General features: G+C 47.9%; 53 protein-coding genes and 4 pseudogenes (1 of these 57 running past the window's edge). 18 read left to right on the top strand and 39 right to left on the bottom strand.

From position 1 onward, the window contains the following. Positions 1-159, bottom strand: partial view of an AsmA-like C-terminal domain-containing protein gene (locus QZ176_RS05575; protein ID WP_295151802.1) — the 5' end (the start) only. It extends 2,433 nt beyond the left edge of the window; 159 of the gene's 2,592 nt are visible here — the first part of the coding sequence; it begins with the start codon at positions 157-159; the stop codon falls past the left edge of the window. A 128-nt stretch (positions 160-287) separates the two neighbouring features. Here QZ176_RS05575 and mltG point away from each other — a divergent pair, with 128 nt between their 5' ends. From mltG to QZ176_RS05545, 6 genes are all read left to right on the top strand, one after another. Next, on the top strand, positions 288-1,238 hold the full coding sequence (mltG, locus tag QZ176_RS05570; RefSeq protein WP_295151800.1) for an endolytic transglycosylase MltG: 951 nt from the start codon (positions 288-290) through the stop codon (positions 1,236-1,238). 108 nt (positions 1,239-1,346) lie between these two features. Beyond that, positions 1,347-2,228, top strand: coding sequence for a malate dehydrogenase (locus QZ176_RS05565; protein WP_295151798.1), 882 nt, complete (start codon positions 1,347-1,349; stop codon positions 2,226-2,228). 389 nt (positions 2,229-2,617) lie between these two features. Next, on the top strand, positions 2,618-2,929 hold the full coding sequence (locus QZ176_RS05560) for a 4Fe-4S binding protein (protein ID WP_295151796.1): 312 nt from the start codon (positions 2,618-2,620) through the stop codon (positions 2,927-2,929). Then, positions 2,929-4,050 carry a 2-oxoglutarate synthase subunit alpha gene (locus QZ176_RS05555; protein WP_295151794.1) on the top strand — a complete coding sequence of 374 codons (1,122 nt, stop codon included), beginning with the start codon at positions 2,929-2,931 and terminating at the stop codon, positions 4,048-4,050. Before QZ176_RS05560 ends, QZ176_RS05555 begins: the two co-directional genes overlap by 1 nt. Further along, complete coding sequence (locus QZ176_RS05550) at positions 4,051-4,896, top strand: 2-oxoglutarate ferredoxin oxidoreductase subunit beta (protein WP_295151792.1); 846 nt, start codon at positions 4,051-4,053, stop codon at positions 4,894-4,896. Then, positions 4,893-5,447 (top strand): 2-oxoacid:acceptor oxidoreductase family protein, encoded by a 555-nt coding sequence (locus QZ176_RS05545; protein WP_295151790.1) that lies wholly within the window; start codon positions 4,893-4,895, stop codon positions 5,445-5,447. Before QZ176_RS05550 ends, QZ176_RS05545 begins: the two co-directional genes overlap by 4 nt. 212 nt (positions 5,448-5,659) lie before the next feature. On the opposite strand, the gene QZ176_RS05540 is transcribed toward QZ176_RS05545, so the two are convergent. The 3 genes from QZ176_RS05540 to QZ176_RS05530 all read right to left on the bottom strand — a co-directional run bounded on the left by QZ176_RS05540 (position 5,660) and on the right by QZ176_RS05530 (position 7,456). Next, positions 5,660-6,166 carry a hypothetical protein gene (locus QZ176_RS05540; RefSeq protein WP_295151788.1) on the bottom strand — a complete coding sequence of 169 codons (507 nt, stop codon included), beginning with the start codon at positions 6,164-6,166 and terminating at the stop codon, positions 5,660-5,662. Further along, the gene (locus tag QZ176_RS05535; RefSeq protein WP_295151786.1) at positions 6,163-6,678 is read right to left on the bottom strand and encodes a hypothetical protein; all 516 of its coding nucleotides are present in this window, start codon (positions 6,676-6,678) and stop codon (positions 6,163-6,165) included. Before QZ176_RS05535 ends, QZ176_RS05540 begins: the two co-directional genes overlap by 4 nt. A gap of 280 nt (positions 6,679-6,958) precedes the next feature. Then, positions 6,959-7,456 carry a hypothetical protein gene (locus tag QZ176_RS05530; RefSeq protein WP_295151784.1) on the bottom strand — a complete coding sequence of 166 codons (498 nt, stop codon included), beginning with the start codon at positions 7,454-7,456 and terminating at the stop codon, positions 6,959-6,961. 214 nt (positions 7,457-7,670) lie between these two features. Between QZ176_RS05530 and QZ176_RS05525 the strand changes: the two genes are divergently transcribed. Both QZ176_RS05525 and QZ176_RS05520 read left to right on the top strand, forming a co-directional pair. Then, the gene (locus QZ176_RS05525; protein WP_295151783.1) at positions 7,671-8,153 is read left to right on the top strand and encodes a flavodoxin domain-containing protein; all 483 of its coding nucleotides are present in this window, start codon (positions 7,671-7,673) and stop codon (positions 8,151-8,153) included. A gap of 345 nt (positions 8,154-8,498) precedes the next feature. Further along, positions 8,499-9,464, top strand: a complete 966-nt coding sequence (locus QZ176_RS05520; protein ID WP_295151781.1) for an HlyD family efflux transporter periplasmic adaptor subunit — start codon at positions 8,499-8,501, stop codon at positions 9,462-9,464. A 629-nt stretch (positions 9,465-10,093) separates the two neighbouring features. Here QZ176_RS05520 and QZ176_RS05515 read toward each other — a convergent pair. Further along, positions 10,094-10,339, bottom strand: coding sequence for a hypothetical protein (locus QZ176_RS05515; RefSeq protein ID WP_295151779.1), 246 nt, complete (start codon positions 10,337-10,339; stop codon positions 10,094-10,096). A gap of 253 nt (positions 10,340-10,592) precedes the next feature. Between QZ176_RS05515 and QZ176_RS05510 the strand changes: the two genes are divergently transcribed. Genes QZ176_RS05510 through QZ176_RS05490 form a run of 5 tightly spaced genes read left to right on the top strand, consistent with a single transcriptional unit; the run spans position 10,593 to position 16,947 of the window. Beyond that, the gene (locus QZ176_RS05510) at positions 10,593-12,470 is read left to right on the top strand and encodes an ATP-binding cassette domain-containing protein (RefSeq protein ID WP_295151778.1); all 1,878 of its coding nucleotides are present in this window, start codon (positions 10,593-10,595) and stop codon (positions 12,468-12,470) included. Further along, positions 12,457-13,338 (top strand): hypothetical protein, encoded by an 882-nt coding sequence (locus QZ176_RS05505; protein ID WP_295151777.1) that lies wholly within the window; start codon positions 12,457-12,459, stop codon positions 13,336-13,338. The genes QZ176_RS05510 and QZ176_RS05505 overlap by 14 nt, the downstream gene beginning before the upstream one ends. Beyond that, entirely contained in the window at positions 13,335-14,942 is a 1,608-nt protein-coding gene (locus QZ176_RS05500; RefSeq protein WP_295151775.1) for an ABC transporter permease, read from the top strand. Before QZ176_RS05505 ends, QZ176_RS05500 begins: the two co-directional genes overlap by 4 nt. Further along, the gene (locus tag QZ176_RS05495; protein ID WP_295151773.1) at positions 14,939-15,859 is read left to right on the top strand and encodes a hypothetical protein; all 921 of its coding nucleotides are present in this window, start codon (positions 14,939-14,941) and stop codon (positions 15,857-15,859) included. The genes QZ176_RS05500 and QZ176_RS05495 overlap by 4 nt, the downstream gene beginning before the upstream one ends. Then, entirely contained in the window at positions 15,856-16,947 is a 1,092-nt protein-coding gene (locus tag QZ176_RS05490; RefSeq protein WP_295151771.1) for an ABC transporter permease, read from the top strand. Before QZ176_RS05495 ends, QZ176_RS05490 begins: the two co-directional genes overlap by 4 nt. 180 nt (positions 16,948-17,127) lie before the next feature. Here the strand turns inward: QZ176_RS05490 and QZ176_RS05485 are convergent, their stop codons facing one another. The 29 genes and pseudogenes from QZ176_RS05485 to sdhA form a co-directional block, all read right to left on the bottom strand. Continuing rightward, entirely contained in the window at positions 17,128-17,946 is an 819-nt protein-coding gene (locus tag QZ176_RS05485; RefSeq protein WP_295151769.1) for a hypothetical protein, read from the bottom strand. 148 nt (positions 17,947-18,094) lie between these two features. After that, positions 18,095-18,739 carry a hypothetical protein gene (locus tag QZ176_RS05480; protein WP_295151767.1) on the bottom strand — a complete coding sequence of 215 codons (645 nt, stop codon included), beginning with the start codon at positions 18,737-18,739 and terminating at the stop codon, positions 18,095-18,097. Between the two features lie 115 nt (positions 18,740-18,854). Next, positions 18,855-19,550, bottom strand: coding sequence for a hypothetical protein (locus QZ176_RS05475; RefSeq protein WP_295151766.1), 696 nt, complete (start codon positions 19,548-19,550; stop codon positions 18,855-18,857). A 99-nt stretch (positions 19,551-19,649) separates the two neighbouring features. Next, complete coding sequence (locus QZ176_RS05470) at positions 19,650-20,243, bottom strand: hypothetical protein (protein ID WP_295151764.1); 594 nt, start codon at positions 20,241-20,243, stop codon at positions 19,650-19,652. 483 nt (positions 20,244-20,726) lie between these two features. Further along, positions 20,727-21,491, bottom strand: a complete 765-nt coding sequence (locus QZ176_RS05465) for an ABC transporter ATP-binding protein (RefSeq protein WP_295151762.1) — start codon at positions 21,489-21,491, stop codon at positions 20,727-20,729. Then, on the bottom strand, positions 21,475-22,455 hold the full coding sequence (locus QZ176_RS05460) for an iron ABC transporter permease (protein ID WP_002951064.1): 981 nt from the start codon (positions 22,453-22,455) through the stop codon (positions 21,475-21,477). Before QZ176_RS05460 ends, QZ176_RS05465 begins: the two co-directional genes overlap by 17 nt. Further along, positions 22,455-23,501, bottom strand: a complete 1,047-nt coding sequence (locus tag QZ176_RS05455; RefSeq protein ID WP_177388356.1) for an ABC transporter substrate-binding protein — start codon at positions 23,499-23,501, stop codon at positions 22,455-22,457. The genes QZ176_RS05460 and QZ176_RS05455 overlap by 1 nt, the downstream gene beginning before the upstream one ends. A 244-nt stretch (positions 23,502-23,745) precedes the next feature. Next, entirely contained in the window at positions 23,746-23,940 is a 195-nt protein-coding gene (locus QZ176_RS05450) for a hypothetical protein (protein WP_295151760.1), read from the bottom strand. A 65-nt stretch (positions 23,941-24,005) separates the two neighbouring features. Then, on the bottom strand, positions 24,006-24,515 hold the full coding sequence (locus QZ176_RS05445) for a hypothetical protein (protein WP_295151758.1): 510 nt from the start codon (positions 24,513-24,515) through the stop codon (positions 24,006-24,008). A 383-nt stretch (positions 24,516-24,898) separates the two neighbouring features. Further along, positions 24,899-25,063 carry a hypothetical protein gene (locus QZ176_RS05440; RefSeq protein ID WP_295151756.1) on the bottom strand — a complete coding sequence of 55 codons (165 nt, stop codon included), beginning with the start codon at positions 25,061-25,063 and terminating at the stop codon, positions 24,899-24,901. A 379-nt stretch (positions 25,064-25,442) separates the two neighbouring features. Then, positions 25,443-26,000 carry a hydrogenase maturation nickel metallochaperone HypA gene (locus tag QZ176_RS05435; RefSeq protein ID WP_295151754.1) on the bottom strand — a complete coding sequence of 186 codons (558 nt, stop codon included), beginning with the start codon at positions 25,998-26,000 and terminating at the stop codon, positions 25,443-25,445. Positions 26,001-26,108: 108 nt separating this feature from the next. Continuing rightward, positions 26,109-27,293 carry a hydrogenase expression/formation protein HypE gene (gene hypE, locus QZ176_RS05430; protein WP_295151752.1) on the bottom strand — a complete coding sequence of 395 codons (1,185 nt, stop codon included), beginning with the start codon at positions 27,291-27,293 and terminating at the stop codon, positions 26,109-26,111. Positions 27,294-27,487: 194 nt separating this feature from the next. Beyond that, positions 27,488-28,585, bottom strand: coding sequence for a hydrogenase formation protein HypD (hypD, locus tag QZ176_RS05425; RefSeq protein ID WP_295151750.1), 1,098 nt, complete (start codon positions 28,583-28,585; stop codon positions 27,488-27,490). 35 nt (positions 28,586-28,620) lie between these two features. Then, positions 28,621-28,902 carry a HypC/HybG/HupF family hydrogenase formation chaperone gene (locus QZ176_RS05420; protein WP_005870452.1) on the bottom strand — a complete coding sequence of 94 codons (282 nt, stop codon included), beginning with the start codon at positions 28,900-28,902 and terminating at the stop codon, positions 28,621-28,623. Beyond that, positions 28,902-29,723, bottom strand: a complete 822-nt coding sequence (gene hypB / locus QZ176_RS05415) for a hydrogenase nickel incorporation protein HypB (protein ID WP_295151747.1) — start codon at positions 29,721-29,723, stop codon at positions 28,902-28,904. Before hypB ends, QZ176_RS05420 begins: the two co-directional genes overlap by 1 nt. Before the next feature lie 279 nt (positions 29,724-30,002). After that, positions 30,003-30,134: a hypothetical protein gene (locus QZ176_RS05410; RefSeq protein ID WP_295151745.1), complete on the bottom strand. Its 132-nt coding sequence runs from the start codon at positions 30,132-30,134 to the stop codon at positions 30,003-30,005. Between the two features lie 331 nt (positions 30,135-30,465). Continuing rightward, on the bottom strand, positions 30,466-30,897 hold the full coding sequence (nikR, locus tag QZ176_RS05405; RefSeq protein WP_295151743.1) for a nickel-responsive transcriptional regulator NikR: 432 nt from the start codon (positions 30,895-30,897) through the stop codon (positions 30,466-30,468). Positions 30,898-31,487: 590 nt separating this feature from the next. Further along, a pseudogene (locus tag QZ176_RS05400) lies at positions 31,488-33,002 on the bottom strand (hypothetical protein); the annotation flags it as partial. A gap of 891 nt (positions 33,003-33,893) precedes the next feature. Then, positions 33,894-34,163: pseudogene (locus QZ176_RS05395) on the bottom strand (Sua5/YciO/YrdC/YwlC family protein); the annotation flags it as partial. 723 nt (positions 34,164-34,886) lie between these two features. Beyond that, positions 34,887-36,293, bottom strand: a pseudogene (locus QZ176_RS05390) (Sua5/YciO/YrdC/YwlC family protein); the annotation flags it as partial. A gap of 283 nt (positions 36,294-36,576) precedes the next feature. After that, a complete protein-coding gene (locus QZ176_RS05385) occupies positions 36,577-38,214 on the bottom strand; it encodes a hypothetical protein (protein WP_295151741.1) in 1,638 nt (545 codons plus the stop codon). Continuing rightward, positions 38,198-38,920 (bottom strand): hydrogenase maturation protease, encoded by a 723-nt coding sequence (locus QZ176_RS05380; protein WP_295151885.1) that lies wholly within the window; start codon positions 38,918-38,920, stop codon positions 38,198-38,200. The genes QZ176_RS05385 and QZ176_RS05380 overlap by 17 nt, the downstream gene beginning before the upstream one ends. Before the next feature lie 60 nt (positions 38,921-38,980). After that, a pseudogene (locus QZ176_RS05375) lies at positions 38,981-39,076 on the bottom strand (hydrogenase expression/formation protein); the annotation flags it as partial. After that, positions 39,073-39,747 carry a Ni/Fe-hydrogenase, b-type cytochrome subunit gene (gene cybH / locus QZ176_RS05370; RefSeq protein WP_005870440.1) on the bottom strand — a complete coding sequence of 225 codons (675 nt, stop codon included), beginning with the start codon at positions 39,745-39,747 and terminating at the stop codon, positions 39,073-39,075. The gene cybH and the pseudogene QZ176_RS05375, both read right to left, overlap by 4 nt. 3 nt (positions 39,748-39,750) lie before the next feature. Next, a complete protein-coding gene (locus QZ176_RS05365; protein ID WP_295151739.1) occupies positions 39,751-41,472 on the bottom strand; it encodes a nickel-dependent hydrogenase large subunit in 1,722 nt (573 codons plus the stop codon). A 2-nt stretch (positions 41,473-41,474) separates the two neighbouring features. Next, entirely contained in the window at positions 41,475-42,620 is a 1,146-nt protein-coding gene (locus QZ176_RS05360) for a hydrogenase small subunit (protein WP_295151737.1), read from the bottom strand. Between the two features lie 405 nt (positions 42,621-43,025). After that, positions 43,026-43,883, bottom strand: coding sequence for an 8-methylmenaquinol:fumarate reductase membrane anchor subunit (gene sdhE, locus QZ176_RS05355; RefSeq protein ID WP_295151735.1), 858 nt, complete (start codon positions 43,881-43,883; stop codon positions 43,026-43,028). A gap of 10 nt (positions 43,884-43,893) precedes the next feature. Then, positions 43,894-44,868 carry an 8-methylmenaquinol:fumarate reductase iron-sulfur subunit gene (gene sdhB / locus QZ176_RS05350; protein WP_295151734.1) on the bottom strand — a complete coding sequence of 325 codons (975 nt, stop codon included), beginning with the start codon at positions 44,866-44,868 and terminating at the stop codon, positions 43,894-43,896. A gap of 40 nt (positions 44,869-44,908) precedes the next feature. Then, complete coding sequence (gene sdhA, locus QZ176_RS05345) at positions 44,909-46,765, bottom strand: 8-methylmenaquinol:fumarate reductase flavoprotein subunit (protein ID WP_295151732.1); 1,857 nt, start codon at positions 46,763-46,765, stop codon at positions 44,909-44,911. A gap of 141 nt (positions 46,766-46,906) precedes the next feature. On the opposite strand from sdhA, the gene QZ176_RS05340 reads away from it, so the two are divergent. Continuing rightward, the gene (locus tag QZ176_RS05340; RefSeq protein ID WP_295151730.1) at positions 46,907-47,812 is read left to right on the top strand and encodes a LysR family transcriptional regulator; all 906 of its coding nucleotides are present in this window, start codon (positions 46,907-46,909) and stop codon (positions 47,810-47,812) included. A gap of 204 nt (positions 47,813-48,016) precedes the next feature. Here QZ176_RS05340 and QZ176_RS05335 read toward each other — a convergent pair whose 3' ends face one another. Then, entirely contained in the window at positions 48,017-49,633 is a 1,617-nt protein-coding gene (locus tag QZ176_RS05335; RefSeq protein WP_295151728.1) for a phosphoethanolamine--lipid A transferase, read from the bottom strand. A gap of 207 nt (positions 49,634-49,840) precedes the next feature. Here QZ176_RS05335 and QZ176_RS05330 point away from each other — a divergent pair, with 207 nt between their 5' ends. The 4 genes from QZ176_RS05330 to QZ176_RS05315 all read left to right on the top strand — a co-directional run bounded on the left by QZ176_RS05330 (position 49,841) and on the right by QZ176_RS05315 (position 53,470). Next, the gene (locus QZ176_RS05330; RefSeq protein ID WP_295151726.1) at positions 49,841-50,344 is read left to right on the top strand and encodes a PepSY domain-containing protein; all 504 of its coding nucleotides are present in this window, start codon (positions 49,841-49,843) and stop codon (positions 50,342-50,344) included. A gap of 13 nt (positions 50,345-50,357) precedes the next feature. Further along, positions 50,358-50,570 (top strand): hypothetical protein, encoded by a 213-nt coding sequence (locus tag QZ176_RS05325; protein ID WP_295151725.1) that lies wholly within the window; start codon positions 50,358-50,360, stop codon positions 50,568-50,570. A gap of 556 nt (positions 50,571-51,126) precedes the next feature. Then, positions 51,127-51,789: a response regulator transcription factor gene (locus QZ176_RS05320; RefSeq protein WP_295151723.1), complete on the top strand. Its 663-nt coding sequence runs from the start codon at positions 51,127-51,129 to the stop codon at positions 51,787-51,789. Further along, positions 51,773-53,470: a HAMP domain-containing sensor histidine kinase gene (locus tag QZ176_RS05315; RefSeq protein ID WP_295151722.1), complete on the top strand. Its 1,698-nt coding sequence runs from the start codon at positions 51,773-51,775 to the stop codon at positions 53,468-53,470. The genes QZ176_RS05320 and QZ176_RS05315 overlap by 17 nt, the downstream gene beginning before the upstream one ends. Positions 53,471-54,027: 557 nt before the next feature. On the opposite strand, the gene QZ176_RS05310 is transcribed toward QZ176_RS05315, so the two are convergent. From QZ176_RS05310 to QZ176_RS05295, 4 genes are all read right to left on the bottom strand, one after another. After that, positions 54,028-54,231: a hypothetical protein gene (locus QZ176_RS05310; RefSeq protein ID WP_295151720.1), complete on the bottom strand. Its 204-nt coding sequence runs from the start codon at positions 54,229-54,231 to the stop codon at positions 54,028-54,030. A 94-nt stretch (positions 54,232-54,325) separates the two neighbouring features. Continuing rightward, entirely contained in the window at positions 54,326-55,087 is a 762-nt protein-coding gene (locus QZ176_RS05305) for an EFR1 family ferrodoxin (RefSeq protein ID WP_295151719.1), read from the bottom strand. 135 nt (positions 55,088-55,222) lie between these two features. Further along, complete coding sequence (locus tag QZ176_RS05300) at positions 55,223-56,767, bottom strand: flavocytochrome c (RefSeq protein ID WP_295151717.1); 1,545 nt, start codon at positions 56,765-56,767, stop codon at positions 55,223-55,225. Positions 56,768-57,171: 404 nt separating this feature from the next. After that, the coding region (locus QZ176_RS05295) for an FAD-binding protein (RefSeq protein WP_295151715.1) at positions 57,172-57,671 on the bottom strand (500 nt) is incomplete at its 5' end.

The raw sequence follows: 57,671 nt of genomic DNA, 5'->3' as shown, positions 1-57,671 counted from the left end.
CAGCACGAGACCTTTATTTAGCTTGAGATAAAACTCCTCAAGCTTTGCAAAGCCCACGTCCAGCTGCGAAATCGTTATACCGTGCTTTAGGCCTACCGCACAGATTATAAAAAGTATGGTTATGCACAAAAAAAATCTAGCCAAAGTTCTAAACATCATCGCCTCATTAAAAAACTCCGCCCCAAAATTTAAAGCGGGCGTGCCGAAAAACTGCGCTTATAATATGAAATTTATTCAAAATTTTGGCTTATTTGCCTATAATTTCAGCTAAATTTTGAAAGGAACGTATGAAATTCTTTATAAAGCTCATCAAAGCGGCGTGCATTTGTATCGAGCTTGCGGCTATCGTCCTTTTGGCCGTGGGCTTTGATCTGCACGAGCGCGTCGGCAACGCGGCAACCGTGCAGATAGGACAAGGCAGCTCCACGAAAATTTTATCGCAACTCTCAAAGAGCTATCCAAAATTTACGAAATTTGACGCGAGGCTGCTTTCTTTTTACGGCGGCGCAAAAACCGGCGAGCTGGAGCTTAGCGGTGAAAATTTGCCCAAATATCAGTTTTTATATGAGCTAAGCGTCGCAAAGCCCGTGATGAACGAGATCAAGCTGATCCCGGGCGAGACTACGATCGTGTTTTTAAAACAGCTTGCAAAAGATCGCGGGCTAAGCTTTAGCGAGCTTGAGCGCGAATACAACGCCACGGCGCCGTTTTACGAGGGCTTTTTGGTGCCTGAAACCTACAAAATTAGCAAAAACGAAAGCGAAAAAAATATCATCGACCACCTCATCTCAAGCGCGCAAAAATTCCACGAAGGATTGTCGCGCGAGCTTAGCGGCGACTATAACGCCACGGCGTGGAAGCAGGTGCTGATCAAGGCCTCGGTCATTCAAAAAGAGGCCGCAAACGCAGATGAAATGCCCCTCGTAGCCTCCGTCATAGACAACCGCTTGGCCAAAAATATGCGCCTTCAGATGGACGGTACGCTAAATTACGGCGAGTTTTCGCACGTCAAGATCACTCCGCAGCGCATCCGCACCGATACCAGCCACTACAACACCTACCTCAACGACGGACTTCCCAAAGAGCCCGTGTGCGTGGTCTCTCGCGATGCGATACGCGCCGTTTTCGCGCCTGCAAAGAGCGAGTATCTGTATTTTATGCGAAATAAAAAGACGGGGCTTCACGATTTTGCGCGCACGCAAGCCGAGCACGAGCGCAACGTAAAGGCGCAGAGGTAAAATTTAAGGTCGCTTCGGCATTAAATTTTAAAACGAAATTTCGTCTTTAAATTTTAAAATTTAACCCCCGCAGTTATAAAAACGCGGGCCGATATTTGGGAGATAACAATGAAAATAGCGATATTCGGAGCGGGAAACATCGGTGCGGCGGTAGCAAACGATCTTATCGTAAGCGATTCTTTGAGCCAAAAGATAGATAGCATCGCGCTTGTGGATGCGGTAGAGCAGATTGCGCGCGGCAAGGCACTCGATCTTGCCCATACGGCGGCTGTTTACGAGCGCGACCTGCGCATAAGCGGTAGCACGGAGTCTAGCGACATAGCGGACGCAGGCATCGTCGTGATCACCGCAGGGCGCGCAAGAAAGGCGGGACAGAGCAGGGAGGAGCTGTTTGGCAGCAACGCTGCCATCGTCGCACAATGTGCGCGAGATGCCGCAAAATATGCGCCTAGCTCCATCATCGTTGTCGTAACCAATCCGCTTGATATGATGGTCTATGCGGCGCTGCAAGCTAGCGGGTTTGCAAAAGAGCGCGTCATCGGCATGGCGGGCGAGTTAGACGGCGCGCGGCTTAAATTTGAACTCGCGCGCGCAAGCGGCAAGGAAATTTCATCAATGAGAAGCGCGATCGTGGGTCCGCATAGCGAAGAGATGATCGCGCTTAAAAACGAGTTAGGGTTTGAAATTTCGGATGAAATTTTCGAGCGCGCGGTGCAAAATACCAAACGCGCCGGCGCGCAGATCGGTGAGCTACTGGGTACGTCGGCGTATTTGGCGCCCGCTGCGGGCATCGTAAAGATCATAAAATACATCCTTTTTGATACCTGCGGCACGCTCGCCTGCTGCGTCGCGGATAGATCGGGAGTGCCCTTGGGGCGCTTCGTAAGCGTCGGCAAAATGGGCGCGATAGAGAGAAATTTCGCCTACTCTGGCGAGTTTTACGAGCAGCTCGAACGGATGCGAGCAAGCGTAGCGGGGCTGAAGTTTTAGCGGATATAGAGCGAATTCGGCGCGACGCGGAAGCGGGATTCGTAGATTTAAAATTTCAAAGCGCAGGATTCTTGCGATAGGATTTTCTGGCATTAAATTTCACTTCGGCAAGAAATTTATTTTGCAGCGTAAAATTTCATTCGCTGCGAAATTTTAAAATTTGCGCAATTTTGCCCGCTGTGAAATTTCGTAGATTAAAATTTTACTTTGGCGCAGAATTCCGCGCGACGTAAAATTTTTAAACGCCACAAAATTTTAAAATTTAAACTCCGCAAAATTTAAAAACGAAAGGAATTTAATGCGATCAAAGCAGGCTTGCGCCGTAAAATTTCAAATTTTAAATCGCAAAGCGGGATTTAGTGCGGATTTTGATAAATTAAGGAGAAAATATGAGCGAAAATGAGAGCCAGCGCGCCGTATGGACGGATGAAAGCCGCTGTAAGGCGTGCAACATCTGCGTAAGCGTCTGTCCTAGCGGCGCGATCGCGATGAGACAGGACGAGGGCGCCGTGCAGGGCATGATGATCGACGTGGTGGATAAGGGCGCCTGTATCGGCTGTAGGGAGTGCGAGTTGCACTGCCCGGATTTTGCGATTTTCGTTGCACCCAAAGGCTTTAAATTCGCTCGTCTAAGCTCGCAGGCTAGAGAGATGGCTGAAAAAATCAAAAACAATAATTTTATGAAACCCAAGGACGCATAATGAGAGAGGTAATTTCCACAGGCAACGCCTTAATTGCGCGTGCGGCGATTGATTGCGGCTGTAATTTTTTCGGCGGCTACCCGATCACGCCGAGCAGCGAGATCGCGCACGAGATGAGCCGCTTGCTACCTAAGGTCGGAGGCAAATTTATCCAGATGGAAGATGAAATTTCGGGCATTTCTGTAGCTTTGGGCGCGTCTATGAGCGGTGCGAAGGCGATGACGGCAAGCTCCGGTCCTGGAATTTCGCTAAAATCAGAGCAGATTGGACTTGGCTTTATCGCTGAAATTCCGCTTTTAATCGTAAATGTTATGCGCGGAGGTCCTAGCACCGGGCTTCCTACGCGAGTGGCGCAGGGCGATATTTTGCAAGCTCGCAATCCCACTCACGGTGATTTTCAAAGCATCGCGCTGTGCCCGGGCTCACTAAAGGAGGCTTATACGCAGACCGTGCGCGCCTTCAATTTAGCCGAGCGGTTTATGACGCCAGTATTTTTGCTACTTGATGAGACGCTTGGGCATATGCAGGCTAAGGCGATGCTGCCTGAAATTTCGGATCTAAAAATCGAGCGTAGGGCGGAATTTAAAGGTAGTCCGAAAGATTATGAGCCCTACGATGCTGCGCCCGATAAGCCTGCGGTGCTAAATCCCTTTTTTAGGGGATACCACTATCACATAACGGGGCTGCATCACGGCGTAAAGGGCTTTCCGACCGAAAACGAGCAGATCGTGGATCGCTCTATAAAAAGGCTTTTTAATAAAATTTCGGCGCATGAAGATGAGATCTTGCAATACGAGGAATTTATGCTAGATGACGCTGATGCTTGCATCATCGCCTACGGCAGCGTTAGCCTGGCAGCAAAAGACGCGATTTTAAAGCTACGAGGACAAGGCGTGCGTGTGGGACTTTTTCGCCCGATCACGCTGTGGCCAAGCCCTGTGCGCAAGCTAAGAGAGCTAGGGGAGAGATTTAATAAAATTTTGATCGCCGAGCTAAATTTAGGGCAGTATCTGCTAGAGGTGCAGCGCGCTTGCTTGAGAGATGATTTTAAGACGCTTATTAAGGCAAACGGCAGGCCGATCAGCCCTAGCGAGATTATCGAGAAAGTAAAGGAGCTTTAAATGGCGTTTGATTACGATAAATATCTAAGAACGGACAAGATGCCTACGCTTTGGTGCTGGGGCTGCGGCGACGGAGTGATCTTAAAAGCGATCATCCGCGCAATTGACCGCGTAGGCTGGAGCATGGATGATGTGTGCGTGGTAAGCGGTATCGGCTGTAGCGGTAGGATGTCTAGTTACATAGACTGCAATACCGTCCATACGACGCACGGGCGTGCGATAGCTTATGCTACGGGTATCAAGCTCGCAAATCCAGGCAAACACGTAATCGTAGTTACTGGCGATGGCGACGGGCTTGCGATAGGGGGCAATCACACGATCCATGGATGCCGCCGCAATATCGATCTAAATCATATTTTAGTAAACAATTTCATCTACGGGCTTACGAACTCGCAGACGAGCCCTACGACGCCGCGCGGATTTTGGACGGTTACGGCGCAATACGGCAATGTCGATCCCAGCTTTGATGCGGCGAAACTTGCGATTGCCGCTGGAGCAACTTTTGTCGGACGCGAGAGTGTGACAAATCCCGAAAAAATCGAGCGACTTTTGGCTAAGGGCTTTGAGCACGAGGGTTATAGTTTTTTTGATATTTTTAGTAACTGCCACGTAAATTTGGGTCGTAAAAATAAAATGAGCGAGGCGGTGCAAATGCTAAAGTGGCTTGATTCGCGCACGATTTCTAAAGCAAAATTTGACGCTCTTAGCGAGGATGAGCGAGCGGGGCTATTTCCGCTTGGAGTTTTGCACGAAGATAATGAGCGCACCGAATACACAAAAGCGTATCAAAAGGTAATAGACGCGGCGCAAAGCGGCGAAGCGATAAATTTTGAAGGACTAAGATGAATCAATTAAGATTTGTGGGGGTGGGCGGTCAAGGCGTGATCTTAGCGGGTGAAATTCTAGCTGCGGCAAAGATCGCGCACGGCGGCTATGGAATCAAGGCATCTACGTATACCTCTCAGGTACGTGGCGGACCTACGAAAGTGGATATTATCTTAAGTGATGAAGAAATTCTATATCCTTACGCGAGCGAGGGCGAGATCGATTTCATGCTCGCAACGGCGCAGAGTAGCTACGATGCTTTCAAAAATGGCGTGAAAAAAGACGGCGTGATCGTAATCGAGCCGAATTTAGTAGCACCGAGCGATGAGGATAGGATGAACTTTAAAATTTATGAAATTCCAATCATCACCATCGCAAAATACGAAGTCGGAAATGTCATCACTCAAAGTGTCGTGGCTCTAGCGATCGCAGTAGAGCTTAGCCGCTGTATGGACGCAGGGCTCGTAAAAGAGCAAATGCTCCGCTCTGTGCCTGAAAAAACCCGTGCGCTAAATGAAAAGGCGTATGATTTGGGGATAAAATACGCGAGAGAGGTTTTAGAGGAAATTTAAAAGGCTCGAATAAATTTATGATTAAAAAATTGCAAAAGTAAAATTTAAAAATTTTTATAGGTAAGATATAAAGTTTCTGGATTAGAATTTCAAAATTATATAGCCAACTGCTTACATTATTTTTTGATGGGTTGTATTAATTCAAATTGCCCGCCGCGACCTTTTATCTTTTCAAACTTTATAAATTATTGCCATTCTTCTACCCCATTGAATTAATATTGTTCCGAAATTTCTTTAGCTTTTTTCACCGGATTGCATTCATCGTCATTTAAACATGGTTCCAAACCATAGCTCATCTTGCAGGCCAATTTTTTCTTCGAAGGCTCTATTGCCGCATCGCATACTTTTTTAAGATTTACAAATGCTCTTTTTATATTGCCCGTATAGTACAAATCGTGCATTCCTGCGTTTAGGCAAAAATTTAATAATCCGGCGTTGCAGGCTTTATTTAGCGCTTTTGTTGCGTCCTCTTCTCTGCGCAAATATATTAATAAAATTCCCAATGCACCGCAGCTTTCAAAATTTTTTTCGTCGCATTTTGCCGATAAATTATCTTTTAATATCGAGCAAGCTTCATAATCGCCTTTGTTCCAATCGCATTTATTCGCCAAATTCTTTAAGTTTGTATCGTTTATTGCGGCAGAGATATCAATGTCTATATCGTTTTTTGCCAGCAAAGGCATAGATAAAAGTAGTGCTAATGATAAAATTTTTCTCATAGTTGTAGTCCTTTAGTAATTTCTTTGGCTTTCATTAGCGGATCGCACTTTGCATCTTTAGAGCAGTCTTCAATCTCTTTCTTTATGTTGCAAGCAAGCCTTTTGTCCTCTGAAATTCCCTGTTTGCAAATTTTATCAAAACCCTTAGCAGCTCTTTCAAGATTTCCCGTAAAAAGTATGTCGCTAATGGCAAGATAGGAGCAGTAAGACATGATATTTGCTTCACATGCCTTAATCAAAGGAGCGGATGAAAATTCGTATTGACCCAAATCCGTAAATATCATCCCGACGACCCCACAGCTTTCATAATCTCCGCTATCACACTTCTTAGATAAAATTTCGACTAGCCTCGTGCATGCGCTGTATTTTCCCTCGCCGTTATTGCAAGCAATCGCTAAGTCTTTTTCCTCTTGTGTTTCTAAATGATCTACGCTTACTTTTGCCGTAGCGGGGATCGCTGCAAATACCACTATAAGCGCAAGTAGCCAAATTTTAAGATAGAATTTTTTCATCGCAGCCCCCTGTTTTTAAGCGGCGATTATATTAAAAAATATTTTAGCGGGCTCTTAAAATTTTGTAGAGTTAAAATTTCGATTGCCCGCTAAATTTTAGCGGCACCGTTTTCAAAAGCCGCGCTGCTTTTAAATAAACATCACTTTAAATTTTAAGTGCCGCGATTAAAAATTTTAAATGCCGCTTGGCGGCTGAGTAAAATTTGCGGCGCACGAGGATAAAATTTTAAAATTTCACCACAAGCTTTGGGCGGCTTTAAATTTAACATACCGAGTTCTGTTAGCATCCCGAGTTTGGCTGCACCCGCGTTTCGCTGCCCGTGTGGATCAGCAGAGCTTTGCCGCGCTTAAATCTGCACGGCGGATCGGCTTGGACGGATGAGTACTCCTTGCCGTTTAGCCTGTAGATGATGTTGGAGCCCTGTACCGTCTTTTGGGAGTTTTGGATCGCATCTCCGGCGACCGCGCCCACTACCGCGCCGCCCACGAGCCCCACGGTCTCAGCTAAGCGCCTGCCGCTGCTATGTTTGCCGAGCTTATGCCCGATGACCGCACCCGTAGTTCCGCCTGCGACGCCGCCTAAAATTTTACCCGTATTGCCCTCGGAGCGCTCTACGTTGATTTTGGCGGGCAGGACATCGACGATCTCGATCCGATCGCTCTGCCTCATGCGGTTCGTCTCGCTCGCGTCATAAACATCTCCACCATATCGATCCTGCGGGGTCGCGCAGCCACAAAGTGCGATCGCTGCAATCAAACATAATGTGAAATTCTTCATGTTTTCTCCTTTGTAATGAGCTACGGGCGGCATTATACTATGGATTTTTATACGAGCGGTTAAGTGGCAGCTTTAAAATTTTGCTGGCTCGCTGCCGTTTAAAAATTAGCCCGATACGAGGCATTGCGCCGTATTCGGGCGCCTTATAAAATTTTTATTTCACTCAAAATTTATCTTATTTTGTTAGAATCATTCTTATTTTTAAGGAGAGAAAATGAAAAAACTATTAGTTTACGCCACCAAAGGCGGCGATACGAAGGTCGTGAGCGAATACATCGCTTCAAAGCTCGGCTTTGAGATCAAGGAGGCCAAAGAGCTAAATGAGGAGGATTTGGCGGGCGCTAGCGCGTTTATTTTTGCGGCTTCGACACACGGCGATGGACAGATCCAAGCCAAATTTGACGACAAATTGGAGCTTTTGAACAAAACCGATCTTGACGGACGCAAGGTCGCGCTCGTCGGCGTCGGTAACGTCGAACGCCACGGCAGCGATTTTTGCAGCGGCATGAGCGCGTTTTTGCCGGTGCTTAAAAAGGCTCGTCTCATCGGCGCTTGGGGCGCAGAGGGATATAAATTTCAACATTCGCGCGCCTTCGTAAACGGCAAATTCGTGGGTCTTACGATCGATTTTAAGGGCGACGAGCACTGGCAGACAAGAGTCGATAAGTGGATCGCCGCAGTTAAAGGCGAGTTTTAAATATTTCAGCTTTTGCGTGACCGACCGAGCTTTGGGCTCATCGAGCCTAAAGCTCGTTAAATTTCCACATTAAATTTCACGCTCCGCTTGAAAGCGGAGCTCCTTGTTAAAATTTTAAAATTTTTAGTTCAAAAAGCCGCTGTGCTTTACAAGCCGTGCCGCTTAAAATCGCGCAGATAGGCTAAATTTTTCCGCCCAAGCCTCAATTCTACTCGTGCGGCGGTCAATTCAATACGGCAAATTTAATGCGATCGATTTATAAAATCACCCTCCGAGCCTCAAATATCAGCGCCGCATTAGAAAAGTTATTTTATAATAACCGCATATCAAAATTTAAGGCGATCTATGAAAAGGCTTCTATTTTTCGTCGTTTTTGCGCTGGCCGCTCTCGCCGCGGCGATCTACTTCAATCTCGATAGGCGCGAAGAGGTCGCGCACAAGGCCTACGGCATCATCGACATCAGGCAGAGTTCGCTTAGTTTCGAGCGCAGCGGCCGCATTAGCGCACTTTATCGCGACGAGGGCGATTTCGTGCAGGCTGGCGACGTCTTGGCGGCTCTGGATACGGCGGATCTGAGTTTTCAAAGACAGGTTCAGATCGCGAGGTGCGACGGGCTTAAATTTAGCTTGCAAAAGCTGCAAAGCGGCTTTCGTAGCGAGGAGATCGAGATGGCCGCGGCGAACGTAAGCGCGCTGCAAAACGCCCTACAGCTCGCTACTTTGACGAACGAGCGCCTCAAGAGCCTAGGCAAAACAAACTCCGCGTCCAAGCAGCAGATCGACGAGGCGTTTTACTCGATGAAGCGCACGCAAGCCCAGCTGCAAAGTGCCCAGGCCAATCTGCGCCAGCTTCAAAGCGGCTACCGCGGCGAGGATGTCGGCGCCGCCCGCGCAAATTTGGCAAGCTGCGAGGAAAATCTGAAATATCTGAATTACCAAATCGAGACGCAAAGCGTGCTAAAAGCGCCCTTTGGCGGGCAGATCAGAGCGCGCCTTAAGGAGCTCGGCGACATCAGCATACCAAGCGTGGGCGTTTTTGAGCTTAGCGAAGTAAAAAACAAGCGCGCGAAATTTTATCTGAGCGAAAATCAGCTCCGCTTCCTGCGTGCCGGACAGAGCGTACGGATCATCGCCGCAGACGGCTCTAGCGCGAGCGCAAAGGTCGCCTACGTGAGCCAAACCGCGATGTACACGCCCCGCACGGTGCAGACCGAGGAGCTGCGCGCAGATCTAGTGTGGGAGGCGCGCGCCGATTTCAGCGACGAGGACGGCAGATTTCGCCTAGGCCAGCCGATCAGCGTGGAATTTTGACGGGGGCAGCGCATAAGCATCGCGAACGAGGGCAAAATTCAAAGCGCGGTGCGGGTGGCAGGAATACTACGGATGGAATTTTATCGCGGCACAACGCCCAAAGCTATCAGGCGCGGCGAGTTGGAATTTAAACGGTTGCCTTAGCGATAAAATTTTGGCGGCATAACGACGCGGAATTTATGAGCGATTTTGACGGCATCTGCGGGCGAAATTTGGATAGCAGAACTCACCGAGCAGTAAATTTTACGCAGTACCGCGCGAGCCGTACATACGGCGTGAGCCTAATGAAATTTTAAAAGTGCGCTTCGAGGTGAAATTTTAACGGCGCCTGTTCGGTAGAGAGTAGGGCGATGAAATTGAGCCGCTCCTAAAATACATCGTCTCGGCGACGATAAAATGCTGCTCGTTTAGAACGAAGTCGTACAAAGGCGGCGTAAAATTTCGGCAAAATTTTGCTGCAAAGTAACGCGGGTGAAATTTTAAAATTTGCGGCACGACGGCGACAAGGTAAAAGCCGGGCGGTAGAGCGGGAGCGGGCTTTGTTTCTAGTTGGCGTTTTGCGATAAACGAGCGGCGATTGAACCGAGCGCGGACGGTAGTAAAATTTCACTACGAAACGAACGGCGCGATTAAATACCGATTGCGGACGGAAGTGAAATTTTACCCCAAAGGACGCGGTAGTTGAAGTCGGTACTATGCCAAGGAAAGCCGAGACTAGGTAAAATTTCGTCAAAAGAGATGGCGGCGGTAAATTTCACCCCGAAAGGCGGGCAGCGATGAAATTTCACCGCAATAGGCACGGCGCAGATAAAGAGCTCGGCGCTCACAGCTTGCCAGGTGTTTGAAAACTCGCTTTCGTTTGCGTTTTGAAGCAAATTTATCGCGGGTGCTCGCGGAGCGCTCGATGTTTAAGATCGCGACATTTTATGTGCGGATAGTTTGCGGCGTGCGTCGCGAAATTTAAAGCGCGCGGCGGTTGTAAAACCAAGATGCCGCGACTGTCACAAAACTAAGACGTCTCGGCGGCTGCAGAAGCAAGGCGTCGCGACAAAGAGCGCCTTTTAGGCGTGCGTAGGTCTCGTTCGTCGCGCCAAGCGACGAGTCGAGCAATAAAATTTGGAGCTAAGCTTGGATCTACTAAATATCGTAAATTTAGAGAAATTTTACCTGCGCGAAGATCGCAGCAAAAACGTCGTTTTTGAAAATTTTGATCTACGAATTGACGATACGCCACGGCTCATCAGCCTCACGGGCCCAGACGGTGCGGGCAAATCCACGCTTTTAAAGCTCATATGCGGCATCATCGCGCCCGATTGCGGCGAGATAAAATTTGCAGGCTTCATCCCTAGCGGCGAAAATAAAGAATTCGTCCGCGCAAACGGCTATATGTCGCAGAGCCTGGGGCTTTACGAGGAGCTTAGCGTCTGGCAAAATTTAAACATCTTCGCAGGCCTAAAAGGGCTTGATCTAAAAGGCGGCGAGGAGTATCTGCGCGGGCTTTTGCGCCGCGTGGGGCTTTTGAAATTTAAAGATTACGCCGTGGATTCGCTCTCCGGCGGGATGAAACAAAAGCTAGGCGTCGCCTGCGCTATCGCAGCTCGTCCGCGGCTTTTGGTGCTCGATGAGCCCACCGTCGGCGTCGATCCGCTCTCACGCAGGGAGCTGTGGGCGATCGTGCGCGAGTATCTGGATCAAAGCGGCGCGAAATGCATATTTTCGACGGCGTATTTCGACGAAGCGGCGGATGCCGATCTGACGCTGATCTTACTCAGCGGCAAGATCATAGCGCAGAGCCCCGCCGCAAAGATCACCGCGATGCTGCAGGACCACACCTTTCGCATATGTAGCGAGGATTATCAGAGCCTGGCGCGCCGCTTGATGTTTAAGACGCAAAGATTTTTAAAAAACTCCCCGCTCATCGACATCTGCCCCAGAGACGGCAGCGTCGATCTGCTAAGCGAAGAGCCGATAAGCCTGCGCGATCTGCAGGGGTTTTTAAACGCGAGCCTAAGCGACAGTGACGAAGACAGCGGCTGCGAAAGCATGGAGCGCGAAAACGGGGGCGGCGAAAATTTTAAAATTTCAAACGAAAGCATGAAATTCAACGAGGGCATTAAATTTAACGAGAGCGGGGGCGCTAAATTTAAACTGAGCCCGCGCGAGGCGAGCCTAGAGGATGCGTATATTTTTTTAAACAAAGCCGAAATCGGCGCGGCAAGCTTCGGCTACGAAAAAAAGAGCTTCGATGCGGCTCAAACCGTCATCAAAGTGCGCGTCGTGAGTAAAAAATTCGGCTCATTCACTGCCGTGGAAAATACGAGTTTCGAGGTCAAAAAGGGCGAAATTTTCGGCCTTTTAGGCCCAAACGGTGCGGGCAAGACGACGACGTTTCGCATGATCTGCGCGCTTTTGGGGATGAGCGGAGGCGAGATTTCTGTCATGGGCGAGGATCTGCGCTACGCCAAATCGGCGATCAGATCGCGCATCGGCTACGTTTCGCAGAAATTTTCGCTTTATAAAAAGCTAAGTTGCTATCAAAATTTAGAGTATTTCGGCCGCAGCTACGGTATCGGCGGCATGGCGCTGAAGCGGCGCATAGAGGAGCTTTTGAGCGAGTTTGGCTTGCAGCGGCTGCGAAACGAGACGTGGCAAAACCTGCCGTTCGGCGCGGGGCGCAACCTTTCGATGGCGTGCGCGCTCATCCACCGCCCTGAGATTTTGTTTCTCGACGAGGCCACCAGCGGCGCCGATCCGCTCTCGCGCAGGCTCTTTTGGAACCGCATAAATGCGCTCGCGCGCACCGGCGTGAGCGTGGTTGTGACGACGCATTTTATGGAGGAGGCGGAGTATTGTGATCGGTTTTTGATCCAAGATCGCGGCAAAATTCTGGCGCTGGGTAGCCCCGATGAAGTCTGCGTGCAGCACGGGCGGCGGCTTAGCGTGCAGCAGGCCTTCATAAACGAGGTGCAAAAATTTAGAAGCGAGGCGGGCGATGAGGGCTTTTGATCTAAATTTTGCGCGAGCCGCGAGGATTTTTGATTTGAATTTTATGTGGACTTGGCGAAAACCTGCGCGCCCGCGCGATAAAATTTTAAACGGCGAAAGGGTCTTGCGGGGCGATGAAATTTTAAGCGGCAATGGAATTTTGAGCGACCGAGCTTTGAACGTCGGTGAAATTCTAAGCGGCGGAATTTTAAACGACGGCAAAATTTGGATCGATAATAAAATTTTGAAAGGCAGCGGAATTTTAAAGGGTGTAGGAATTTTAAACGATCGTGAAATTTTGCGCGGTGCCGAGGTTCTAAACCGAATGTCGCGCGGCGGTACACGGCGCGGATTTTGTAGATGGATATTGCACGGGCTCTGCGGTGAAGCGAGCCCGCTTCGTCTGCGCCGTAAATTTCAAAGTGCGAGCGGCTCGCAAGCAGATTATAAATTTAAAAGGGCGACCGCTCTGCAAACAGATCGCAAATTTAAAATAGCGGTCGGTCTGCGAGTAGCTTGTAAATTTAAAAACCCGATACAAAAATTTTATAGCGGATCTTGCGCCGCCGCGGGGTTTTTACTTCAAAAATCTCGCGGCAAGATCGTGCCGTATAACTGCTTAAAATTTCAAAGTCCGCCGTATGCGCTCGCGCGATTAAAATTTCAGAGCGCGATGAGCAAAATAGGCGCGAGCAGTCGGTCTGCACTGCTAAAATTTCAAATCTCGGTTGCCGCACCTTCGCAATTAAAATTTAGGGACGTGCCAAATGTGATCACGCGGCTAAAATTTCAAAATGCAGCCGCCGCCGCATTTGCGCGATTGAAATCTGGGAACCCGCCGCGAGCGGCGCAGTGCCGCGAAATCCGAGCACAGGGGCAGGGCGGATGAACTTTACCTTTTTAAAAATCCTCGTAAAAAAGGAGTTCGCGCAGATCGCAAAGGACCGATCGGCGCTCGTGATCGCGTTTTTGATGCCGCTAATTTTGGTCGTGATCTACGGATACGCGATGCGAATGGACATAAAGCCCGTCAAGGTGGGCTTTGTAAGCGATCTGGGCTCCAAAATCGAGCGTGATCTGCTTGGCGGATTTTTGGGCTCAAAATACCTACAAACCCGCGTTTACACGGACTTAGAGAGCGCGAGGAGAGATTTTAGGGCGCACGAGATCGAGAGCATTTTGTATTTTGATCCGCGCTTTGTGGCTAAATTTCAAAACACCTTGAGCGGGCTCGGCGGCGCGGGCGGCGGCGTAAATTTAAATCTCTCTAGCGACGAAAGATTCTCTGCGGGCGGCGCAAGCGGCGATAGTTCGCACCGCAACGGCTCGGAAACGGGCGGCGGCGCATATTCTTTTGGCGGCGGCAACGCAAATTCCAACAGCGCGACTGTAAATTATAGCGGCGGCAGTATGGGCATGACTGCGAATTTTGCCGGCGCAAATTCTCGCAGTAACGATACGGGCGGTATGAGCGCAAATTTCAGTAGCAGCGCAGGCGACATAGACGTAAATCAAGGCAGCGTAAATTTAATCGGCGGCGTGGGCGATACGAATGCTGGTTTTATCGACGGCGCAAGCGATATTCAAAATACGAGCAGCGGCATCAATGCAAGCTCCTCCGCTAACGGCGCTCGCAGCGAAGGCGGCGCTGCAAATAACGGCGGCGGCTCAAGTAGTGCAGGCGGTGCGAGCAACTCAGACAAAGACGGCGCCGAAATTTTTCTTATCCAAAACGCCACGCAGTCGCAGCTCGCGCTTCTTAGCTACGTTTACGTTGCAGGCGTGATCGAGCAGGTTTTGGCGCAAGATTACGGCTTTTTAAACGCAAATTTAAACGCCGCCGCAAGGCCTGTCAGCGTGAATTATCGCAGCTGGTTCAACGAAGCCAACGAATCGACATGGTATCTCGTATCTGCCGAGTACGTGGGGATTTTGGGGCTCATCTGCCTATTTATGGTCGCGGTCGTGATCTCGCGCGAATGGGACCGCGGCACGATCGCCTCGCTTTACAACTCCAACGCAAGCGCGCTTGAGATCGTCACTGCCAAGGTCGGCGCGTATTATTTCCTAGCGCTTTTGGGCGGCGCGATGACGCTCGTTTACGGGCAGGTGCTTTTGAGCATCCCGATCCGCGGCAGCGTAGCGATGCTACTGGCGACGCTGTGCGTCTTTGTGCTGGAGATGACCTGCCTAGGCATGCTGATCTCGGCGATCTGCAAAAATCAATTCCTAGCGCAGGAATACGCCATCGTCATCGGCTATCTGCCCGTGACGCTGCTTAGCGGCATGATATTCGATCTGCGCGGACTGCCCGCGGCGGTCAACTTCATCGGGCACCTGCTGCCGCCCACATACGCGGTCGAGTCCTTTCGTATCTGCTTCCTATCGGGCGGACAGAGCGCGACGCTGTGGGTAAACCTCGCCATTCAGGCGCTCGGAGCGGTTTTATTTTTCAGCTTGTGCGTGCTTAGCGTAAAAAGGGGCGCACGATGAAAAATTTATTTTTGCTTTACGCTTGCGCGGAGAAATTTCGCGCCGCAAAAATCGGCGCAATTAATGTTCCGCTTTCGCCCGAGGCATCGATGGCGGAATTTCACGCCGCCAAAAGAGAGGACGCGATGAAATTTTTAGAATTTTTTCGCAAGCGAGCGGAGCGCGGGCTTGAAATTTTAAAATTTCTTAGCGCGAGGTATTTTGGCTCGCATAAACAGGCGGCAGGGCGTAGATCTGAAATTTTAAAATTTACCGCCGCAGAGCGCTTAAAAAGCCGCTTCAAGCCGCAAAAGCAAGCGGCGGAATTTTTAAATTTTGCGCCTATGCCGTGCAATTGGTTTGAAATTTTAAAATTTACGCGCGCTTCAGCGCCTTTTGCGGACACAGCGCAAAATTTTATATCGCAGCGTGGGCTTGAAATTTTAAAGCTTATTTGCGAGCCGCTACGTATTCTGCGTCGTGTTTTGCCGAGCACAGATATAGCCGAAGCGGGGCGTGCGGCGCGGCTTACTTCGCAGCATACGCACGACGCGATAGAAAAACGGCGTGCGGTTAAGATTAATCAATATTTGAATTCTGCGTGGCGCCGCATACGACTTTGTAGCGCAGCCGTACGGCACGGCTACAAAACGGCGCGCGCGGAAAATTTTAGCAAATTTGACCTCACGGGCGCGCTTTTAAATTTCATCTCCTTGCCGCCGCGTAAATTTAAACTTGCGCTTTTAAAATTTAAACCCATGTCGCCGCGCAATAAATCTGAAATTTTAAATTTTACGCCCGCGGTGCGCAAATTTAAACCGGCGCCCGCGGTGCGTTTAAATTTCGCTTTAAATTCCGTTCCGCACGCCCGCGCTGCTAAAGTTGAAAATGGCGTTAAATTTGAAGGTGTCGCTAAATTTAAAAGGGGCGCGCGATGAACGCTCTGCGAAAATCCTTGCTTCGAATTCGCGCGCTGATAAAAAAGGAATTTTTGGCGATGTTTCGCGACAAGGGCACGCGCATGGTGCTGATCGTGCCGGTGCTGGTGCAGGCGATCATATTCGGCTACGGCGCGAATTTCACCCCCGAGCAGGTGCGCTACGCGATTTTGGACGACGCACGCGATGCGACGTCCACCGCGCTGGTGCAGCAAATCGCCGCTACGCCGATGTTTAAAACAGATCTTGGCTGCAAAGATCTAGCCTGCCTGCGCCGCGCGGTAAGCGAGGGCGAGGCGATCATCGGGATCTATTTCGGCAGCGATTTTAAGGACACGCATGAGCTTTTGATCATCGCAGATTCGCGCAATACGACCTTGGCAAACACCGTCATCGGCTTCGTGCAGGCCATAGCGGGGGAATACAACGCGCAGCATTTCGTCAATTTAATCAGCATAAATCCGCGCTATGTTTTTAACGAAAACACGATCACGCGCTACACGATCATGACGGGGATGATTTTGGGACTTTCGATGATTCAGGTACTGATGCTATCGGCGTTTAGCGTCTCTCGCGAGCGCGAGGAGGGGAGCTTTGATATGATGCTGATGACGCCCGCGAACCCGCTTGAGATGCTAATCGGCAAAGCAGTGCCGCCCGTGCTGATCGCGATCGCGCAGGGGCTCGCGCTGTTTTTGATCTGCGTGTTTTACTTCGAAATTCCGTTTCGAGGGCGCTTTGCGGATCTTTTTGCGATCATCGCGATCTTTAGCGCCTGCAACGTAGGCATCGGCCTCGTGATCTCGACCGTCTGCAAAACCTCGCTACAATCGGTCGTGAGCTCGTTTTTGTTCCTGCTACCGTGTATTATGATAAGCGGGCTGATAACGCCTGCGGACGCGATGCCGCGGTGGTTTTACTACATCGCGCACCTAGATCCGATGTATTATGCCAACAACTGCATGTGGCGGATCTATCTGGAGGGTGCGAGCCTCGGCGAGCTGTGCCATCTCATCGTGCCGCTGCTGCTAATCGGGCTTGGCACGTTGAGCTTTGCGGCGTCGCTTTTTAGAAATAAGCTGGACTAGGGATTTAGATCGGAATTTTAGTTTAGAATTTTGGCTGGAATTTTACCCTAAATTTTGCGCGTTCGTAGCGGATAAAATTAAATCAAAATTCCGTGTTTCCGCCCGATGCGCCGCGCGTCGCGATAAAATTCCGCGCCTTAAATTTTAAAAATTTTGCTAAATTCCGTCTTGCGAATAGAGTTAGAATTTAAATCCGGGGTTACCCGGGCGTCTTACGACGGTCGTATCATCTGCGCTCACTTTGGAAGCAGGCATATTTGCGGTATCTGCGCTCGCCTTGGAAGCGGGCTTTTTCGCATCGTCCGCGTCCGATTTCTTAAAAGTGGCGAGTTTGCTGTAAATGCTCGGTTTTTCGCCGCCCGCGCCTAGCTTGGCGCCATCAAGCTCGCTAGAATTTTCCGCGCCGCATAACCTTGCGGGGTTGAATTTTATCCACGCTATGATTAGCAAAATCCCCGAAAACGCTGTTACCAGCGACGCTGCGATTAGATACGGCAGCGCGAGGATTACACCTATTTTAGCTAGCGCGCCCGATACCGCTTCGCAGGGCCACGTCACGGACACCACTATGCCGTAGATTTTAAATAAATCCACGCCGCTAAGTGTGGCTAGGCGGCAGTTTAATACGCCCCAGATTATCACCGCTGCGCACGTCGAAAGGACGTAGAGCAGGGTGTAGAGTAGATCAAGCATCGCGCCCTCTTTTAGCGCTACTACCATGGCGCAGTAGCACAAAATCGCGACGATCGGGATACTTTCTATCAGCCTATAGGTCTTAACGAAGCGCACGCCTAGCACCTTTTCTAGGCAAACGAAGCAGTCGTAAAATATCGCTAGCGTCGCTAGTAGCGCTAAAACTCTAAAAATCGCGACCGCGTCCTCGTCTATGCTGCTTACGCCCACCGTGCCGCTTACGCCGATGCCTAGCAAAATCACGGCACCTAAAACTCCGCGGAATTTCGCCTTGCGAAGCAGATCTTGCTTTGAAATTTCTTTCATTTTTATCCTTTGAATTTTCTAAATTTACGCGCTATCTTGCGGCTTTGCTGCGTGCGGCGACGCTGTGCCGGATGGCGTGGCTTTTGGACGTTGCTGCGGTTTAGACTTACAAAAGCGCGCGGTTGCTGCAAAACGAAAGCGCTTCGGCTTAAGCGAGCTTTTCTATCTTGCTCCAGGCTAGCAAATGCACGATGCTAGTTATTATGAGAGCGACAAACGGCAAAAATTCCTTAAATGATGTGGCGACTAAAACCGCAACAGAATCGTCAATTTGCGGCTTGGAGGTAGCCAAACCGAAGGGTCCTGCGCCACATAGCCAATTTAGCGCGAAAAAGAAGGCGCAGAGCCACACGTAGATCCGAAATATCATCACGCCGCTTACGCGCGCAAGCGAAAAATTTATACGAAACCACGCTACAACTACGTAGATTGCGGCTGCGGGCACCGCTAAATTCCATATCGTCTCTTCTATCATCTCTTTCATCGTTGCTTCTCTGTAACAACCTGCCGGATAAAATAATAGAAGTGCCACGAAGCAGATACAGAGGATAACGCAGTTGCGATAAAGCATCGCCACCTTTATGCCGCTAAGCGTCGAAATTCCACGGAGCGCTCTTAGCCTATAAATCACCGAGAAACAGATAAGAGCGATAAAAATTCCGCTGATGATTACGAACATTCCGCCCGAAACAAGCCCTATCGCCTTAAAAACCACGAGCACCACCGCCAAAAGCAGATCGATGCCAGTGCTGATCATCCCCTCTTTTCTTGCCTGAGATATGGTGTCTTGCACGTCGTATAACTCCTTTTAAAAATTTATTTCAATATGCAAAAAGCAGATGTAAAACGCTAATCAAACCGAAAAGAGCGAAATTTTATCGTGACAAGAGGTTTATGAAATTTAAAATTTAAACCTCCGCGCTTATCTTTTCTATCTTGCTCCAAGCTAGCAGGTGCACGATGCCGGTTATTATGAGGGCGGCAAACGGCAGGAGCATTTTAAGCATTACGACGGCAATAGCCAAAGCTGAAACCTGCTCGGTCCGTGGCTCGGAAATGGCTATAGCAATAATCGCTGCGTTACATAGTATATTTAACACGAAAAGTCCCACGCAGAGCCACACATAAGTCCGAAAGGTACTTACGCCGCTTACGCGCGCCAAAGAGAAATTTATGCGAAACCATGCGACGATTATGTAAATAACGCCTGCGAAAAGCGCTAGTCCAAATATCGCCGCAAATGGATTATCACTCTGCCCGCCGTCTGCGTCAGGCTCCCTTGGATAAAGGTAATTGAGCACGAGCGCTAGCGCAAAAAAGCAGACGCAGATTATTATGCAGTTGCGATAAAGCGTCGCCGCTTTTATGCCGCTAAGCGCTGAAATTTTTCGGAGTGCCTGCAGTCTGAAAAATGCCGAAACGCAAATAAAAGCGATCAAAATTCCGCTAGCTATATAATTTATCATCTCGTCGTCAAGGCGCCATGGCTCGCTGAAAGAGACATAGCCTACTACGATAAAAACCGCGGGTAGCGCTGCCAAAAACAGATCGATGCCGGTGCTGATCATCCCTTCTTTTCTTGCCTGAGATACAATGAATTGCATATATAAACCCTTTTTAAAAATTTGACCCGAAGTATATATAAACAAACATAAAACACGGATTAAATCGGAATTCTATCGCGACAAGATATTTGCGAAATTCTAAACTTTTACGCTTATGTTTTCTATCTTGCTCCAGGCTAGCAGATGCACGATGCCGGTTATTATGAGGGTTATGGGGAATATCAAATGGTATAGTGCATTTAACGAAAAAAGGATGACACAGAACCACACATATGTCTCAAAGATCCCCACGCCGCTTACGCGCGCTAGAGCAAAATTTATGCAAAACCACGCTACGATCATGTAGATTGCGCCTGCAAACGCTATCAAAATGCACAATATCATTGCCAAATGCTTGTGTGAGATCGATAAAGGAATCGATAAAAAGATGCTTGTTATGGTAATGACACAGATGCAGACAATTATGCAGTTGCGGTAAAGTGCCGCCGCTTTTATGCCGCTAAGCATTGAAATTTTGCGGAGAGCTCTTAGCCTGAAAAATACCGAAACACACAAAAGAGCAAAAATAATTCCGCCAATGATATAGGTAGCCGTCTTGTTGGTGCTAAGTCCTAGCATATCGCCCTTAGCAATATCTAGCGCAACTAAAGTCGCAGGCACCGCCGCTAAAAACAGATCAATGCCGGTGCTGATCATCCCCTCTTTTCTTGCCTGAGATACGAGATCTTGCATAATAAGCCTTTTTAAAATTTATCCCAAAGTATACATAAATTGATGTAAAGCAGGAATTAAATAGCTAAATTTAAAATTTCAAAATTTCGTCGGGACAAGCTTGCGGACTGCGGAATTTCAGGAATTCTACCAGAGCGAGAATAAAATTTCGCCGCGGGATTTAAAACGGAATTTTGATTATGGATTTGCGGGGTAGAATTTCGCGGCGGAATTTCAAATTTCAAGCGCGGCATGCTTTCGTTGCACGCTTAGAAAACCGGCAAGTCGCAGAAAATTCCGCTATGAGATTTCTGATCGGAATTTCGCGGTAAAATTTCACTATGGAATTTAGACCGGAATTCTAAGGCAAAACCTCGATATAAAATTTTGATCGGAATTCCAAGACGGCATTTCAAGACAAAATTTCGCGATTTAAATTTCGCTCAAGATAAAATCTCGCGATCTAAAATTTCGCGCCGATTGATGAGTTACTTTGTCGCGCCGCTACCTTACCTGCGCGCTGAAAATTTGCGTGATGCTAGGGACCTGCTCGCCTTCTATGTCAAATTCCGCCGTTTTGATCTGTACGCCGTAGAGCGAGCTAAGCGCGGCTTCGGTTAAAATTTCGTTGCTTGCGCCGTAGTTGTAGCTAAGATCATTTCGCAAGATCAGTGTGCGATCGGCGACTGCGAGGGCGTGGTTAGGCTGGTGGGTGGTAAAAACTATGCTCGCATCGCTATTTGAGCGTAGATTTGCAATGAGGCTTAGCACGCGGTCCTGGTTTTTGATATCAAGCGCGCTGGCAGGCTCGTCCAAAAACAGCACGTCGCTGCCGCTAGCTAGGGCTCTAGCAAAGAGTACGAGCTGCCTCTGCCCGCCGCTAAGGGCGTTAAAGCTGCGCTTTTGCAGATGGGCGACGCCTAGCGTATCCAGAGCGTCAAGGCAGATTTGAATATCCTTTTTGCCCGGTTTTGAAAAGAGCGAGATATCACGTACTCGCCCCATCAGTACGATGTCAAGCACGCTGTAATCAAACGCGACGTTAAAGCTTTGAGGCAAGAAAGCAAATTTTGCCTTGCGCACGATCTCGCCTTCTTTAGGCTGCAAAATCCCCATCATACACGACATTAGCGTGCTTTTGCCTTGCCCGTTTAAGCCCAAAATCGCTAATGTTTGAGAGCTGGCAAGCTCGAAGCTTAAGTTGCGAAAGCAGAATTTTTCCGCCTCGTAGTAAAAGCCAGCGTTTTTTACCTCAATTAGATTTTGCATTTTTGGCGCTCCTTTTTAGAAGTAGGGCAAAGATCGGGCTTCCGATGAGAGCGGATAGAATTCCTAAAGGAATTTCGGCGCTACTTAGCGAGCGAGATAGATCGTCGATTGCCAGCATAAAGATCGCTCCTGCGATGAAGCAGGCAGGCATTAGCTTCACGTGGTCGCTGCCCGCGATGAGCCTGGTGGCGTGCGGCACTACAAGACCTACCCAGCCGATATTTCCGCTGACGCTAACTTGTACGGCGATCAGAGCAGTGCAAAGCGCTAGGATCGTGCAGCGCAGAAACTTAACATCCACGCCTAGCACGCGCAAATCATCATCATTTAGGCTGAGTAGATTAAACCGCCATCTCAGCGCGATTAAGACTGCAGAAGCGGGCAGGGCGATCGCGCACATCAAAATTACCTTATCGTATCCTGCGCTTACGAAGCTTCCTAGTAGCCAAAATACGATATTAGGCAACACTTCCTCATCGTCTGCTAGATACTGCACTAAGCTCGTAAGTGCAGCAAATACGCCGTTAATGACTATACCTGCTAAAATGAGTGAGAAAATATCAGCGCGTGCTACGAATTTTGCCAAAAGATAGAGCAAAAATAGTGCCGCAAGCCCGAAGCAAAATGCAAAACCCGCAAGCCATAAGCCGCTCAATCCTAGCAAGATACAAAGCGCGCCGCCGAATGCCGCTGCGGTGCTAACGCCTACGATGTGCGGGCCAACGAGCGGGTTTTTAAATACCGCCTGCAAGCTCAAACCCGCGATAGCAAGCGCTCCACCGCAAAGGCTGGAGAGTAGAATGCGCGGAATTCTAACATCCAGCATCACACTTTTGGCGGCTTCATCGCCGCCTCCGCTAAAGAGAATTTTAAAAATTTCTTCTAGCGGAATATGAAACTGCCCGCTAGCGAGCGAGATTAGCGCCAGCACTACCCAAAAAAGAAGCAGGATTACGTTCAGCATTATTTTTGATATTTGACGCGGTAAAATTTCTCGTAGAATTCCTCTACTTTTTTATCAAAGTTTGCGTCCTTAAAATTTTGCGGATAAAGTTTCATCGCAAGCCATTCCTCACCAAGCGCCATTGCTTCGGCAGTCGGATGACCCCATGCTTTAACGAATTCGGGCATTAGATAAATTCTATCCTCTTTCACGGCGCTAAGACCTTTTAGCGCAGGGTTTGCCTTAAGTTCGGCAGGTACTTGAGGATAGCGGTTTTGCACTAAGATAATCTGCGGATTCCATGCTAAAATTTGCTCCGGCGAAACCTGTTTGTAGCCCTTTATATCTGCAGCGGCAACGTTCGTCGCACCTGCTCTTGCTAACATTACGCCAGTATATTTGCCGCTACCGTAGGTCGTAAGATCAGGATTTGCCATATAAACTCTAGGTCTTTTATCTACGATAAAATTACTAAATTTGGCATTTAAATCAGCTTGCGATTTTTTAACGAAATCTATTAGTTCAGCGGCATCCTTTTCGTGATTGCTTAGTTCGCCTAGAATTTTAACCCCCTCGTAAAAGCCCTCATCGTAAGCAGCGAAGCTATCGCGCTCATCTTTAAAGGTCGGATTTAGCTTAGCTTTTTCCTCTTGTGCAGAGCTGAAAAATGAAATACCTACGACTGGGATTTTCAACTCCTCCATTTTAGCGATATATTCTTTAGGGAAGTAGTTGACCACTACGACCGCATCGGGCTTTAGACTAAGCAGAGCTTCGTAATTGACATCTTTGATATCGCCTGGATTAGGTAGGTTTTTAAAACTCGGTGCCAAACGATTATACTCTTTGCCTAGGCGCTGCTCCCAGCTTTTTAGGATGCCTACGACCTTATCTTGGGCGTTGATTTCGTTTAAGACATTGAGCGCTTCGTGGTGTAGCACGACGATACGATTTACTTGATCCGGGATTGTGACCTTGCGACCGAGCTGATCGGTAATCGTGCGATCTGCAAAAGCCAGGCTAGCGCAAAGCGCTGCACCAAGAAGGATTGAGTGAAGTTTAAGCATTTTTTCTCCTTGAAAATTCCGCAAAATATGCGGGGTTAGAATAGTGGAATTATAGCCGATCGGCATAAAATCCAGATAAATTTTTATATAAATTATTTCATTTTGTCGTGGGGGATTTCAGATGCTTTCGTAGGGCGGAATTTTGTGATTTTACGCAGAATTTTGCTAGTAAAAATTTTTACCCGTCTCCTCTAGGCTAATCGGATACTGCCAGGTGCCAAGCGAAACCAATTGGTTTTTTGATTTATTTTGCAGGCGTCGTCCATAAGGTTTTATTCCAAAGCTCTGCGCCAGAAATTCCTTTAATCCTAATCCAAGCGATAAGTTCTAAAATTTCAGATAAAAAAATCGCTATAAGTATGATACATACCGCTGTTACATTGCTCATTTTCGGAAGATTAACGAATACATTCATAATATTTAGAAGTATCCAATACATAAAATATAATCCTCCACAGAAGTAAAAAATCTTATTTATAGCAGCTTTGCCTAGTTTATAATACACTATAGTATCAACACTATGTAATTAATAGTTTTAAGTGCTGGAATTACAACAAGAAAGATGTTGCTCCATATGGCAATCAGCGTCGCTTCGTTTTGATAACTAAACCCTATATTTTGAGTTGTTCTAATAACAGAATAGAATGTATCTACAAAAGATTCTCTGTGGCTATGAAAGAAGTAATTGAGAGTTTCCGAGCTCGCGATATTTATAGCATACAATAAAAATGCGATAACCATGATAGTCCAAAGCACTCGAGCAATAAAGGTAATTAAATACGTCCTAAAGACCTTACTATCGGAGATATCAGAGATAATTTTGGTTGCCGAGAGTTTAAAAATCATCGAGGTGAAAATCATGGCAACAATTACGGCGGCAACGCCTAAAAATTTGCTTATTTCAACGTCATGCCAAAACTCACAACAAGCCCAAATGATCAGATAAGTGCAGATTGCCAAAACGCTAGAGGTTATGCCGCGAAATTTTATGGCGCTTAAAGTATCACGCTTCATTTTTTTGCCTTTGGATTTTTAAAATTTTATGGCGGATTATACTTGCGGGGCTTGAAATTTAGATAAATTTTAGGGCGCGAGTGGAATTTAAATAGAGCAAAATTTGAATTAAATTTAATCTTTTGGTTTTGAACGAGGATTGTTTCAGGTGAATAGGCGCTAGAAGCTGAATTTTAAAATAAGTGTTCATTTATGAAAAAGTGAGCATTCAAGCTAAAATTGAAATTTTGCCAGGAAGGCTTGTCGTAGCACAATGCTCAAATCGCGACGAGTTAAAAGCGCAGCCTACGCGCGGCAACTACAAAGTTAGCGAAAGTCCGCGCAATAGCGTAATCCGGCTTTTAAATTTAAAAGCCGGAGTAAAATTTAGAGTTAAAATTAAACTATTTTACCTCAAAAGCAAAGGACGCGATGATCGTCTCTTCGTCGCATTTCTTTGGATCCGAAAATGCGAGTTTATTTCTTGCTTTTAGTATCCAAGGACCCGGCTTTAGTGCCATTACCTCGATTTCGCCCTTATCGTCGGTCATACCATAAAATGCGCTCATATCTTCCAGAAATCCATCCGGCGCACCTTCAACCGCGGCATTTGCAAGCGGCTTGCCTTTTTATAAATCGTTTACTACATAGAAATCATTAATATAAAAATATATATCAGTAGTTCATCATTTTTCAATTTTTTGGAGCAAAAGCACCATAATTCTAGGAATTTTATATTGAAAACTATAATTTTCAAGTAAAAATTCAATACGAAATTAACGTATAATTATATGAATAATTTCATGTATTTTTAACGCATTTGTTGTTTTATTAATGGTTTTTATTAGAAGAATTTTTACATAATTGAGCGGAAATGAAATTTTGTTTATGACAAGGAGTTTAAATTTAAAAGTATAGGGAGTTATTGCCCCTAAAAGACGCTCTCTTTTATTCAATAACCAGGCGCATTAGATACATATCCTCGCCGTCGATTACGCTGATTTCGGAGCTTTTGCAGCGCGGACAAGAAAAATCGTTCTGCGTCAAATCTCCGCTAAAACCGCAGTTTTTGCATTTTACGACGATTTCTTGGGTATAGATGATGAGATCCGCATTTTCGCAGACGGTGCCTGCGCGAAAGACTTCATAGCAGTTTTGCAAATAATGCGCTTCCACGCCGCTTAGTCGCCCTATTTTTACGTGCAGTTCCCTTATTTGCGGACTTTTCGAACCAAATATATCGTAAGACGCCTGTGGATTCGCATCTAAATTTTTATAAAAATCGTCGTTTTCGTCGTTCGAGTTAGTATCCGCAATGTTCGTATTTTCGGTATTCTCGGTGTCCATGTGAGTATTCGCGGAATTCGTATTTTCATTGGCGGTATCGGAGATGTCGCAACGATTTTTATCGCCCTGCTCGGCCGCACCTTTTTTCTTCGCTTTTTCGGCGTTTAGCGCCTTTTCACATAGCGCCACAAGATCCGCTACGATCGATAGTTCATGCATTTTTCCCTCTAAATTTTACGGCCGCGCCGTATTTTATACGAAATTTTGTTGTAAATTTAAAAATACGTCTGAAATTTAGGCTTAAATTTGCCGAATTTGCACGCAAATTTAACAAATCCGCGGCAGCAGCTCGCCTTTTGGAAGCTCTAAAAATCGCTGTGATCCGTAGGCGTTTTGCAAAATCACTCGCCCTTTTGCCGCATGCGGATTTTGAAATTGCCCCGCCCTATTTTCTGACGCCGCGTCCGTGTCGCTCGCACCAGCAAATTCGTCCCGCGCGCCAAGTTTAGGCGTCAAAGTACCCTTAAATTGGTCTCTGTCGTACCATTTTTCGCGTACCTCGCCGATGATTGCGGCATTTGCGTCAAACTTACGCAGTATATCAAGCGCCCTATCTGCCTCGGCGCTATCTTCTACGATCGCTACGAAAGTACCTTCGTTTGCAAGCTCGTACGGCTCAAAGCCCAGTAGTTCGCACACGCCCACTACTTCGTCGCTGATTTTGATATCCTCTTCGTGCACCAAAAATTCAAGCCCGCTGGAGCTTGCGAATTCGTTTAAAACCGCGCTAAGTCCGCCGCGCGTCGCATCTCGCATCGCTTGGATCTTCACGCCTTGCAAGATCAGCTTTTCGACCGCAGCGCAAAGCGGTTTGCAATCGCTTTGCAGCTCGCTGCTTAGCGCGATCTCGTCGCGCGCCGCGAGTATCACTGCCCCGTGCCGCCCGATGTCGCCGCTAAGCAGGATTTTTGCGCCCGCTTTGATGTTTTGCACGCGCGCAGGTCGCAAAACACGGCCGATACCGCTAGTGTTGATAAAAATTTTATCGCATTTGCCGCGCGGCACGACCTTCGTGTCGCCGCAAACGATACGAACGCCGCAGCTTCGCGCAGTGCTCGCCATCGAGTCCAGGATGCGTCGCAGCTCGCTTAGGCTAAGCCCCTCCTCAATGATGAGCGCGCAGCTTAAAAACAGCGGCTTCGCGCCGACCATCGCAAGGTCGTTGACGGTACCGCAAACGGCGATCTTGCCGATGTCGCCGCCGTTAAAAAACAGTGGCGTGACGACGAAACTATCGGTGCTGAAAGCTAGCTCGCCGCCGAAACTAGCCGCCGAATTCAGAGCAGAGCTCGCCGCGCGGTCAAAATCCGCCCCGGCGTCTAAATTTAGTATCGCGCTGTCGTTGTTGGCGCGCAAAATTTCATTATCAAACGCCGCAAAGATCGTCTCGTTGATGAGCCTATTCATCTCCTCGCCGCCGCCGCCGTGGCTTAAAAGTATAGTTTCGTTCAAATTTTTCCTTTTTATTTGGTTTTAAATTCGGTTTTAAAATTTAAAGCCCGTATTCCGCAGCCGAACAAGCCGTGCCGCTACGGCGCCGCGCAAAATTTCAAATTAAATTTTAGCTCGACGTTTTCGCTTCGGTTAAAATTTAAAGCATGACTTATTTTAAAATTTGCGCTCTGCTAGCCGGATATCGCGCGCATTTAGCCCGCGTTTTTGACGTCGCCGTATTTATAGTACGCCGCGCACGCCCCTTCGCTTGAGACCATGCACGATCCTATCGGGTTTTGCGGCGTGCAGTACTTGCCAAAAACCTTGCAATCATACGGGCTTTTTTTGCCGCGCAGAATTTCGCCGCAGATACAGGCCTTACTCTCGGGAGCGCTCTGTACGCTGCAATCGAACTGCGCCCTGGCATCCAGCGCCACGTACTGCGGGCGCAACTTCATGCCGCTTTTTGGAATTTCGCCGAGCCCTCGCCACGAAAAATCGCAAATTTCAAAATATTTATCTATTAAATTTTGTGCTTTTTGGTTGCCGCTATCTTTTACGACGCGCTCGTATTCGTTGAAAACCTCGTAAGTGCCGGCGTTTTGCTGCTCCACCAAATTTAGCACGCCCGCCATTATGTCAAGCGGCTCAAATCCGCTTACGGCGATCGGTTTTTTGTAATCCCGCGCGATGCTCTCGTAGACCTTCGCGCCGGTGATCACGCTTACGTGGCTAGGTCCTAAAAACGCATCGATCTGCACATCTGCGTCGTCTAAGATCGCTCGCACGGGCGCCGGCACCGTGACGTGGTTGATGTGAAAAAAGAGATTTTTTAGTCCCAAACTTAGTGCTTTATCGATCAGCACGGCGCTCATCGGCGTCGTCGTCTCAAAGCCGATCGCAAAGAATATCACCGTTTTTTGCGGATTTTCCTGCGCGATCTTTATACAATCAAGCGGGCTATAAAGCGCTCTGATGTCGTGCCCCTCACCGCGCAGCTTCTGCAAGCTGGTGCGAGAGCCGGGTACGCGCAGCATGTCTGCTAGAGTGCAAAAAATACTCTGCGGCATCGCGGCGAGCTTGATCGCCTCGTCGATGCGACTGCGCGGCATCACGCACACCGGACAGCCGGGGCCGTGGATAAATTTTATATTTTCGCCGACCAGGCTTGGAAGGCCGAATTTCATGATCGAGTGCGTGTGTCCGCCGCAAATCTCCATGATGTTTAGAGGCTTTTTGCTTTTAGAAATTATAAGCTTGCTAAGCGCTAAAATCAGCTCCTTATCCCTAAAATCCTTGATTAGATCCATTATTTACCTTAAATTTTACGGGTTTGCAAGTCGCTTTAATTCTCTGCGCCGGCCCGCGGCTCTATGCTTTCATACACGGAGCCCTCTTCCGCCCTCATCTGCTTTGCGATCTGCTCGTAAATTTCGATACTCTCCTTCGCTCGCTGCGTATCGATCTTCTCCATCGCAAAGCCAACGTGGATCAGCACGTACTCCCCGACCGCCGCTGGCTCGGGAAGTAGATCCAAGCTCACGCCGCGGCGCACGCCCAGAGTCTCCACGGTCGCGAAATTATTTTCGTCGATTGAGATTATTTTTGAAGGGATTGAAAGGCACATTAACGAAATTCCTTCTTGTATTGTAGGAATTTCAGCCATTTCTCCACGCCCTCGCCGCTTTTACTATCAAGCGCGATGACGTCGGCTTTCGGATTGAGTTTGTGCACTTCACGCACTACCTCCTCCATATCAAAGTCAAAATGCGGTAGCAGCGCGGTTTTGGTGATTACTACGCAGTCTGCGCGGCGAAATATCACGGGATATTTTGCGATTTTATCGCTGCCCTCGGGCACACTTAGAAGCACCACATTCAGGTGCGCGCCCACGTCAAATGCCGCAGGGCAGACGAGGTTTCCGACGTTTTCTATGAAAACCAGATCCAAGCCTTTCGTATCGATATGATGAAGCCCCTCGTGAACCATAAAGGCGTCCAGATGGCAGGTTTCGCCGGTGCTGATCTGATGCGCCTGCGCGCCCGCTTTTATAATGCGATCGGCGTCGCGGTTGGTCTCTAGATCGCCCTCGATGACGCCGATTTTAAATTTGCCGCTTTTGATAGTGGCCTCAAGTAGCGTCGTCTTGCCGCTACCGGGGCTACTCATCAAATTTAAACATAAAATTTTATCCTCGTCAAAATGGGCTCTGTTGTGAGCGGCCTCCTCGTCGTTGGCGCTTAAAATTTTACTCATCACTTCGATCGTCTTGGCGTCATTAATAGCGGCATTTGCGTGGATGTGATCGTGCGCGTCGTGCGCGTGATCGACCCCGGCCTCATGCATATGGGCGTGGGAGTGGACGGTGCCGTCCGCGTGAGTGTGGACATGCTCGTGCGAATGAGCGTCATGAGTATGACCTATGGAACAGCCGCAATCTTTACACATTTTTTCTCCTTGGATAATAAATTTTGCGCGTAAAATACCACGTTTTTGCTTTAAATGGCGTAAATTTGATAAATTTTATATCAAGACGCGAAATTTTATGAAATTTAACGGGCTTGGAAATTTATGCGCTTCGGTTTTATCTAAATTCTATGCGTTGTTTGCGAAGGCTCGACGTAAAATTTTAAAGCTAGCGAGTAAAGCGCTGCTTTAAATTTAATCGCCTGCTCACAGATTGCAGAGCCGCGCTCTGCAAATTTAGACCTCGCAGCTCGCAACGGCTCAAAATAAATCAGAGATCGCCGTAAATAGAAGCGCGAAATTTAGGGCTTGCGAGTGGATTTTATCCCGGCACTCTACAATCTCGCGCGTGCTCTCCGGCATGCCAAACATCATCGCGGCAGCTGTTTTCATATCGATTTTACGCTAGCTCGGGCTTTACAAATGCGACACGAAAGCGGCGCCTATAAAATTTAGTCGCGAGCTGCTGCGTCGGTTTCGTGCCTGTGTGTAAATTTAAACCCGCGGCAAGAATGCTTTTTGATTAAAATTTCAAAATTTCACACTCGCCGCGTAAATTCAGACAAATTTTATTTGCACACCTTGCGCAGCCGACCCCGCCCGAATTCTCCACTCGATCGAGAATCGCGCCGCACAACTCGCAAAAGTCGCGCCGCAGCTGCGTTTAAATTTAAAAGCGCATAAATTTAGCGCGACGCGCTGTTTTTAAAAACGTGCAAAAGCCCTACGCTTCGGTGATGACCGCCTTTACGAGCTTGGAAAATTTCACCCCTTTTAGCGCGCCGATTTTGGCGCTGAGTCGCTCGATCTTTGAAATTTTATCCCGCATCGTGATCTCCTCGAAACAGTGGCGCTCGTCGATGTGGAAGTGGCTGGTGCTGACGATGGTGACGTTTGCGTGGTGCTCGATCTCTACGAGCTGCTCGATCAGATCGCTTTGGTGATGATCGTAAGCGATGCAAAGTACGCCCACGCAGTCATCCTCGCCATCTCCGTGAAGCACGCCCTCGACCATCTTTTCGCGTATGAGATCGCGGATAAACTCGCTGCGGCTTAGGTATTGCTTAGCGTGCACCATCTCATCGAGATCCTCAAAAAGCTTCGTCGGCAGCGAAATGCTAAATCTTACGGCGCTCTCTTTTTCCTCTTTTTTCATAGCTCCCCTCATTTCGCGTATTTTGAATGTAATTTTACCGAAATTCCGCTCAAATAGTAAGAATTTTGCGCTAATTTGGCTTATTCTTTAAAATTTAAAGCTCCAAGGCACCGCGCTTATTTTGAAATTTTGCTCGCGATTTCGCGTTATATTTTAGTGCTAGCGCGATGAAATTTTACCGGTGCTACGTTATTAAAATTCTATTGCTATGCGCTCAAATTTTAAGAATCAGGCGCTAAATAGCGTCTTGGCTTGGGATTTGCGCAGTATCTAGCTACGCGCCGCGGTAGAATTTTGCATCGATTGCCATAGCAGCGCGTCGTAATGCTATAGCGACAGCGTGGGCGCGCCGTTAAATTTTAAAATTTTAACGTTTTGGCTACGACATATGAAGACGGCAAGGCGTAAATTTGTTCGCTGATTTTGCGATTTTAGAAAGCTAGCCGCGGTGGATTTTATCGCCGTAGCGTTAGAATTTGCGCAAAGCGCAGGCAGGGCGCAGAGTTCATTAAATTTAGCGGCGAGATGAAACTAGTAAATTTTACAAAGAGCGAGCTTAACGGCTATAATTGCGTTTTTTGTGGACGAGCTTAGCGCGAAATTTCGCTTAGATACGCCGCGAGCTGCCCGTATGCGATGCCGCTGTCGTTGCAAGGAACGGCGCGATTTAGATGAAATTTGATGCCCCGCGCGCGTAGCTTTTTGCACGTAAGATTTAGAAGCGTCGCGTTTTGAAAGACCCCGCCGCTTAGCGCGACCTCGAGCCCCGCGCCCTCGGCGAAATCGGTGATGAAATTTGCGATGGCGTTTATAAATTTCGTCGCAGCCAAGCGCGGCTCATCGCGCAAAGCCTGCAAAAACGCCGCTTCGTAATCGATCACATAGCATTCGCCCTCAAAGCCCCGCGGCGCCTCACGACTTGAAGAATTTGCCGTAAAATTTGGCGCAGAATTTACTGCGGTATTTGATATAGAATTCGCTGCAGAATTTGCCGTACTTATTGATAAATCATAATTTATCTCGCCCGCGGAATTTAAACTACGAGCGCTTGTCGAATTCGGCGCATAGGCAAACTTTTGCTCGGCATCGTAGGCCTCGGAATTTGATGCAGAATTTTCGGTCTTGCCCGCCGCACTGCAAACATTCGCGGCTGTAAATCTTTCTCCGCTGGCAAAATTTGCCGGACAACTATTGCAATCTATAGAATCGCTAAAATTTTCTGCTACGCCCACCGCGCCGTCGGTAGAATTTCCTGCGCAGACGCCGTTGCTGTCATTACGCTCTGCGCTGCGGATAGGATTTTTTGTGGCGACAAATTTCTCGCTCGGGCTTGCTACGCCGCCGACATGGCTTTTATCGCTCAAAACCTCTACCCCATTTGCCCTTTTTAGCGCGAACCTGTAACTCTGTTCGCAGCCCTGAATATAGAGGTTCTCAAGTCGCATGCCCGCTTCGCCGTCGAAGCTTACGGTTCGCAGGCCGCAGATCACCGCCGCAAACGCGTCGAACAGCCGCCCTAGCGAGCTTGAGCGGACGGAACGCGGCGCGATTTTTTCTAAATTTGCGACTTCGCTCGCGCTAAATTTTGCCAAAAACTCGCGCGCGGCGTCCTTTGCATTAAATTTAAACACGAGAGCAAGCGCAAGCTTGTAGATGTTTTTGATCGCGCTCTCGCCGCCGATAAGCGCGATCTCGTCAAATTTTGCGACGCGACGGTAGCCGTGCGAGTCAAACACCATCACCTCGCCTCCCCAAATCGTGCCGTCCGTGCCGTAGCCGGTGCCGTCGAAGCAGAAGCCGAGGTATTTTTTGCCGCTAAAAAGCAGCTCATTTTGCGCTAGATTCGACACCAGATGCGCGAAATGGTGCTGGTAGCGGATCACGGGGTATCCGCGCCGCTCGAAAAATCGCGTGTGCGAAAACTGCGGGTGCAGATCCGCGATGACGGCGTCGAACTTCAGTTCGTAGGCGCGCACGAACATATCCAAAAGCGCGAAAAATCGCTCATTCGTGGCGACGTTTTTAAGATCGCCGATGTAGGGCGAGATGAAAATTTGCCCGTCTTTGTAGATCGCAAACTCATTTTTAAGCTCCGCTCCGAGCGCCAGAAAAGTGCCTTTGAGCTGGAATTTGCTAGGGAAAATTTTTGGATTCATTCCGCGAGATGTTCGCAAAAACAAAGCGCGATTTAAAATTCCGCTCGCTTGATCGTTCGCGCTTTTGAAATTTAACGCTGCGACGCCGTTTTTAAAATTTAATGTTGTGTCCTGGCTGCCTGGGGTCGCGCCTAGCTTGCTATTTGAAGTCGCAAAGTGCTCGCTATCCGGGACTGCGATATTATGCATGACTTCGCTTGACGCCGCTACGTCGCTTTTTAAATTTGAAAGTGCGGCGCCAAATTTATCGCTCAATGTTGCCGCGCCCTGCTCGCCTTTTGCTTTTTTAAAATTTTTCGCGTTCTCGGGGCTGCGGCGCTTCATATCAATCAATGCCACGCCGTTTTTAAAATTTAAAGATGCACCGTCGCGTTCATCGTTTGATGCCACGACGTTGTGCCCGTCATCCGAGAGTGCGTCACAACTATCTATCGCCGCATCGGCGCTTTCATCGGCTGTCGCCGCATCACAGATGCTACCTAGCGCGGCGCTTTCTTGCTCGTTTTTTGCTTTTTTTGATAAATTCTGCGAATTTTTTAGCTCGCAAACGGCTACTTGCGAGCTTTGCAGACCTTCACTCGGATCACGCTTCGAGCCTTGCTTGGAATTTGCCCGTTTCAGATCATCGCTTTTCGAGTTTGACGTATTTTCATTCGGCTGCCGCTTTATAATCACGTTCAAATCGGACTTCGTATCGATCGAGGGAAGCGACATAACATGCGGTGCTTCAAAATTTTGCGCCATATTCTCGCTGTGAGCCCGGGTCTCAAGCGTGTATATATCGTGCGTGCGATCGTTTACATTCGCGCTTGCAGCTTCTTTTTTAAATTCCTGCAAAAACGCGATACTATCGTCACTCGGCGTTAAAATTTCGCGGTTGTTATCCAGATAAAACGAGATGACGCCGCCCAGCTTCGCGCGCAACTCCTCGCTGCTAAAAATAATGGGCTCGCCGCTAATATTGGCGCTTGTGGCGACGATCGGGCGATCAAAGTATTCAAAAAGCAGCAGATGCACGCCGGTGTTGGCTAGGAAAATGCCGATTTTATTAAGGTTCGGCGCCACGCTTGGAGCGATAAAAATCGCACCCGCCTTAAAAATCGCCGAAAAGCTCGCAGGTAAATGCACAAAATTTCCCCTGTTAGCGGAACATGCGCCGTGCGCCTCCGCCACACACGCCTGCGCAGAGCATGAACCTTGCGAATTTATCGTCTGTTGCGGACTCGGCTCGCATACAACACGCTGCAAGTCTGCCCCATCCTCAGCATGTCGCAAGTCCTGAATATTTGCCAAATTTTGTGAAATAGACTCGTCTGTCGCAAGCCGAGAATCAGGCCCATTCGCCACGCATTGCAAAGCCGCCTTATCTGCAGCATTTTGCAAGTCCTGCTCACACGCCCCACGTCGCGAGTTCGTCCTATCCGCGGCATATTGCAAACTCGAAGTATTCGCAGAGTTTCGCGAAACGGGCTCGCTCGCCGCAGGCCGCAAATCAGATCCATCGTATGTGCGCTCTAGCTCGTTTGCCGCACACTGCGAGTCGTCTGCTGCTAGCGTATCGCAGGTGAAATTACGGCGCGCCGTCTTGCTAAGAATTTGCGCGCTCTGCAACCTCCCCTGCTTTGCGCAATTTTCAGCGCCTTGCGTGCTAAATTTTTGCGCTGCAAAATTGCATAAATTTCGTAGCTCAGAGTCTTGATCTTGCACCGATTTTTCTTGCTCACTCGCAAATCTCGGCGATATAGGATTTTTGCTTTGCGCCTTTAAATTTTGCGTGCCGAAATCCGCTGCAAAACCCGCCAGCGTGCGCCAAACAAACTCACGCTTTTTTAAAATCACGATCGGCTTGACATTGCAATCTATCAGCGCCTCCTCCTCTGCGCTTAGGCTCGCTGCGCGCCATGCCTGCGCTGCATCGCGACACATGATCGCAAAGGGCTTACTCGGGCGCTTTTTGAGCGTTCGCAGCATGCGTACTGCACGCTCGTTCGTCGCATCGCAGACGATGTGAAAGCCGCCCATCCCCTTGATCGCGCCGATCTGTCCGCGCCGCAAAAGCTCCGCCGTGCGCACTATCGCCTCCTCGCCGCTTGATAAAATTTCGCCGCCCGCGCCGCATAAAAACAGCTGTGGACCGCAGTGCGGGCAGGAGATCGGCTCGGCGTGATAGCGGCGCGTAAGCGGGTCCGTGTATTCGCCGCGGCAGAACTCGCACATCTCAAACGCCCTCATCGTGGTATTTGCGCGGTCATACGGCAGCGCGGCGATGATGCTAAGGCGCGGGCCGCAATCCGTGCAGTTGATAAATGGGTAGTGAAAGCGCGGATTTTGGGGGTCGTAAAACTCTTTTTTGCACTGATCGCAGATCGCAAAATCGGGCAAAATTGGATTAAATTTACGCCCCTCCTTGGATTGCGCGATCTTAAAATTAGTAAAATTCTGCGTAAAATCTTGCGTATTTAGATCGGTGCGGATAATTTTATCGATACGGCAAAGCGGCGGCGCTTCGCTACGAAGGCGCTCTTCGAAAATTTTTAAAATTTCTTCTTCGTGCAGATCTTGCTCGACGTTTTGCGGATTGCGTTTAAGGCCCTGCAAGTCCCCTTTCGCATCTTGCAAGTCGCACAGCGATTCATTCTGCGACATACCGCGCTGCTGCGACGAATTTTGCACGACGAAATTTTGATCCGACGAAGCGGGCAAAATGGAGCCCTGCTCGTTTAGATCGGTCTCGAATAAGTTTGGTAAAAATTTCTCGCTCGCTGCAGCTTGCAAATCGCTCGTCAAATCATGCGGCAAGCTCGTCAAATCTAAATCAGGCAGGCTTGCTAAATCATTCAATAAATCGCGCGACGAGCCGGTCAAATCATTTGGCGAATTCGGCGCGCTCTGCGGCGAAAAGGAGCTCTCGTTTAAATTTGAACTTACAAAATTTAGTGATGAGTTCGTGGCCTTGTTAGAATCCGACTCGGTAGAATTTAAAGACCGAGCAGCCGATAACGATACTTTCTGCGCTTGATTTTCGTTAAAATTGGGTTGATCGAAATTTAAAGGGGCGAAATTTTTATCAATCGAGCCTTTTTGCGGCTCGGAAAGGTCTGCGCAAACGATGACTTTAACGCCCTCGCCATCGTTATAAACCTCGCCTTTCAGCCCCAAATCCACGGCGAGCTTGTAGACGAACGGGCGAAATCCTACCCCCTGAACTGCTCCGAAAACCTCAAATTTAGCCGCTTTCATACACATGCTTTCATAAATTGCGCGCCACAGTAGCTGTTTTGCGAGTAAAATGCGCTCGCGGCGGGCGGACAAAGCGTTCCGGACGCTGCAAAATATGCTCTAAATTTAATAAAATTTGATCCTTTGCTTCCGCGCTCTTTACCGCTTTTTTGAAATTTCGCGCGAATTATCGCACAAAATTTGGCCCGCACGGCGCGGCCGTCAATACCGCAATGTCCGCGCAACTCGCTGTTTTGCGGATAAGACTTAGGAGTTTTGTCGAAAATTCGCATATATGCCCGATCTAGCGAGCTTGAAGCGCTAAGCTGTCGCTAAAGCTCGCATCAAAATTTTTGCAAAGCTTAAGCATCAAATCCGCAAATTTGCGCCCGCTAAACATCGCTCCGCCGAAGATCAAAACGTCAAAGTCCTCTTTGCGCTCATCCGCCAGATCGCTTAAAAAATAGCCCAAACTATCGAAAAATCCGAACGCAAACAGCTTTTCATTGGCGCCTGCGAGCGCATAGCTCATCGCCGAGCGCAAAATTTTATCCGCTTGCACGCAGCCGCGCTCATCGGTGCAAAAATCGAGTCGCACCCCTTTGCCGCCCGCAAAATCCTCCGCAGCCGCTATCAAAAACGCCGCATCGTGCCCCCAGATAAGCTGTGCGGCGACGTTAAAGATGCTGTGAAATCCCGCGTTTGCGCTTTTTAAAATTTCATCGATTTTCGTGGCGTTTACGTTAAATTTGGCGCTGAAATTTTCAAGCAGCTTCGCGCCCGTTTCGTCCGCGCAAATTTGAGCCTTAAGTTCGTCAAAGCTGCGCGGCAGATTAAATTTAAGTAGAATTTTCTTAGAGCTTTCGCCATAAATTGCGATCTCATCGTCCGTGCCCACGCCCAAAAAGCAGCGCAAAACGCGTTTTTTGGAGTCGTTGAAAATCCCTTTTTCGCGGCACGTAAGCGCAAAAAGAGCGGAGTTTTTGTCGTTTGCGTTTTTCAGATAAGAGCTTGCGCTGCCGCTTAAAAAGTCCTCGTTTTGCACGATCAAAAAGCCGTTTTGCAGCGGCGCGACTTTAAAAATTTTATCTTTTTGCGCAGCATTTTCACATTTTGCGCTTAAAAAATAGATCCCGTCGCTTGCCAAAGCGCGCCCCAGCGCAAACATGAATATGTCGCCCGCAAGCTTTACGTCAAAAAATTTAGGCGTGTCCTCGTGGTTTTTTCTAAAGATCGCATTGGTTTTTAGGCTTATGAGCGGCTTTTCGAAGGCTGCGAGCGCGATTTTGCTCTTTTCATCGCTCACAAAAATCCCATCCAGCGCCCCCACTCCTGCAGCTATCAGAAAATCGGCGCTAAAATCCACGTCTGCCTTGAGCGTGAAAGTTGCGCCGCCGCGCTTAATCTGCACCTGCTGAGCATGAAATAAGTTTATGCGGCAAAACTCCAGTAAGCCGGCGAAATTATCCCTGCATACCGCTTTAAATTTTCCCTCATGAAGCACGTCGGCGCTGCTTATTATTCCGAATTCATTTTGAGACGGCTCGGTGCGAGCGAGGTATTCCTTCATCACTCGCGGAGTGAAATTATTAAATTTAGCCGCGCTATGGGCGTTTGAAATTTCATTCTCTAAAAATTTGCTTAAATCGCCCGAGGAGGCACCTTCAAACGTGCCGTTAAATTTCAGCGTTTTTGCTTCGGCGCCGCCCTCGTCCACCACGCGCACGGAGGATTTTGCCAAAAATATGGAGTTTGGAATCAGCGGCATCGCTTCGTCGCTAAATTTTAAAATTTCATCCTCGCCGCCGCGCATGAAAAGGCTTATTAAGCTCGCCTCTTTTTTTAGGCAAAACTCAAGTGCGCTTTTGCGAGCATAAAACAGCAAGAAGTGCGCTATCAGCGCGTTTTCATTAAGGTAGTTAAACTCATATGCTACTATCATCTCGCCCCTTTTTTGCAAATCGATCCGCGATGTCTTGGGCGCTGAGATCGGCGATTTTTTCATGCGCGAAGCCAAGATCCGATAGGTACTTAAGCGCCGTTTTTTCCATGATTTTTGAGGACTGTAATATCACAGAACTTAGCTTAAAGCTTGCTTCCTCGATGCGCTGCGGCACGACCGCTAGAATTTTAACGTGAGGCAGATCGCCGCAAAGGTCCATCATCTGCAGGGTTTGAAGCATTTCGACCTCGTGCGCCGAGCCGCTCCAACTGATCTGCTTAGGCATCGCGTCGTAGTCGAAAAAATACACCTCGCCGCCCTTTGCGCCGTCCGCGTCTATGCAATCTACTAGCAAAATTTCATCAAATTCCGCCATCGTAGGCATCAAAAAGCTAGCCAGCGTCCCGCCGTCGATAAAGCTAATCTGATCCACACTATCGCTCGTCGCGGCGGAATTTTCGGCAATAAGATTCGCATTAATAGAGCTTTGCGCTGCGGAATTTATTACGGAATTTTGCGAAGTAGAATTTGAAGCGGAATTCTGCTTTGCGGAATTTTCTGAAGTAGAATTTCGGTCTAAATTTGCTGTCGTGAAATTTTGCTTAAAGATAGAATTCTCATCCGCAAAATTTTGCAAGGGGTCGCGCTCTATGGAATTTTGCGAGGTAGAATTTTGTATCGCAGATACTTGGGCGGAATTTTGCATAAAATTCTGCGCCGTTAAATTCTCGCCCGCCATAGAATTTCGCGCGGCGGCTTTAGGATAAAATTTATAGTTCTGCGCGAGCGCGCGGACGAAGTGCACGCCTATGCCCTCGTCCGCGTAGATGACGTTGCCGATACCCAGTACCAGCACCCTCAAGCGTGCTCTTCCTTTTTAAATTTATAGCCGCTTACGATCGCATCCATCGCGCCGTCCCTGCCCTTGACGGCGTTAAAGACCGCCATATAGACGTGGATAGGCACGAAGATTATGATGATATTCATACAAAGATGATGTATCATTCGCACTTCGCTTAGACCGCCCATCGCCGCTTCCAGCGGGCGTAAGAGACCGTATAGTGCGCCGCCGAGCCCCTCGTGATAGACGTGCACATATAAGATCATACCCGTTAGGCAGATTACGAATAGCACTAGATAAAAGCCCAGATAGGAGATGAACTGTAGCGGGTTGTAAACGCCGCGAAGATGCGGGTGCTCGCCCAAAAAGATATAGTATTTGATCTGAGCTATCCAGACGCGCGGGCTAAAAAAATCCTTGATACTCAAAAGCTCTTTTCTGCTCTTTTTATCGAAGAAGAAAAGATAAGTTTTAAAGATCGCCGCGCCGATCATCGCAAAGCCGAAGATCAGATGCACGAATCTAAATTTGGCCTGCATGAAAAGCACCGGCTCGGGACTCACCTCGGGCGCGGTAAAAACAAAAGCGATGTAATATCCGGTGATCACCAAAATCGTAATGCAAAGCGCACGCAGCCAGTGCGTGAGCCTAAGACCGATTGAGAACTCGTATTCCGCAAATCTTTTTTTCATCGTTTATCCTTTGCTGGGATCTACCCTATAGCAGCCAAGCTCCGCCCCTTTAGCGTCCATTACGTGCACGGCGCAGGCTATGCAAGGATCGAATGAATGGATGCGGCGGATAATCTCTAGCGGCTTGGAAAGATCGGCAAGCTTAAGTCCGATCAAGCAGGATTCGTAAGCGCCCATAGCGCCGTCTTTATCTTTAGGAGTGGCGTTCCAAGTAGACGGCACGACCGCCTGCCAGTTTTTGATGACGCCCTTTTCGATCCTGCACCAGTGGCTAAGTGCACCGCGCGGTACATGACCGATATAGCGACCTTTGTATTCTTTGGAGTTATCAATTACATATTTTGCGCAGGTTTCGGTATCGCCGCTTTTAATGTTTGCGATCAAATTTTCTAGCGCAATCAGTCCGTTGTCGGCTACGACTTTAGCCTCGATCATACGACACGCCGTTCGTCCAAGCGTTGAAAATACCGCTTCAAGCGGCAAGCCGGCGTCTTTTAGGAATTGATCCACGACCTTTACCACGCGCTCGTTTTTCTTAGCGTAATTTACTACGATATTTGCAAGAGGTCCTACCTGAAGCGGTTTGCCGTCGTATCGCGGAGCCTTGATCCAGGTGTATTTACCCTTGGTATCGAGCACCTTCGTATGCGCTTCTTTGCCGTGCGCGTCGATGCTCTGTCCGTCCTGAAGGCCCGTATAATTCGGCTCCTGCTCGCCGTCGTAAGGATGGAGCGCCGCATCGTTTTTATACCACGCATGCGTTGCCTCCTCGGTAATCTTGTTCTCATCGAGCTCCAAAACCTTGCTAATATCGCCGTTCATAATCATGCCGCTTTGAAATAGCCATTCGTTCTTTGAAAGCTGAAATTCTTGATGAGTCCATAAATTTGCCACACCGATATCATTTAGCACGCTAGGCTCGTTACCGTAAGCCTTCGCAGCCATTACGAGATCAGGATAGTAGGCGCGATTTACGAAGTCCGCGACCTCTTTAAATTTAGACATATATTCGCCAAGTCTCGCAGGACTTAAGATATCCATCACGCAGGTGACGCCGCCTACGGTGAGGCTTTGCGGATGAGGCTGCTTCGCACCGAATATCGCCATCATCTGAGCTGCCGTACGCTGAATGCGCAAACACTCAAGATAGTGCGAAAGAGCGATTAAATTTTGCTCCGGGCTAAGCTTATATGTTGGATGACCGAAGTAGGCGTTGGCAAAAGGCCCCAAAGCGCCTTTTTTAACGAAAGCGCCCACGCGATCTTGCACCTCTTTTAGTTTATCCGCACCGCACGCATAAGGGGTATCACAGTATTTAAACGCCTCCTCGCTTGCTTTTTTAGGATCGGCGCTAAGAGCGCTTACTACATCTACGAAATCAAGTCCGTGAAGTTGATAAAAATGCACCGGATGATCGTGCAAAAATAGCGCGTTAGCCATCAGCGTGCGCGTCAGCAAGGCATTTAGTGGCGGAGTGATGCCGAGGGCGTTTTCTACTGCGACGATACCCGCTTTGTAGTGCGAAAAGGTGCATACGCCGCAAATTCTTTGCATAAAAAATCCCGCGTCGCGCGGATCTCTATTTTTTACTATGGTCTCAAGCCCGCGCCATAAAGTGGAGCTACTATAGGCTTCGCGTACGACGTTTTCATCATCCACTACAACCTCTATTCTTAAATGTCCCTCTATTCTGGTTATCGGATCTATTACGATTCTTTGCGACATGATTATTCCCCTTTATCTTTCTTAAATGACGCAATCGCCGCGTGTGCCGCTACCGCAACACCCGTGATCGCTAAAATTCCGACACCTATCTTATCTGCGGTAGCATCAGCGCCGAGCCCGCCGAAAACGCTTTCGTAAAGGCGATCCGCCAAAGGCTCCTCAAAAGGTCCCATATGATCCCAAAAATCAGGCTCCGAGCAGCCTATACAGCCGTGACCCGCCTGTACCGGCCAGCTAGTGTGGGAGTTGAAACGCTCGCGCGAGCAGTTGTTAAACGTGTAAGGACCCTTGCAGCCTACTTTATAAAGGCAGTATCCATCCTTCGCGCCCGCATCGCCGAAGCTTTCTACAAACTCGCCCGCGTCGAAATGTCCGCGGCGCTCGCACAGATCATGTATTCGTAGCCCGTAAGCCCATTTAGGCCTGTTATAAACGTCAAGGCTTGGAAGCGTGCCGAAAAGAATGAAATTTAGCACGTTGCCGACAATATTTTTTTCGCTAGGCGGACAGCCCGGGACGTTGATGACGGGTTTGTTTATGATTTTGTCCAAACCTACGGAGCCGGTCGGATTCGGAGCTGCGGCTTGGATACCGCCGAAGCTCGAACAGGTACCGATCGCAAATATTGCCGCAGCGCCTTCGGCCGCGTGTTTGCAGTGCTGAGCTCCGCTCTTGCCCTCGGGACCCACGGTTAGGAAAAATTCATTCTCGCCGCTTGGGATTCCGCCCTCGACCATTAAGATATAGCGCCCCTTGTATTTTTCGATCGCGCCCTCTAAATTTTCCTCGGCTTGCCAGCCTGCGGCAGCCATTATCGTCTCGTGGTATTCTAGGCTGATGTAGTCGAATATCAGGCTATCAATGCTAGGCGTCTCTGTGCGTAGCAAGCTCTCGCTACAGCCCGTGCACTCCGCCATATGAAGCCAGATCACCGGCAGGCGATCCGCAAGCTCCGCAGCTCGCGCTACGCTCGGTGCAAATACGGCCGGAAGCCCAAGCATCGCGGTCATTGCTCCGCTCCATTTCATAAAATCGCGACGCGAAAAACCTTTGCTCTTGAGCCTTTCTTGTATGCTCTCATCCGCTTTTATTTGCGGCAAACGCTCAACGGCATCAAGTCTAGCCGAAATTTGAGCTAAATCAACCATAATGTCCTCCTGAAATTTAGGATATTTTTAAATGGCATTCTATCAAAATTTAAAATTCATGCACCTTAAATTTCGTTAGATTTAATTAAAATTTTATATTTATTCGTTGTCTAATGGGTTTTAAATTTAAAAATAAAAGGCGGATTAAAATTTGCTCGGCGGGCGAAACGTTAAATGACGGCGGAGAAAGCATTAAATTTTATGAAGCATTAAATTTTATGAAGCATTAAATTTACGAAGCAGTGAAATTTTATCCAAGAATTTTATAATAGCGAAAAATATTTTAGGATAAAGCAGGCGTAGGTTGGATGATTTTGTGCGATACTAGCAGGCGCACTATTTGTGCGCCGCAGCGAAGTATTTTTGCAAAATCATCCGTTAAATCTTTAGAAAATTTCCCAAAGATCAGCTTACCAATCTCGTTGCATCTTGGATATTGATATTTAGTCCAAGCTGCTCGTTGCTTAGCCCAAGAGCAAGGCCCACAAGCTGAGATAGGTGGATGATCGGCTTTCTTGCCTTGGAGTTCATCGCTTCTTGGTATCGCTCCTGATAGATATCTAGCTGCATCTGGCATAGCGGACAAGGAGTAACTACGACGTCGGCTCCATGCTCGGCAGCGTCATTTACGATCTCGCTTGACATTTTAGATACCGATTTTACCGCAGGATAGCTAGCGTGAAAGCCGCAGCAATCAAGGCGTTTTTCAAAAGGCACTATCTGAGCGCCAAGTGCGCTAACTACCGCTTCAAAGCTTTTCGGATTGGTCGAGCTTTCTTTTTTAAGCTCGCGCTCCGGTCTTAATGAGTGGCAGCCGTAAAATAGCGCTACTTTTAAATTTGTTAGCGGCCTCGTGACTTTAGCTTTTAATGTATCTAAGCTTTGATATAGAACCCAAAGCAGGCTTGTTATCTCGGTACTTCCCTGATACTGCATACCGCCCTCTTTTAAAAAGGTATTGATATAGCTTTTTGCCCCCTTATCTAAAGTAAGTTTAGCCTTGGTTAGAGTTAGCATGCAAGTGGAGCAGGTAGTTAGCAGAGGCATATTCATACCCTCGGCTAGCGCGATGTTTCTGGCATTGGCTACTAGGCTTGCCATAGGATCAACGCATTGAGCTTGACTAGCCCCGCAGCAGCTCCAACCTTTTATCTCGTGAAGTTTAATACCCAGCACCGGAGCGATCGCTTCAAGTGAAATTTTAGATTCCTTTGCGGCTTGACTTAAAACGCAACCCGGGAAAAATGCAAATTCGTTATTCATCCTCTCCTCCTTATTCTATCTCGCCGCTAGCTTGAGCTTTGCGTGCGGCCTCTATCATCTTAACGAGCCCTGCATGTCCCTCGATCTCCTCTTCGCCGAAAGCATGAAGAGGATTCATCTTGCCGGCCATCATTAAATTTGCCGCTACGTCCATCTTGCCCATATTGGCAAATACCCCTTCGCTTCTTAAGGCTAGCTTGATCTCGTTTAACCTTCCGCTTCCCTCTACGATATCTAGCAGGAACGCCTCTGCATGACCTGAACCGCTTCCTGCGGTAAGTCCTTTTTTCATCGCTAGAGCGCGAAGTGCGGTGATGTCACTTTGAGCGCTTATGCCTTTAGGGCAGCGATCGGCGCACTCTTGGCAGTGCACGCATAGCCATAATCCGTTTAGCACCGCAGGCTTTAGATGAGGCATAGCATCCTTGCTTCTTGAATCAAACGCGGCGCGGTTAGCATGCGTGAAAACAAAGGGTTGCATATAATCACTCGCATCGGCTCCAAGCTTATTGCATTCGCTAGCGCAGCAGCCGCAAAGTATGCAATCCCACTGCTTTTTGACGCGCTCCATCTGCTCTGGGCTTTGCTTACAGCCCTTATCGGCGCTAAATTCTTTCTTAGGCGTAATGGTCGGTTTGATCTTTCTTAAATTCTCGATACTAGGCTCCCAGTCCACCACTAGATCCGAAATCACTCGGAAATTATTTAGCGGCGAGATCGTAAAACTATCCGGGTTCTCATACTCCGCAAGCAAAGCCTCCATCTTGGTATCGCAGGCGAGATATGAGTGCCCGTTTACCCTCACGGCACAGGCTCCGCATATCGCCATACGACACGCTGCGGTAAAATTTAAAGTGATGTCTAAATTTTGCTTAATAAATTGCAAAACTCCAAGCAGGGTCTTTCCTTTGATCTGCTCCAAACTTAACTCGTAGGCTTGCTTATAATTTTTGCTTCCGTCGAAGCGGTCTATGATAAATTTCATTGAGGTTTCCTTCCGTCAAAATTTTTAACTGCACTTTGCATTAGTATTTCCTCTCCTCTACTGGAAATTCCGTAATAACGACATCCTTATAGCTGATAGTAGGCTCATCGCCATTTAGTCTTACTAGCGTATGCTTTAAGAAATTTACGTCATCTCGTTTCGGATAGTCTTCGCGAGTGTGAGCGCCACGGCTCTCTTTGCGATTTAGGGCGCCGACGCAAGCGCAACGAGCCAAAAGGATTAAATTTCCAAGCTCCAAATAATCGATCAAAGCCGTATTGAAGGCTAAATTTGGATTTGCTATTTTCATCTCGGCGTGACGAGCTTGGATCTGCTTTAGCGTCTCGTTTAGTGCTTCCAATTTTTCGCCGGTTCTAAAGATGCCCATATTGTCCCAGTTTTGTCTACCGAACTCCTCTCTTAAAGAGTAGAGCTCGTTCGGTTCGCCGCTACCGCTAACGATCTCCTTTATCCTGAGCTGCCATTTTTGCGCGAGCTCGCTCGCTCTTTTGCCCGAACCGAAAGCTGCGCGAGAAGCCGCGTAATCTCCCGCCCCCTCGCCTGCCAGCTTACCGGTAACGGCGGCGTCGGTCAAAGAATTCCCGCCCAAGCGATTCGCACCGTGGATTGATGCGCATGAAGTTTCACCTGCGGCGTAAAGCCCCGGCATCTCAGTGCTCATATCGTCAAATTTAACCACATCTATGCCGCCCATCGAATAATGCGCAGTCGGACGAATTTTAACAGGCTCTTTTACCAAATCCATATTTTCAAAAAGCATAGCCACGTGGCGGATCTGCGGTAGTCCGCCCATAATCTTCTCCTCGCCTAAGTGAGTTACGTCTAAAAGTACGTATGATCCCATACCCTCACCAAAACCGCGTCCTTCGCGAATTTCTGTCTCTATCGAGCGCGAAACTATATCGCGCGGCGCAAGCTCCATCTTTTTGGAGTATCTACTCATAAAGCGCTCGCCTTTGTTGTTGATAAGCTTGCCGCCAAGACCGCGTGCAGCCTCTGTGATGAGCGCGCCGCCGTTGCGAACTCCCGTAGGATGGAATTGAAGCATTTCAGGATCTTTAAATGCAAGCCCGGCGCGAAGTGCTGCCGCGATACCGTCGCCGGTAGCATTAAATGGCGTGGAGGTGCGGTTAAAAAATAGTCTCGTATATCCGCCGCTAGCAAGCACGACCGCCTTAGCTAAAATCGGCACTACATCGCCCGTGCGGATATTTAAAAGCACGACGCCCTCGCAAGTATCTCCGTCGGTGCTAAGATCCAGCAGGTAGTGATCTAAAAGGAATTTTACTCCGCTGCTGATCGCCTCATCCAAACAAGCATGCATCATCGCATGGCCTGTTTTATCCGCGGCGTAATTACAGCGTTCAAATTTCGCTCCGCCCGCAAATCTTGCCGCTACATCGCCGCCGTCTTTTCTCGAAAACGGCATGCCGGCGTAATCCAACTCATGGATCGCCTCGGTAGCTTTTTCGACAAATTTAGCAATGACATCTTGATCGCCCAAAAAGTCGCTTCCCTTTACGGTATCGTAGGCGTGAAGCTTGTGGCTATCGCCATGCTCGAAATCTATAACGCCGTTGATACCGCCTTCTGCCATACAGGTGGCGTTGCGCGAAGGCATGCCTTTGTTTACGACCACGACGCCCAAGCTCGGATGTTTCTTGCGCACCGCCACGGCTGCACGCAAACCCGCACCTCCCGAGCCGATGATAAGTACATCGATACTAGGAAGCCCGTTTTCGTTGCCGAAATTTTTAATAGGCTCGCCGTCTGCATCGCGTCTTATCTCATCGCCGCAGCCGCTAAGACTAAGCGCGCCGACACCGATACAGGCGGATTTTAAGAAATCGCGTCTGTTAAAATTGGATTCATTCATCTTTCCCTCCATTTGAGAAATTCTTAGCTTAAGTTTAAAGTTCTAAACTAATTGCGTAATTTTAGTTTTATTTTTTATATAAGTCAAATATTATTTAGCGTATAATTATATAATTCTATAATTATAAATTGGAGGTACCAGATGAATTTACATCGCATGCAGCTCGTGCTTAAAGTTGCCGAATTTAGAAGTTTTACCGCGGCTGCCGAGGCTCTTAAAATCCCACAACCCTCGCTATCGCAAAGTATATTATCGCTCGAAAAGGAGCTTAAAGTAGCGCTGTTTAATCGCTCCACAAACCCCGTTTCGCTCACGCGTGCAGGCGAAATTTACGTAAGTAAGGCTAAGATCATTTTTGAGATAATGGATGATCTAAACAGCGAAATTTCCGAGCTCGACGGTTCAAAAAGCGGCAAGATCCGCATAGGCTTTTCGCAAAACGGCTATAATCTGCTGCCCTCACTGCTACCGAAATTTTGTAAGAAATTTAAAGATTCGGATGTGCAAATCATGCAGTTTTCATCAACGCTTAATATTCGAGAAATGCTCTTGAAGGGGGAGCTCGACGTAGGAATGTTAATACTTCCTATCGATATGAGCGGGCTTGAAGGCAGTGAAATTTTAAAACAAAAAACATATGTAGCGCTTAGCTCTTTGCATCCGTTGTCGCTTAAATTTAAAAATGAACTAGCTCCTAAAATCGATATTTTGCAGCTAAAAAACGAGAAATTTATCCTGCCTAAACAGAATTTAAGAAGCGCCGAGCAGATAGATGCATTCTTTGCTTCCGCAGGCTTTGCGCCGAAAGTGCTGTGCCGTACGGAGACTTTCGACATCGCCAATGCTATCGTCGCAAGCGGCGTGGGAGCGTGCTTTAGCATACCGCAGATGATAAAAGAAGATAAGGTAGACAGGATTAAGCTCTTTGACGTAGGTGCACGTGAGCTCGATAAAACGCTGATAATCGCCTACAAAAAAGGCAAACGTCTAAACCATCTAGCGCAGGCATTTATCAAAACTGCACGTAAAATTTCTAATGAAATTTAAAATTCATATCTCGCAACGATAAATGAGAGATTGAGTTTTTTGCGGTACTTTACCTATACATTAGCTTTTGCATAAAAATTTTTAGAGTAGATTTCGCCCGAGCTTAGGTAAAATTTCAAACTAAGTTTAAATTAGAATTTTGCCAATAGAATTTTTATTGCTAAAATTTCACTCACAATTTACGACGAAATTTAGTGCGAAATTCTAATTTTTCACTCCGCTTAAAATATCCAAATCCTTGTTATACACCTTGGTATCTACTTCAAAAATTCCAAGCAGCGTGTGAAAAAGATTATCGTGCGAAAAAGCGTCGTCCTTATGCGATTTAAGCGCGCTCAGATCGTATCTTTCGCGCATTTTTCCCTCACCTAGCCAAACGATCGCGCCGATATGCTTTTGCGCCTCGGGAGCGAAAAGATAGGGCATGCCGTGCAGATAAACGCCGCCCTCGCCGAGGCTCTCGCCGTGATCGCTCATATAGATCATTGCCGTTTCGTGTGTCTTAGAATACGGCTTTAAAAATTCTATAACCCTACTTAAAAAATAATCCGTGTATAAAATCGCGTTATCGTAGGCGTTTGAAATTTCTTGCTGCGAGCAGTTTTCAAGCTCGTTATCGCGGCAAACGGGGCTAAATTTTTCAAATTCTTTCTTATAGCGCTTAAAATACGCAGGCCCATGATTGCCCATCTGATGCAGCACGATTAATACGTCTTTGCCCGCGTTTTCGGCGACAAATTTATCAAGCCCCGCGAGCATTCCCTCATCCCTACACTCTATGTCGCAGATCGGATTATTTTGCGGAATTTTAAAATCCTGATATTTTACGCGCAGCGCCACGCCCTTGGAATCGGAATTGTTATCGCGCCACAAAATCGCCATGTCATCAGCGCGGTTTAGTATGTCTAATACGTTTTGCTCCTCCGCGGCCTTTTCGACGCTAAATTCCTCGCGATTTAGCAGCGAAAACATGCAGGGCACGCTTTGCGCCGTCGAAGTGCCGCAAGAATGGGTATTGCTTAGGCTTACGACACCCTGCTCTTTGGCTAGTAGCGGATTAGTATCTCGCTCGTAGCCGTTTAGCGAAAATCTATCCGCTCTTGCCGCTTCGCCCACGACTACGACGACGAGCTTTTTTGGGTGTGTGGAATTTTTATCGATATGCGCGTCCGTAGCGATTTGCATCAGAGGCTGCGAGCCCTGCTTTTTGGATTTTGCGACAAATTTAACGCCGCTGTAGATCCAATATCCGGGATTTGCGTAGCTGCGTAAAATTTTATGCTCTCTGAAAAATGACGCGTAGTATTTGCTAAATCCAAAAAGCAGCGCCGCGATGATTATTATGCAAATGCCCGCCGCTTTGAGCTTAGCTAAAATTTCAAATTTAAGCGGACGGTAGCTAACGCGCGCGCGAGCAATCAGCACGCAGGGTAAGACGCCCAGCACCAGCACGTAAATCGATAGTCTCGGGCTAAAAAGATCCGCTGACTCGGCAAAGTTCGTCTGGGCTGCGTTACGGATCATCTCCGAATCGATTACGACGTTATAGCTATCCATAAAATACGCCGTAAACGACGAAATAAAAAAGCAGATCATCAAAATCGGCTTGGTCGTATAACGCGAGCTAAAAATTGTAAAAAATAGCGTCAAAAAAGCGATCAAAGCCGCCACGTCGCAGACGAGATAGATAAAATTTAGCCCCGAGATTCCGTAGGCATTTATGATATTTTTGAAAAACGAGAAGTTAAAAAATGCCACAAAAGCAAGCGAGCTTAGAAAAATAAGCTTCTGCTGCGACGGATTTTTAAAAAAGCTAGGCACAAAGCGTTCCTTGAGATAAAATTTCAAGTTGAAATTTTACGGCGTTTTGGTAAATGCTCGGAAATTCCGCGCTTCGTATCTCACAAATCGCAGCAAAATTTTTGTGAAATTTTAAAATTCCGCGCGTATTCATCTTGGCTTCATCTTGAAGTTTTAAAATTGCGCCATCCAAAATAAAATTTGGAAATAAAATTAAAAGGATTAAAGATGAAAAATCTTAAAGTTTTAGGCGCGCTCGCCGCTGCGTTCGCCCTTACTGGTGCATTAAACGCAGGAAGTTTTAGCGAAAAGGATGCTAAAGTTTCATTCGATCAAGCAATAGGGATCGCGCAACAAAACTTTGGTGACGCGACTATAAAAAGCGTAGAAATCGACGATGAGCACGGAAGGCTCATCTATGAGATCGAGTCGTATAAAGAAGGTAGCGAAAGCGAGATCAAAATCGACGCTCAAAGCGGCGAAATTTTAAAAACTCAAACGCAAAAGAAGCTAAAGCTTAGTAAAATTGATTATTCTCAGGTCAAAATCAGTGCTGCAGACGCTCGCGCTAAAGCACTTAGCGCAAACGCCGGCTGGGATTTTCGCGAGGTTGATTTAGAAAGCAACGGTGGCAAGCCTGCATACGAAGTCAAACTGCGCCAAGGCATGAGCAAAAAAGAGGTGCTAATCGACGCTGCTACGGGCGAACAGATTTCGCAGCGTCAAAAATAAGCGAAGGTGCGAGATGAAAAATCAAAGCTCAAAGGGTGGAGCAGATAACTCCGCCCAAACTAGTGAGGCTTTGGACGCTAGGGATTTTAGCATAAACAAAAACGCTGATGCTATAACTTATGGTATCCAAAATGTAGACGCGGCTAAAAATTTAGATGAAAATGCGCAGGATTTTTCGGCAAATTTTGCTAGCGAAACAAGCGAGCGGAAACCCACGTCATGCTAGAAAAATTCTAAAGATTTTTCTAGCATGGAATGTTGCGAAAATCAAAAAATTTTTGCGGATGCGAAAGATTGTGAGAGCGAGTGGAGTTCTTTGCAGACGCATGACTTATCAAGTGCGCAAAATTTCGCTAGCGAGCAAAATTTCGCCGATACGCAAAATCTTTCAGATACAAGTAATTTACAAGCGCGCGAGATTCTGCCAGTGCAGCAAGCTGCGCGGAGGTTTGTAATTCTTGCAAGCCGGTGCTTTGCAGCCGCTGCAAACGCGAAATCGCTAAGCAAAATTTCAAGCTTGGCTGCGTAGGATTTGGGCTTTTTGCGCTAGATATCGCAGCAGGCGCGCTAAATTTTTTAGGGTGGTTAGGAAGCGTAGCGGATAAAAAGGCAAGCGAGATTAGAGCTAGGCAAAAGGCGCCTGCGAATTAGCACAGCTCCCAACACTACTGAAATTTAGTGGTGCATAAAGCGAGCAGGTTTACACATCCAAGGCGCCGCAAAATTTATGCGTTTTTGGCTAAAATGGCGGATTGGAATTAGCAAAATTTTAAAGGAACGCTTTGAAAATTTTACTTGTCGAGGATGAAAAAGATCTAAATCAAATCATCGCAAAATGTCTGAAAAAGGACGGCTACAGCGTAGATTGCGCCTTTTGCGGCAAGGAAGCGCTAGAGTTTTTGGATGTCGCAAAATATGACGCTATCGTGCTTGATGCGATGATGCCTGTGATGGACGGCTTTGAGTTTTTGAAGGCGGCGCGGGCGCGCGGACTGGGAACGCCGGTTTTATTTTTAACTGTGCGGGACGCCAAAGAAGATATCGTCGCAGGGCTTGATCTGGGCGCAGACGATTATATGGTTAAGCCCTTTGATTTTCGTGAGCTTTTGGCGCGACTTCGCGCAATTATCAGGCGTAAAAACGCTACTGCGGATAACGAAATTATCATAAGGCAAGTGCGCCTAAATCTAAGCAAAAAATCGGTCGTATGCGCGGGCGAGGTAGTGGAGCTAACGGGTAAGGAATATAGAATTTTAGAGCTTTTGATGCTAAATCGCGGTGCGATTTTAAGCCGCGAACAAATCGGCGAGAGCATTTGGGATTTTAGTGACGAAGCAAGCTCAAATGTTATCGATGTTTTAATCAAGAATATCCGCAAAAAGCTAGGCGAGCACGGCAATATAATAGAAACGAAGCGAGGGCTTGGCTATGTTGTGGCAAAATAGCAAGATTTGGATCAAAATTTCGGCGATTGCGAAGCAGATTTTTGCCGCTACAGCGCTTTTCGTATTAAAATTCGTGCGAAATTTTGCGTGTTTAAAGAAAAGCTGCAAGAAAAATCCCACGCGAAATATTAAGTTAAACCGGGCTCTAAATTCTACTCAAAGCCAGGCGTCAAATTTTAAACGGAATTCCACGCAAAATACGGCATCAAATTTTGCGCCGAATTTTGCTGCTACAAGCGCAACGCCTGATCTAGCGCAAAATTCTAATAGCGTCCTCGCGCAAAGTCAAGGACAAAATTTCGCGTCTAAAATCGCGATAAGAAATTTTACTCAAGCCTTATCTAGAATATTTGCAACCGCTAAGGAGAATTTTAGCTCACGCGCGCTACCTATCAGCCTACGCGTGACGCTTTATTACAGCGTATTTATTTTAGTGTTTGCAGGCGCTATTATCGGCATTTGCGGCTATATTTTAGACGAAGTATCAGGAAGCTCCGTCAGCCAAAAAAAGCTTGCCCGCTTAGTGCAAAAAGCCGCGCGCGAGGGAAAATTTAAAAGCTTTGATGACGGTGTATTTTTCTACGAACATGACGGACAAGGCGGCGTGATCGCAGGGTTTGTGCCTAAAGGCTTCGAGCCTGCGTTGCCGCTCTCGCCTCAAGCCGCGCGCGAGGTGGAGCTTGACGACGATGAGTTTTTCTATTACGACGCGCAGATCAAGGGGCGCAGCGCATGGATACGCGGCGTCATCGCAGTTAGCGAGTTTGAGCTTGCGATGAAGCGCGTGATGCTAATCGCTCTTATTCTATCGCCGCTATTTGTAGTGCTAGTCATCTACGGCGGCTACGCGATCATAAAAAGAGCGTTTAAGCCCGTGCGCGTTATGTCGCACACAGCTAGCGAGATCGGAGCTAGCGGCGATTTTACGCGGCGAATAGAACTACCGCGAGGCAAGGATGAGCTAAGCGCGCTCGCGGCTACGTTTAATGAAATGCTAGCATCGCTGCAAAGCGCGTTTGAACGCGAGCAGCAGCTAAGCGCCGACCTTTCGCATGAGCTGCGTACACCCGCTGCCGTCATACTGGCTCAAAGCGACTATGCCCTAGCCTACGAGCAAGACGCGAGCGAGGCGAAGGAGAGTTTCGCGGTCATAAACAATCAAGCGCGTAAAATTTCGGCGCTAATAGAGCAGATTTTAGAGCTTGCTCGCTTACAGCGTGGCGCGCGTTTGGCGCCCGTAAGCTTAAGCAAAATCGCAAACGAGTGCGCGCAAGACTTTCAATTTTTGTATGCGCAAAAGGGGCTAAGCTTTAGCTCGCAGATAGCCGAGGAAGTGCGCGTAAACGGTGATGAGCTGCTTTTGATCAGGCTGATTAACAATCTTTTAAGCAATGCTTTAAAATTTGCGCGCAGCAGCGTCGTTTTAGAGCTCTGCGTGAGCGCAGATGCGTGCGAACTTAGCATAAGCGACGATGGAGAGGGCATCGAGCCTACCTTACAAAATAAAATTTGGGACAAGCTCTATCAAATCGAGCGTTCCAGAAATCGCGAGCAAAATAGTGGCGCGGGGCTCGGGCTAGCCATCGCCTCACAAATCGCAAAAATCCATGGCGCGCAAATTTCACTACGTAGCAAAGTAGGACGCGGAAGCAAATTTAGCGTGGAGTTTAAGAAGGTTTAGGCGGTTTTGTGGGCTTGGTGGCGTAAAGAAATGCTGGGCGGCGAAATTCTTAAAATTTTATCGCCTATCGTTGCTTAAAATTTAACGACTATAGCCGTATATAGAGGCGATAGTGTAATTTCAAAATTAGGCCGGCGTCGCCAATAATATCGGATGATTTTTACGATAGTCGTGCGCTTTTAAATTTAAATGGGCCAAATTTTAAAATTTAGTTTTACCGCGAAATTCCGCGGCGAATTAATAAGGCAAGGCGCAGCATTTTGCCTTTGGGCGAAGTGATAAGGCAAGCGCTTTAGAGCTTAAGTGGACCGGCGCGAGTAATTTAAGAATTTTGAGGTATGCGGTAAAATAAGCCTTCGCTGAAATTTCACGGCGCAGTATTACAGGATAAACCTTTGCTAAAATTCTAAGACACCACATTCGGCTATAGAGAATTTAAATTTAGGAGTATCTAGCGACCGAGTAAAATTTAAATACGGAGCAAAAAAGACAGACTGAGATTTAAGACCGCCTACATAAGCGAAATTTTGTATTTTTGCCTGCTTCGTCCTCGTAGCTTACGGCGATATAGCCGTTTGCCTTACCTCGTTCCATGAGGCAGCCCCGCCGTTTATTAATATGACCCTACCGCGCTCGTCGGTCTCGTAGTCGTCGTAGTGGGTGCTATAGCCAAATTTTACGCGGGTCTTGCACGGCGGTAGGTTAAATTTCACGAGCTCGCGGCGAGTTACTTTTTTTGTGCCATATTCGTCGCAAAACATCGCGCTTTAGTTATGCGCAGTACTATCAAAAAGTAAAATTTTCTCGCCCGTTTTTACGCATTTGATTGCGAACTTGCGAGGTATGAGCTCGTCCTCATAAGTCCGCAGGGATGGACTTTTCTAAATTTTTCGCCCTGCCTAGGATCGTAATCGCTTTGCGCTTACATATATTTACGCACCTGTAGCAAAGCGTGCAATCATCGCCGAATTGCACCTTTTTGCAAGCGAGCTTTATGTTTCGCATCGGGCAGGGTTTGACGCAAGCCCCGCAGCCGCTGCATCGCGATGGATCAAGGCTCGGCTTGCGCTTAGCAAAGGGGCCTTTATCCCAAATTTTCATCCAAAGTCGCTGTCCTAAAAACCCTGCGATACGACAGAGCGCGCCCAGCCCCTCTTGCGGCGGACGATTTGCGCTAAGCGCCTCCGCAACGCGTCTGACTTTAGCGTCCGCCTCTTTGATTATGAGCTCGTTTTTTGCTTGCGAGTAGCTGAAAATCGCCACGTCGAGGATGAACGCCGGCATTTTGATATGAGCGCCGCCCGTTATGTTTGCGCCGAATCGCTTTAAAACCCTAGCCGCGCACCCTGCCCCATCGCCGCTGAAAATCTCCATCGTAGCGAGGATGAATACATTTTTGCCGCTAAAGCTCGCGCCATTTTCGTAGAGGAAGTCGCGCACGATACGCGGCAGGTCGCTAAAATAGACGGGATACGCCAAAATGACGTCATTGTGGCATTTTAAAAGCTCGCCGCAAGCCTCGCTCTCGATCGAGACACAGACGCCGCCAAGATGAGCGATGAGCTTATCTGCGCAATGCTTCGTGTTGCCCGTAGCGCTAAAATAGATCGCTATCATGCCCGCCCCCCAAACTATGCGAATTTCGGTGAAATTTAACCCTTACCGAACGAATAGAATTTTACGCGTCTTTTGCATAAAATTTTAAAATTTAGATGTGACGGCGAAATTTAAATATGCCGTCGCGCCCTAAATTCAGATATTTTCTGCCGCCACCATGCCAAAAACCATACAATCAGCCATGCTCATAGTACCGAGCCTACTTGCGCCGTGAACGCCACCGGTGATTTCGCCCGCAGCGTATAATCCTGCGATCGGCTCGCCACTAGCTGCGTCGATAACCTGAGCTTTGGTATTGATCTGCACGCCACCCATACAGTAAAGAATTTTCGGGCTTGTTTGGCAAGCATAAAATGGAGCTTTTGATACGTCGATACCGCCTACATCGGCTTTTGTCAAAGGCTTGCCAAACTCCGGGTCACTTCCTGCTTTGACATAGCCGTTAAAATCCGCGACGGTTTTTAAAAACGGCTCCAGCGGAATTTTATAAAATTTTGCAAGCTCTTCCAAGGTATTAAATTTTTTAATTGAGCCTGCTTCTACACCTTTTGACGTATAGACCGGATTATTTGCATCAACTGCGGCTTGATCGCAGATATTTACGGGATAGTTGTCGTTATTTTCGCTCTCCGCCATGCATTTAAAGATCGCTTCGGTTTTGATCTTGCGCCCGGCGTGCTCGTTCATAAAGCGTTTGCCCGTCTTTGGATCGATGGTTAGACCATAGTCGTTAGCGCAGTGATTTGAAAATAGCGCAGAAGTACCAAATCCCTTCTCGCTAGGATTGGTATAAGGATTTAGTTGAATCCAGCTGAGTTGCAAAGGATTCGCACCTAGTTTCATCGCCGCGATAAGCGCACCTGCGGTAGCACCGGGTTGGCTTACGGTTTCGATATTGTCTTTTAGATACGGCACCTGCTGAGCGCGAAACCACTTATCCGAGCTGTATCCGCCCGCAGCCAAAATGACACCATCTTTGGCTTTAAAAAATTTTACTTCGCCGCTTTTGTTTTCCCTATCATCGCTAGCAAGCTGCGGATCGAACTTATATTCTTCGCGACACTTTACGCCTACGACGCGACCGCTGTCATCTACGACAAAATCATCAAATTTAGTACGCTTCTTGATTACGGCATTTGCATTTTCCTCGATCGCCTTATGCATCGGCTGGATGTAGCCCGAGCCGCTAGCATTTTTGGCCTGTACGGCGCGCTTTAGCGAGTGTCCGCTAGCAGATATCACCTTGCCCGAAAACTCCACTCCGATACTTTTTAGGTATTCAAAAGCGTCGCCTGCACGGTCGTAGATGACGCCTAGCAAATCTACGTGATTTAAATTTAGCCCGTCTTTTAGGCAATCCGCGATGAAAGCCTCCTTACTATCCGTGATGCCCGCGGCTTTTTGGAATTCGTTATTTGGTACCGCCATATTGCCGGCGTTAATGACGGAATTGCCGCCCGCACGGCCCATCTTTTCGATCATAAGCACTTTTTTGCCGCGCTTAAGAGCCTGAAGTGTCGCCATCGAGCCTGCAAAACCGCTACCGATAACAACAACGTCATATTCTTCGTCAAATTTTACGTCTTTGGCGTTTTGCGTTGCACTAGCACTGCTTGTAGCCAGAGCCAGAGCTCCCGCCGCGCCGATTTTCATAAAATTTCGTCTTGAAATTTCTTGCATTTTTTGCTCCTTGCGTTGAAATTTTATAGATTATACACCCGCGTAGCGAAATTTAAAATTTAACGTAAAGACTTAGTGATAGAATTTTAAAAATTTAGAAAAGAAATTTTAAAAGCGCAAATTTAAAGCGAATAAATTCCGCTCCGCTAGCCGAAGTTTAGGCGTAAATTTTAAAATTTACGGCGCACGGATTTGCTCGCCGCATGTGCGAAATTTTGCTGCCGATATAAAATTTTAAAGTGCGCGGTATTCAAATTTAAAACTCGCGCCACAGAATTTTAAAACGCTTTGAAATGCTACGGGCACGCTTTTCGGCTTTGTCTCGAAAATTTTAAAGACGCACATAGTATTTCGGCGCAAAGCACGCACCGCTACTTCGCGCCGAAATTTCGCAGGCGCTAAATTTAAGCCCCGATTGTTTCGCCCGCGATCATTCCGAAAACCATACAATCAAGGATCGCGTAGGTTCCGAGCCTGCTCGCGCCGTGCACGCCGCCGGTTACCTCGCCCGCAGCCCAAAGCCCCGGGATCGGCTCGTGAGTAAGGCTCGAGATTACTTGAGCTTTGGTGTTGATCTCAAGTCCGCCCATCGTGTGGTGCACCTTCGGCATCGTGCGGCTTGCGTAAAACGGCGGCTTGGAAACGTCGATACCATCCAGCTTATCGACTACTTTGCCGAATTCCGGATCTTTGCCCGCTTTGACATAAGAGTTATAATCCGCGACGGTCTTTAAAAACGGCTCCAGCGGCAGATTGTAAGCCTTCGCAAGCTCCTCTAGAGTGTCAAATTTTTTCACGACGCCCGCTTCTAGAGGACGTGAAGTATAAACTGGGTTACGCGCGGCGACAGCTTGAGAGTCGCAGACGTTTACTGGATAGTTATCGTTTTTCTCACTCTCGCCGA

Origin of the sequence: uncultured Campylobacter sp., assembly GCF_905373215.1 — a bacterium.
GTDB lineage: Bacteria > Campylobacterota > Campylobacteria > Campylobacterales > Campylobacteraceae > Campylobacter_B.
Note: the sequence above shows the minus strand (reverse complement) of the source record. Positions and strands in the feature narration are given on the sequence as shown.

Bases quoted from the DNA above. Each gene is read 5' to 3' on its own strand.
- QZ176_RS05380 (WP_295151885.1), bottom strand. From the start codon at position 38,920: ATGCAAAATTCCGCCCAAGTATCTGCGATACAAAATTCTACCTCGCAA.
- QZ176_RS05440 (WP_295151756.1), bottom strand. From the start codon at position 25,063: ATGAGCGCATTTTATGGTATGACCGACGATAAGGGCGAAATCGAGGTA.
- QZ176_RS05565 (WP_295151798.1), top strand. From the start codon at position 1,347: ATGAAAATAGCGATATTCGGAGCGGGAAACATCGGTGCGGCGGTAGCA.
- QZ176_RS05455 (WP_177388356.1), bottom strand. From the start codon at position 23,501: ATGCTTAAACTTCACTCAATCCTTCTTGGTGCAGCGCTTTGCGCTAGC.
- QZ176_RS05325 (WP_295151725.1), top strand. From the start codon at position 50,358: ATGAAAAATCAAAGCTCAAAGGGTGGAGCAGATAACTCCGCCCAAACT.
- QZ176_RS05305 (WP_295151719.1), bottom strand. From the start codon at position 55,087: ATGATAGCGATCTATTTTAGCGCTACGGGCAACACGAAGCATTGCGCA.
- sdhE (WP_295151735.1), bottom strand. From the start codon at position 43,883: ATGAATAACGAATTTGCATTTTTCCCGGGTTGCGTTTTAAGTCAAGCC.
- QZ176_RS05530 (WP_295151784.1), bottom strand. From the start codon at position 7,456: ATGAAGAATTTCACATTATGTTTGATTGCAGCGATCGCACTTTGTGGC.
- QZ176_RS05445 (WP_295151758.1), bottom strand. From the start codon at position 24,515: ATGAAGCGTGATACTTTAAGCGCCATAAAATTTCGCGGCATAACCTCT.
- QZ176_RS05410 (WP_295151745.1), bottom strand. From the start codon at position 30,134: ATGAAAACAGCTGCCGCGATGATGTTTGGCATGCCGGAGAGCACGCGC.
- QZ176_RS05435 (WP_295151754.1), bottom strand. From the start codon at position 26,000: ATGCATGAACTATCGATCGTAGCGGATCTTGTGGCGCTATGTGAAAAG.
- QZ176_RS05485 (WP_295151769.1), bottom strand. From the start codon at position 17,946: ATGAAAGAAATTTCAAAGCAAGATCTGCTTCGCAAGGCGAAATTCCGC.
- sdhA (WP_295151732.1), bottom strand. From the start codon at position 46,765: ATGAATGAATCCAATTTTAACAGACGCGATTTCTTAAAATCCGCCTGT.
- QZ176_RS05560 (WP_295151796.1), top strand. From the start codon at position 2,618: ATGAGCGAAAATGAGAGCCAGCGCGCCGTATGGACGGATGAAAGCCGC.
- QZ176_RS05505 (WP_295151777.1), top strand. From the start codon at position 12,457: ATGAGGGCTTTTGATCTAAATTTTGCGCGAGCCGCGAGGATTTTTGAT.
- QZ176_RS05340 (WP_295151730.1), top strand. From the start codon at position 46,907: ATGAATTTACATCGCATGCAGCTCGTGCTTAAAGTTGCCGAATTTAGA.
- hypB (WP_295151747.1), bottom strand. From the start codon at position 29,723: ATGTGTAAAGATTGCGGCTGTTCCATAGGTCATACTCATGACGCTCAT.
- QZ176_RS05540 (WP_295151788.1), bottom strand. From the start codon at position 6,166: ATGAGAAAAATTTTATCATTAGCACTACTTTTATCTATGCCTTTGCTG.
- QZ176_RS05545 (WP_295151790.1), top strand. From the start codon at position 4,893: ATGAATCAATTAAGATTTGTGGGGGTGGGCGGTCAAGGCGTGATCTTA.
- QZ176_RS05525 (WP_295151783.1), top strand. From the start codon at position 7,671: ATGAAAAAACTATTAGTTTACGCCACCAAAGGCGGCGATACGAAGGTC.
- QZ176_RS05360 (WP_295151737.1), bottom strand. From the start codon at position 42,620: ATGGTTGATTTAGCTCAAATTTCGGCTAGACTTGATGCCGTTGAGCGT.
- QZ176_RS05475 (WP_295151766.1), bottom strand. From the start codon at position 19,550: ATGCAATTCATTGTATCTCAGGCAAGAAAAGAAGGGATGATCAGCACC.
- QZ176_RS05365 (WP_295151739.1), bottom strand. From the start codon at position 41,472: ATGTCGCAAAGAATCGTAATAGATCCGATAACCAGAATAGAGGGACAT.
- QZ176_RS05550 (WP_295151792.1), top strand. From the start codon at position 4,051: ATGGCGTTTGATTACGATAAATATCTAAGAACGGACAAGATGCCTACG.
- QZ176_RS05460 (WP_002951064.1), bottom strand. From the start codon at position 22,455: ATGCTGAACGTAATCCTGCTTCTTTTTTGGGTAGTGCTGGCGCTAATC.
- hypD (WP_295151750.1), bottom strand. From the start codon at position 28,585: ATGGATCTAATCAAGGATTTTAGGGATAAGGAGCTGATTTTAGCGCTT.
- QZ176_RS05555 (WP_295151794.1), top strand. From the start codon at position 2,929: ATGAGAGAGGTAATTTCCACAGGCAACGCCTTAATTGCGCGTGCGGCG.
- QZ176_RS05465 (WP_295151762.1), bottom strand. From the start codon at position 21,491: ATGCAAAATCTAATTGAGGTAAAAAACGCTGGCTTTTACTACGAGGCG.
- QZ176_RS05520 (WP_295151781.1), top strand. From the start codon at position 8,499: ATGAAAAGGCTTCTATTTTTCGTCGTTTTTGCGCTGGCCGCTCTCGCC.
- QZ176_RS05420 (WP_005870452.1), bottom strand. From the start codon at position 28,902: ATGTGCCTTTCAATCCCTTCAAAAATAATCTCAATCGACGAAAATAAT.
- QZ176_RS05500 (WP_295151775.1), top strand. From the start codon at position 13,335: ATGAACTTTACCTTTTTAAAAATCCTCGTAAAAAAGGAGTTCGCGCAG.
- cybH (WP_005870440.1), bottom strand. From the start codon at position 39,747: ATGAAAAAAAGATTTGCGGAATACGAGTTCTCAATCGGTCTTAGGCTC.
- QZ176_RS05315 (WP_295151722.1), top strand. From the start codon at position 51,773: ATGTTGTGGCAAAATAGCAAGATTTGGATCAAAATTTCGGCGATTGCG.
- mltG (WP_295151800.1), top strand. From the start codon at position 288: ATGAAATTCTTTATAAAGCTCATCAAAGCGGCGTGCATTTGTATCGAG.
- sdhB (WP_295151734.1), bottom strand. From the start codon at position 44,868: ATGAAATTTATCATAGACCGCTTCGACGGAAGCAAAAATTATAAGCAA.
- QZ176_RS05310 (WP_295151720.1), bottom strand. From the start codon at position 54,231: ATGTTTTGCGACGAATATGGCACAAAAAAAGTAACTCGCCGCGAGCTC.
- QZ176_RS05450 (WP_295151760.1), bottom strand. From the start codon at position 23,940: ATGTATTGGATACTTCTAAATATTATGAATGTATTCGTTAATCTTCCG.
- QZ176_RS05330 (WP_295151726.1), top strand. From the start codon at position 49,841: ATGAAAAATCTTAAAGTTTTAGGCGCGCTCGCCGCTGCGTTCGCCCTT.
- QZ176_RS05495 (WP_295151773.1), top strand. From the start codon at position 14,939: ATGAAAAATTTATTTTTGCTTTACGCTTGCGCGGAGAAATTTCGCGCC.
- QZ176_RS05470 (WP_295151764.1), bottom strand. From the start codon at position 20,243: ATGCAAGATCTCGTATCTCAGGCAAGAAAAGAGGGGATGATCAGCACC.
- QZ176_RS05535 (WP_295151786.1), bottom strand. From the start codon at position 6,678: ATGAAAAAATTCTATCTTAAAATTTGGCTACTTGCGCTTATAGTGGTA.
- QZ176_RS05385 (WP_295151741.1), bottom strand. From the start codon at position 38,214: ATGATAGTAGCATATGAGTTTAACTACCTTAATGAAAACGCGCTGATA.
- nikR (WP_295151743.1), bottom strand. From the start codon at position 30,897: ATGAAAAAAGAGGAAAAAGAGAGCGCCGTAAGATTTAGCATTTCGCTG.
- QZ176_RS05490 (WP_295151771.1), top strand. From the start codon at position 15,856: ATGAACGCTCTGCGAAAATCCTTGCTTCGAATTCGCGCGCTGATAAAA.
- QZ176_RS05300 (WP_295151717.1), bottom strand. From the start codon at position 56,767: ATGCAAGAAATTTCAAGACGAAATTTTATGAAAATCGGCGCGGCGGGA.